This is a genomic window from Kitasatospora sp. NPDC038210 (assembly GCF_055600605.1).
Genome location: NZ_JBVJYK010000023.1, coordinates 1 through 56,685, shown reverse-complemented (window position 1 = coordinate 56,685; position 56,685 = coordinate 1). Strand labels below are relative to the sequence as shown.

Annotated in this window: 49 protein-coding genes (1 of these 49 only partly in view); 22 read left to right on the top strand and 27 right to left on the bottom strand. The window is 73.5% G+C overall.

Annotated elements, in window-relative coordinates; translation table 11 throughout:
• Positions 1 to 2,031, bottom strand: partial view of an AAA family ATPase gene (locus ACZ7KX_RS33470; RefSeq protein WP_470329761.1) — the 5' portion only. The gene continues 465 nt to the left of window position 1, outside the view; only the first 2,031 of its 2,496 coding nucleotides appear in the window; its start codon is at positions 2,029 to 2,031; its stop codon lies beyond the left edge, outside the window.
• Between the two features lie 239 nt (positions 2,032 to 2,270).
• Between ACZ7KX_RS33470 and ACZ7KX_RS33465 the strand changes: the two genes are divergently transcribed.
• The 7 genes from ACZ7KX_RS33465 to ACZ7KX_RS33435 all read left to right on the top strand — a co-directional run bounded on the left by ACZ7KX_RS33465 (position 2,271) and on the right by ACZ7KX_RS33435 (position 13,024).
• On the top strand, positions 2,271 to 4,547 hold the full coding sequence (locus ACZ7KX_RS33465) for a TOMM precursor leader peptide-binding protein (RefSeq protein WP_470329760.1): 2,277 nt from the start codon (positions 2,271 to 2,273) through the stop codon (positions 4,545 to 4,547).
• 20 nt (positions 4,548 to 4,567) lie between these two features.
• Complete coding sequence (locus ACZ7KX_RS33460) at positions 4,568 to 6,112, top strand: SagB family peptide dehydrogenase (RefSeq protein WP_470329759.1); 1,545 nt, start codon at positions 4,568 to 4,570, stop codon at positions 6,110 to 6,112.
• Positions 6,109 to 6,921, top strand: coding sequence for a biotin/lipoyl-containing protein (locus ACZ7KX_RS33455; protein WP_396553683.1), 813 nt, complete (start codon positions 6,109 to 6,111; stop codon positions 6,919 to 6,921). The genes ACZ7KX_RS33460 and ACZ7KX_RS33455 overlap by 4 nt, the downstream gene beginning before the upstream one ends.
• Before the next feature lie 11 nt (positions 6,922 to 6,932).
• A complete protein-coding gene (locus ACZ7KX_RS33450) occupies positions 6,933 to 9,215 on the top strand; it encodes an NHLP family bacteriocin export ABC transporter peptidase/permease/ATPase subunit (RefSeq protein ID WP_470329758.1) in 2,283 nt (760 codons plus the stop codon).
• Between the two features lie 73 nt (positions 9,216 to 9,288).
• Positions 9,289 to 12,255 carry an NHLP bacteriocin export ABC transporter permease/ATPase subunit gene (locus ACZ7KX_RS33445; RefSeq protein WP_470329757.1) on the top strand — a complete coding sequence of 989 codons (2,967 nt, stop codon included), beginning with the start codon at positions 9,289 to 9,291 and terminating at the stop codon, positions 12,253 to 12,255.
• Between the two features lie 59 nt (positions 12,256 to 12,314).
• Positions 12,315 to 12,665 carry a YciI family protein gene (locus ACZ7KX_RS33440; protein WP_470329756.1) on the top strand — a complete coding sequence of 117 codons (351 nt, stop codon included), beginning with the start codon at positions 12,315 to 12,317 and terminating at the stop codon, positions 12,663 to 12,665.
• Positions 12,666 to 12,670: 5 nt separating this feature from the next.
• The gene (locus ACZ7KX_RS33435; RefSeq protein ID WP_470329755.1) at positions 12,671 to 13,024 is read left to right on the top strand and encodes a YciI family protein; all 354 of its coding nucleotides are present in this window, start codon (positions 12,671 to 12,673) and stop codon (positions 13,022 to 13,024) included.
• Between the two features lie 42 nt (positions 13,025 to 13,066).
• On the opposite strand, the gene ACZ7KX_RS33430 is transcribed toward ACZ7KX_RS33435, so the two are convergent.
• Positions 13,067 to 13,267: a DUF397 domain-containing protein gene (locus tag ACZ7KX_RS33430; protein ID WP_470329754.1), complete on the bottom strand. Its 201-nt coding sequence runs from the start codon at positions 13,265 to 13,267 to the stop codon at positions 13,067 to 13,069.
• Positions 13,260 to 14,120, bottom strand: coding sequence for a helix-turn-helix domain-containing protein (locus tag ACZ7KX_RS33425; protein WP_470329753.1), 861 nt, complete (start codon positions 14,118 to 14,120; stop codon positions 13,260 to 13,262). Before ACZ7KX_RS33425 ends, ACZ7KX_RS33430 begins: the two co-directional genes overlap by 8 nt.
• Before the next feature lie 301 nt (positions 14,121 to 14,421).
• On the opposite strand from ACZ7KX_RS33425, the gene ACZ7KX_RS33420 reads away from it, so the two are divergent.
• Both ACZ7KX_RS33420 and ACZ7KX_RS33415 read left to right on the top strand, forming a co-directional pair.
• Positions 14,422 to 14,784 carry an ATP-binding protein gene (locus tag ACZ7KX_RS33420; protein ID WP_470329752.1) on the top strand — a complete coding sequence of 121 codons (363 nt, stop codon included), beginning with the start codon at positions 14,422 to 14,424 and terminating at the stop codon, positions 14,782 to 14,784.
• Complete coding sequence (locus ACZ7KX_RS33415) at positions 14,781 to 15,032, top strand: hypothetical protein (RefSeq protein ID WP_470329751.1); 252 nt, start codon at positions 14,781 to 14,783, stop codon at positions 15,030 to 15,032. The genes ACZ7KX_RS33420 and ACZ7KX_RS33415 overlap by 4 nt, the downstream gene beginning before the upstream one ends.
• Positions 15,033 to 15,152: 120 nt before the next feature.
• Here ACZ7KX_RS33415 and ACZ7KX_RS33410 read toward each other — a convergent pair whose 3' ends face one another.
• Both ACZ7KX_RS33410 and ACZ7KX_RS33405 read right to left on the bottom strand, forming a co-directional pair.
• The gene (locus ACZ7KX_RS33410; RefSeq protein WP_470329750.1) at positions 15,153 to 15,284 is read right to left on the bottom strand and encodes a hypothetical protein; all 132 of its coding nucleotides are present in this window, start codon (positions 15,282 to 15,284) and stop codon (positions 15,153 to 15,155) included.
• 163 nt (positions 15,285 to 15,447) lie between these two features.
• On the bottom strand, positions 15,448 to 15,915 hold the full coding sequence (locus ACZ7KX_RS33405) for a hypothetical protein (protein ID WP_470329749.1): 468 nt from the start codon (positions 15,913 to 15,915) through the stop codon (positions 15,448 to 15,450).
• A 158-nt stretch (positions 15,916 to 16,073) separates the two neighbouring features.
• On the opposite strand from ACZ7KX_RS33405, the gene ACZ7KX_RS33400 reads away from it, so the two are divergent.
• From ACZ7KX_RS33400 to ACZ7KX_RS33360, 9 genes are all read left to right on the top strand, one after another.
• Complete coding sequence (locus tag ACZ7KX_RS33400) at positions 16,074 to 16,262, top strand: hypothetical protein (protein ID WP_470329748.1); 189 nt, start codon at positions 16,074 to 16,076, stop codon at positions 16,260 to 16,262.
• A 49-nt stretch (positions 16,263 to 16,311) separates the two neighbouring features.
• The gene (locus ACZ7KX_RS33395; protein ID WP_470329747.1) at positions 16,312 to 16,479 is read left to right on the top strand and encodes a hypothetical protein; all 168 of its coding nucleotides are present in this window, start codon (positions 16,312 to 16,314) and stop codon (positions 16,477 to 16,479) included.
• A gap of 112 nt (positions 16,480 to 16,591) precedes the next feature.
• Entirely contained in the window at positions 16,592 to 17,437 is an 846-nt protein-coding gene (locus ACZ7KX_RS33390; RefSeq protein ID WP_470329746.1) for a protein kinase domain-containing protein, read from the top strand.
• Positions 17,434 to 17,892: a GNAT family N-acetyltransferase gene (locus ACZ7KX_RS33385; RefSeq protein WP_470329745.1), complete on the top strand. Its 459-nt coding sequence runs from the start codon at positions 17,434 to 17,436 to the stop codon at positions 17,890 to 17,892. Before ACZ7KX_RS33390 ends, ACZ7KX_RS33385 begins: the two co-directional genes overlap by 4 nt.
• A 583-nt stretch (positions 17,893 to 18,475) precedes the next feature.
• Entirely contained in the window at positions 18,476 to 18,766 is a 291-nt protein-coding gene (locus tag ACZ7KX_RS33380) for a hypothetical protein (RefSeq protein WP_470329744.1), read from the top strand.
• Positions 18,766 to 20,493 carry an alpha/beta hydrolase gene (locus ACZ7KX_RS33375; protein ID WP_470329743.1) on the top strand — a complete coding sequence of 576 codons (1,728 nt, stop codon included), beginning with the start codon at positions 18,766 to 18,768 and terminating at the stop codon, positions 20,491 to 20,493. The genes ACZ7KX_RS33380 and ACZ7KX_RS33375 overlap by 1 nt, the downstream gene beginning before the upstream one ends.
• The gene (locus tag ACZ7KX_RS33370; protein WP_470329742.1) at positions 20,490 to 21,116 is read left to right on the top strand and encodes a hypothetical protein; all 627 of its coding nucleotides are present in this window, start codon (positions 20,490 to 20,492) and stop codon (positions 21,114 to 21,116) included. The genes ACZ7KX_RS33375 and ACZ7KX_RS33370 overlap by 4 nt, the downstream gene beginning before the upstream one ends.
• Positions 21,117 to 21,213: 97 nt before the next feature.
• The gene (locus ACZ7KX_RS33365) at positions 21,214 to 21,693 is read left to right on the top strand and encodes a hypothetical protein (protein WP_470329741.1); all 480 of its coding nucleotides are present in this window, start codon (positions 21,214 to 21,216) and stop codon (positions 21,691 to 21,693) included.
• 472 nt (positions 21,694 to 22,165) lie between these two features.
• Positions 22,166 to 22,882 carry a G1 family glutamic endopeptidase gene (locus ACZ7KX_RS33360; protein ID WP_470329740.1) on the top strand — a complete coding sequence of 239 codons (717 nt, stop codon included), beginning with the start codon at positions 22,166 to 22,168 and terminating at the stop codon, positions 22,880 to 22,882.
• An 80-nt stretch (positions 22,883 to 22,962) separates the two neighbouring features.
• Here the strand turns inward: ACZ7KX_RS33360 and ACZ7KX_RS33355 are convergent, their stop codons facing one another.
• From ACZ7KX_RS33355 to ACZ7KX_RS33345, 3 genes are read right to left on the bottom strand one after another with little or no spacing between them, the layout of a single operon-like run.
• Positions 22,963 to 23,679: a hypothetical protein gene (locus tag ACZ7KX_RS33355; RefSeq protein WP_470329739.1), complete on the bottom strand. Its 717-nt coding sequence runs from the start codon at positions 23,677 to 23,679 to the stop codon at positions 22,963 to 22,965.
• Positions 23,676 to 24,227, bottom strand: a complete 552-nt coding sequence (locus ACZ7KX_RS33350; RefSeq protein WP_470329738.1) for a SigE family RNA polymerase sigma factor — start codon at positions 24,225 to 24,227, stop codon at positions 23,676 to 23,678. Before ACZ7KX_RS33350 ends, ACZ7KX_RS33355 begins: the two co-directional genes overlap by 4 nt.
• Positions 24,228 to 24,259: 32 nt before the next feature.
• Positions 24,260 to 24,931: a hypothetical protein gene (locus ACZ7KX_RS33345; protein WP_470329737.1), complete on the bottom strand. Its 672-nt coding sequence runs from the start codon at positions 24,929 to 24,931 to the stop codon at positions 24,260 to 24,262.
• A gap of 159 nt (positions 24,932 to 25,090) precedes the next feature.
• On the opposite strand from ACZ7KX_RS33345, the gene ACZ7KX_RS33340 reads away from it, so the two are divergent.
• Complete coding sequence (locus tag ACZ7KX_RS33340) at positions 25,091 to 25,897, top strand: alpha/beta fold hydrolase (RefSeq protein ID WP_470329736.1); 807 nt, start codon at positions 25,091 to 25,093, stop codon at positions 25,895 to 25,897.
• Between the two features lie 57 nt (positions 25,898 to 25,954).
• Here ACZ7KX_RS33340 and ACZ7KX_RS33335 read toward each other — a convergent pair whose 3' ends face one another.
• From ACZ7KX_RS33335 to ACZ7KX_RS33305, 7 genes are all read right to left on the bottom strand, one after another.
• Positions 25,955 to 26,734: an alpha/beta fold hydrolase gene (locus ACZ7KX_RS33335; protein ID WP_470329735.1), complete on the bottom strand. Its 780-nt coding sequence runs from the start codon at positions 26,732 to 26,734 to the stop codon at positions 25,955 to 25,957.
• Complete coding sequence (locus tag ACZ7KX_RS33330) at positions 26,727 to 27,668, bottom strand: Rieske 2Fe-2S domain-containing protein (protein ID WP_470329734.1); 942 nt, start codon at positions 27,666 to 27,668, stop codon at positions 26,727 to 26,729. Before ACZ7KX_RS33330 ends, ACZ7KX_RS33335 begins: the two co-directional genes overlap by 8 nt.
• Positions 27,669 to 27,679: 11 nt before the next feature.
• A complete protein-coding gene (locus tag ACZ7KX_RS33325; protein WP_470329733.1) occupies positions 27,680 to 28,903 on the bottom strand; it encodes a flavin monoamine oxidase family protein in 1,224 nt (407 codons plus the stop codon).
• The gene (locus ACZ7KX_RS33320; RefSeq protein WP_470329732.1) at positions 28,900 to 30,093 is read right to left on the bottom strand and encodes a cytochrome P450; all 1,194 of its coding nucleotides are present in this window, start codon (positions 30,091 to 30,093) and stop codon (positions 28,900 to 28,902) included. The genes ACZ7KX_RS33325 and ACZ7KX_RS33320 overlap by 4 nt, the downstream gene beginning before the upstream one ends.
• A gap of 19 nt (positions 30,094 to 30,112) precedes the next feature.
• Complete coding sequence (locus ACZ7KX_RS33315) at positions 30,113 to 30,991, bottom strand: ABC transporter permease (RefSeq protein ID WP_470329731.1); 879 nt, start codon at positions 30,989 to 30,991, stop codon at positions 30,113 to 30,115.
• Positions 30,988 to 31,983 carry an ABC transporter ATP-binding protein gene (locus ACZ7KX_RS33310; protein ID WP_396553663.1) on the bottom strand — a complete coding sequence of 332 codons (996 nt, stop codon included), beginning with the start codon at positions 31,981 to 31,983 and terminating at the stop codon, positions 30,988 to 30,990. The genes ACZ7KX_RS33315 and ACZ7KX_RS33310 overlap by 4 nt, the downstream gene beginning before the upstream one ends.
• Before the next feature lie 93 nt (positions 31,984 to 32,076).
• Entirely contained in the window at positions 32,077 to 32,445 is a 369-nt protein-coding gene (locus ACZ7KX_RS33305) for a hypothetical protein (RefSeq protein ID WP_350526397.1), read from the bottom strand.
• Positions 32,446 to 32,754: 309 nt separating this feature from the next.
• Here ACZ7KX_RS33305 and ACZ7KX_RS33300 point away from each other — a divergent pair, with 309 nt between their 5' ends.
• From ACZ7KX_RS33300 to ACZ7KX_RS33290, 3 genes are read left to right on the top strand one after another with little or no spacing between them, the layout of a single operon-like run.
• Positions 32,755 to 34,080 (top strand): cytochrome P450, encoded by a 1,326-nt coding sequence (locus ACZ7KX_RS33300; RefSeq protein WP_470329730.1) that lies wholly within the window; start codon positions 32,755 to 32,757, stop codon positions 34,078 to 34,080.
• Entirely contained in the window at positions 34,077 to 34,949 is an 873-nt protein-coding gene (locus ACZ7KX_RS33295; RefSeq protein WP_470329729.1) for a class I SAM-dependent methyltransferase, read from the top strand. Before ACZ7KX_RS33300 ends, ACZ7KX_RS33295 begins: the two co-directional genes overlap by 4 nt.
• A 35-nt stretch (positions 34,950 to 34,984) precedes the next feature.
• Positions 34,985 to 35,170, top strand: coding sequence for a hypothetical protein (locus ACZ7KX_RS33290; RefSeq protein ID WP_030245889.1), 186 nt, complete (start codon positions 34,985 to 34,987; stop codon positions 35,168 to 35,170).
• 91 nt (positions 35,171 to 35,261) lie between these two features.
• Here the strand turns inward: ACZ7KX_RS33290 and ACZ7KX_RS33285 are convergent, their stop codons facing one another.
• From ACZ7KX_RS33285 to ACZ7KX_RS33230, 12 genes are all read right to left on the bottom strand, one after another.
• Complete coding sequence (locus ACZ7KX_RS33285; RefSeq protein ID WP_470329728.1) at positions 35,262 to 37,268, bottom strand: carbamoyltransferase C-terminal domain-containing protein; 2,007 nt, start codon at positions 37,266 to 37,268, stop codon at positions 35,262 to 35,264.
• A 274-nt stretch (positions 37,269 to 37,542) separates the two neighbouring features.
• Positions 37,543 to 38,931 (bottom strand): alkaline phosphatase family protein, encoded by a 1,389-nt coding sequence (locus ACZ7KX_RS33280; protein WP_470329727.1) that lies wholly within the window; start codon positions 38,929 to 38,931, stop codon positions 37,543 to 37,545.
• Complete coding sequence (eboE, locus tag ACZ7KX_RS33275) at positions 38,928 to 40,148, bottom strand: metabolite traffic protein EboE (RefSeq protein ID WP_470329726.1); 1,221 nt, start codon at positions 40,146 to 40,148, stop codon at positions 38,928 to 38,930. The genes ACZ7KX_RS33280 and eboE overlap by 4 nt, the downstream gene beginning before the upstream one ends.
• A 3-nt stretch (positions 40,149 to 40,151) precedes the next feature.
• Entirely contained in the window at positions 40,152 to 41,027 is an 876-nt protein-coding gene (locus tag ACZ7KX_RS33270) for a TatD family hydrolase (protein ID WP_396552337.1), read from the bottom strand.
• Between the two features lie 37 nt (positions 41,028 to 41,064).
• Complete coding sequence (locus ACZ7KX_RS33265) at positions 41,065 to 41,769, bottom strand: EboA domain-containing protein (protein ID WP_470329725.1); 705 nt, start codon at positions 41,767 to 41,769, stop codon at positions 41,065 to 41,067.
• Positions 41,766 to 42,662 (bottom strand): sugar phosphate isomerase/epimerase family protein, encoded by an 897-nt coding sequence (locus ACZ7KX_RS33260; protein WP_470329724.1) that lies wholly within the window; start codon positions 42,660 to 42,662, stop codon positions 41,766 to 41,768. Before ACZ7KX_RS33260 ends, ACZ7KX_RS33265 begins: the two co-directional genes overlap by 4 nt.
• On the bottom strand, positions 42,659 to 43,570 hold the full coding sequence (locus tag ACZ7KX_RS33255; protein ID WP_470329723.1) for an SCO3242 family prenyltransferase: 912 nt from the start codon (positions 43,568 to 43,570) through the stop codon (positions 42,659 to 42,661). Before ACZ7KX_RS33255 ends, ACZ7KX_RS33260 begins: the two co-directional genes overlap by 4 nt.
• Complete coding sequence (locus ACZ7KX_RS33250) at positions 43,567 to 44,730, bottom strand: inositol-3-phosphate synthase (RefSeq protein WP_470329722.1); 1,164 nt, start codon at positions 44,728 to 44,730, stop codon at positions 43,567 to 43,569. Before ACZ7KX_RS33250 ends, ACZ7KX_RS33255 begins: the two co-directional genes overlap by 4 nt.
• Before the next feature lie 118 nt (positions 44,731 to 44,848).
• Positions 44,849 to 45,667: a hypothetical protein gene (locus ACZ7KX_RS33245; RefSeq protein ID WP_470329721.1), complete on the bottom strand. Its 819-nt coding sequence runs from the start codon at positions 45,665 to 45,667 to the stop codon at positions 44,849 to 44,851.
• Between the two features lie 183 nt (positions 45,668 to 45,850).
• On the bottom strand, positions 45,851 to 47,152 hold the full coding sequence (locus ACZ7KX_RS33240) for an MFS transporter (protein ID WP_470329720.1): 1,302 nt from the start codon (positions 47,150 to 47,152) through the stop codon (positions 45,851 to 45,853).
• Positions 47,149 to 48,117: an ornithine carbamoyltransferase gene (locus tag ACZ7KX_RS33235; protein ID WP_470329719.1), complete on the bottom strand. Its 969-nt coding sequence runs from the start codon at positions 48,115 to 48,117 to the stop codon at positions 47,149 to 47,151. Before ACZ7KX_RS33235 ends, ACZ7KX_RS33240 begins: the two co-directional genes overlap by 4 nt.
• Before the next feature lie 45 nt (positions 48,118 to 48,162).
• Complete coding sequence (locus ACZ7KX_RS33230; RefSeq protein ID WP_470329718.1) at positions 48,163 to 56,652, bottom strand: amino acid adenylation domain-containing protein; 8,490 nt, start codon at positions 56,650 to 56,652, stop codon at positions 48,163 to 48,165.
• Positions 56,653 to 56,685: the final 33 nt, after the last annotated feature.

Genomic DNA, 56,685 nt, shown 5'->3' with positions numbered 1-56,685 from the left:
CAGCAGCGGGTGGGCCTCGGCCGGGAGGTCGACCGCGGCAAGCTCCGCGCCGTCCACCGGCAGGCCCCGGCGCAGCCGGGTCCGGATCGCCATCGCCCGGGCGGCGCCCGCGAGTTCGTCCGCCCGGACCCGGCCGGCCAGCTCCGCGGCGTGTTCGGCGTCGGTCAGGGCGGCGTCCAGCCGGCCCTGGCGGTGGGCGATGTCGGAGCGGGCCAGCAGCGCGAGGGCCAGTTCGCCGCGGTGGTTCCAGCGCTGGGCGGAGCGGACGGCCCGGCCGGCCCAGGCGGCGGCCTCGTCCAGCCGGCCGGTCCAGGCGTAGGCCATCGCCGCGCCGAGCACCTCGACACCGGCCTCGGCGGGCGAGACCGCGCGCACGCTGCGGGCGGCCAGCCGGACCGCCGTACGGGGCAGGCCGCCGGCGGCGGCCAGTGCGGCCTGGGCGCCCAGCAGGGCGGGGGCGGACACCTCGGCGGGTTCGGCGCGCAGGGCGGCGACGGCCGGTCGCAGGGCGGTGCGCCGGCCGGTCAGCAGTGCCTGGGCGGCGAGCGGCAGCAGGAGGTCGGCGGGTGGTTCGGCGGTGGCGGCGAGGGCGTGGGCGGCCTCGGTGAAGGGGACGGCCGCGGCGCCGGAGGAGCTGAGCGCCAGCACCGGGCCGGTGAACGGCCGCAGCAGCCGGGCGCGTTCGAGCGGGTCGGCGACGTCGGCCAGGCCGGCGGCGCAGCGGGCGGCGGCGGCGACGTCCCGGTGGAGTTCGACGGCGCCGAGCTGCGCGGTGAGCGAGCGGACGGTGTCCGGGTCGGTGGTGTCGGCGAGCGCGCGCTGCAGGTAGCGGGCGGCGTCGTCCCAGTGGCCGTCGGCGGCGGCGTCCCGGGCGGCGGTCCGCAGCACCGGGAGGGCCCAGTCGAGGCCGGTGGTGCCGGAGGACATCAGGTGTTCGGCGGTGCGGCCGGCCGGGGCGCCGAGCCGGACCAGCAGGGCGGCGGCCCGCTCGTGCAGGGCGACCAGGACCCGCGGGTCGGTGCGGGCCAGCACGGCGGTGCGGACCAGCTCGTGCCGGAAGGTCTCCGGCGGGCCGGGCTCGATCAGGTCGGTGCGGCGCAGCGCCTCGCGGGCCTCGTCGGCGAGCAGGTCGCCCTGGCCGGCCAGCAGGGCGGCGGTGGCGAGGTCGGCGTCGGCGCCGAGGACGGCGAGGCCGGTGAGCAGGTCGGCGGCCCGGGGGTGGCTCTGGCGGAGCCAGCTGAGCGTGGTGTCGGCGAGGGTGCCGGCGCCGATCCGGCGGACGGTGTCGAGGTCGGGCGAGCCGGGCGAGACCCGGGCGGCGACCAGCCGGGCGGTCAGCTCCTCCAGCACCAACGGGTTGCCGCGGGAGAGGTTGTGGCAGACGGCGGCCAGTTCCGGGTCGACCGGGGCGTCGAACTCCTCGGCCACCCGCTCGGCGACGCAGCTGTCGCAGAGCGGGCCGGGGGTGACGGTACGGGCGTGGCCGAGTGCGCCGAGTTCGGCGGCCAGCGGGTCGGCGGCCTCGTCGGCGGTGGTGGCGAGCAGCGCGACCGGCAGGCCGTCGAGCCGGCGGGCGAGATAGGAGAACCACTGCCGGGACTCCTCGTCGGCCAGGTGGAGATCGTCCACGGCCATGACGACGGGGGTCCGGGAGGTCAGTGAACGAGCGGCGTGGAAAAGACTGTTGAGTACTCGTTCGCGTCCGTTCCCGGGGCTTTCCGAACCCTCCGGGAGCGCGGTGGCGAGGAATTCGCCGCCGGGGAATTCCACTCCTTGCGGCGCACTGTTTGACATGCGCATGAAGGGGTCGAAGAGCTGGCGCACCACCCCGTACGGAAAGTCCCGCTCGTTGTCGTGACACCGCGCCCGCAGCACCACCGCCTCACCCGGCATCCGGGCCAGCGCGGCGCGCAGCAGCGCACTCTTCCCGATCCCCCGCGGCCCTCTGACCAGCACCACCGCAGGCCGGCCCGCACCCGCCCCGGCCACCGCCCGGGCCAGCTCGGCCAACTCCTGTTCACGGTGCGGCAAAACTCCAGTCGGCAACGCAACCCCCCGTCGGCACCCTCACGCGACTCACCAGTATCGCCACCCCCACCCGGCTGTCAACGCGCGGGCCGAATACGTACGGCACTACGTACCGGCGCGCCGGAATACGCAATCGCCCGCGATGCGTAAGTCCGGCGCCCGGCCGAATATGCAGTATGTACAGCGGTTTTGACGACGTGTTCAATATCGGCAACGGACTTGTGAACACAGGGGGATGACTTATGGAGCGTCCGCGGCTCAAGGCCCATTTCCTCACCGAGACGGTGGGCGAAAAGGTCTTCCTGCTCGGAGAGGGGCAGGACTACCTCGTCCCGGGGGCCGCCGCGGTGCGCCTCCTGCCCTACCTGGACGGACGGCGCACCGTCGCCGAGATCCTCCAGGAACTGGGCGGCACGGTGCCCCTCGGCCAGGCGCTGACCGCGCTGCGCCGCTACGAGGCGGCCGGACACCTCGCCGAGGGCCGGCCCGACCTGCCGGACCACGTGCTCGCGTACTGGGACGCCCAGGGCGTCGACCCGGCCGTCGCGCTGGAGACCGCGCAGGCCACCGAACTGCTGGTGCTGGCCCTCGGCGCCGCCGAGGCCGCGCCCCTGGTGGACGCGCTGACCGCGACCGGGCTGCGGGCCCGCCCGGTGACCGAGGACGAGGCCGTCACCGGCGGCCCCGACACCATGGTCGTCGCGCTGACCGACGACTACCTGGACCCCGCCCTGGAGCGGCTGAACACCGCCCGCCTCGCCGACGGCCGCCCCTGGCTGCTCGCCAAGCCCACCGGCACCGCCCCGTGGCTCGGCCCGCTGCTGCGCCCCGGCGAGACCGGCTGCTGGACCTGCCTCGCGCAGCGGATCAGCGGCAACCGCCAGGTCGAGCGCTACCTGGCCGGCAAGCGCGGCGAGACCGTGCCGCTCCACCCGCTGCGCGCCGCGATCCCGGCCGGCCCGGCGATGGCCGCCCAGCTGCTGGCCGCCGAGACCGCCCGCACCCTGGCCGACGCCTGCTGCTCCGCGCTGGCCGGCACGATGGTCAGCCTCGACCTCAACACCCTGCAGACCACCGAGCACACGCTGGTCCGCCAGCCGCAGTGCCCGAGCTGCGGCGATCCGGCGCTGCTCACCGAGCGCAGCCCCAAGGTCGTCCTGCAGCCCAGCCCCGCCCGGCACACCACCGACGGCGGCTACCGCGTGCAGGCCCCGCAGTTCACCTACGACCGGCTGAAGCACCACATCAGCCCCCACCTGGGCGCGATCACCCGGCTCGGCGCGCACGAGGACACCGGCAACGGCATCACCTACAGCTTCACCGCCGGCCACAACTTCGCCATGGTCAACGACAACATGGACCTGCTGCGCCGCAACATGCGCGGCCAGAGCGGCGGCAAGGGCCGCTCCGAGATCCAGGCGAAGGTCAGCGCGATCTGCGAGGCCATCGAGCGCTACTCGGCGGTCTGGCGCGGCGAGGAGCCGGTGGTGCGCGCCGCCTACCGCGACCTCGACCCGGCCGTCGCCGTCCACATGGACGCCCTGCTGCAGTTCTCCGAGGCCCAGTTCGAGGGCCGCGCCGAGTGGAACGCCGACCCCAACCACCGGCTGCACCTGGTGCCCGACCCGTTCCCGACCGACGTCGAACTGGACTGGACGCGCGCCTGGTCGCTCACCCACGACACCGAGCGGCTCGTCCCCTCCGGCTACGCCTGGTACGGCCACCCCGACCTCCAGCAGCACTTCTACTGCGTCGGCGACTCCAACGGCTGCGCCAGCGGCAACACCCTGGAGGAGGCGATCCTCCAGGGCTTCTGCGAGGTCGTCGAGCGCGACGCCGTCGCCCTGTGGTGGTACAACCGGCTCGCCCAGCCCGAGTTCGACCTCGACTCGCTGAACGACCCGTACGTGGACACCATGCGCGCCTTCTACGCCTCGGTGGACCGCGAGCTGTGGGTCCTGGACATCACCTCCGACCTCGGCGTGCCGGTGTTCGCCGCCGTCTCCCGGCGCAAGCACGCGGTCGAGGACATCATGGTCGGCTTCGGCGCCCACCCGGACCCGCGGATCGCCGCGATCCGCGCGCTCACCGAGGTCAACCAGTTCCTCCCGTTCGTCGACCGCCGGGACGAGGAGGGCAACACCCTCTACCGCACCGACGACCTGGAGACCCTGGAGTGGTGCCGGACCGCGACCGTCGCGGGCGAGCCCTGGCTGCTGCCGGACCGCGAGCGCGCCGCCAGCACCCTCGCCGACTTCGCCCCGCTCGTCGGTGACGACCTCGCCGGGCACGTCCGGGACTGCGTCGAGCGCGCCGCCGGGGCCGGTGTCGAGGTGATCGTGCTCGACCAGAGCCGCCCCGACCTCGACCTCAGCGTGGTCAAGGTGATCGCCCCCGGCATGCGCCACTTCTGGCGCCGCCTCGCCCCCGGCCGGCTGTACGACGTCCCGGTGCGCCAGGGCCGGCTCGCCGCGCCGCACACCGAGGAGCAGCTCAACCCGAAGAACGTCTTCTTCTAGAACGGCCGGGTGCTGACACGATGACCACCGCTCTGACCACCGATGCGACCGCCGGTCCGACCGCCGGTCCCGACGGGATCCACCTGCCCGCGACCGCCCGTACGGTCCGCCGGCTGCGGCTGCGCCCCGACGGCGCGCTCGCGCCGCTCGGCCCGCGCGCCGTCCGGCTGACCGCGCCCGTCGGCGCGCTGAACCTGAACGACCTCGCCCCCGGCGCGCTGGACGCGGTGACCGCGCTGGCCGCCGGGGAGCAGACCGAGGAGGAACTGGCCGCCCTGGTCGCGGCCCGGGACGGCGACGCCGGGCTGCTGCGCTGGCAGCTGACCCGCCGCCGGCTCGGCACCGCCGGGCTGCTGGAGCACTCCGTCCACCTGGCGACCGGCGCCTCGGACGAACCGCTGGCCCGGCTGCGGCCGGTCGGCCGGGGCGCCGCCGAGCCGGGGCCGACACCGGACCCGACCGGGCAGGTGAAGCTGTCCCGCTTCGCCTCCGCCTCGGTCGAGGACGGCGCCCTGCTGGTCCGCGCCCCGGGCAGCCCGCTGGCCGTCCAGCTGACCGCCCGGGCCGCCGGACTGCTCGCCGCACTGGCGGGCTGGACCAGCCCCGCCGCCCTCGCCCAGCTGCCCGGCGGCCTGCCGCTGGACGCCGTCCGGCAGACCCTGCGGCTGTTCGCCGCGGCCGGCCTGCTGGCGTACGGCTCCCCCGGCGCCGAACCGGAGGCCGAGGAGCAGCGCTTCGCCCAGTGGCAGGCCGCCGACCTCGCCTTCCACTCCCGCACCCGCCGGCCCACCACCGTCGCCGGGTACGGCGGCACCTACCGGTTCGGCGACCGGTTCGCCCCCGAGCCCGCCTCGCCCGCGCCGTTCCCCGGCGAGAAGGTCGCCCTGGCCGTCCCCGACCTGGACGAACTCGCCCGCGCGGACCGGCCGTTCACCGAGGTGCTGGAGCAGCGCCGCTCGGTGCGCGACCACGACGAGCAGGCGCCGATCACCCTGGAGCAGCTCGGCGAACTGCTCTACCGCAGTGCCCGCCGGCGCCAGACCTTCACCGGCGGCGACGGCCAGGAACTGGCCGACCGGCCGTACCCGAGCGGCGGCGCGGTGCACGAGCTGGAGGTGTACCCGCTGGTCACCTCCTGCGCCGGCCTCAAGCCCGGCCTGTGGCACTACGCGACCGACCGGCACGAGCTGGAACTGGTCAGCGAGCCCAACGCGGCGACCGCCCAACTGGTCGCCGGCGCCCGCGAGTCGAGCCTGATGAAGGCCGACCCGCAGGTGGTGCTGCTGGTCACCGCGCGCTTCGGCCGGGTGATGTGGAAGTACGAGACGGTCGCCTACCCGCTGATCCTCAAGCACGTCGGCGCGCTCTACCAGACCCTCTACCTGGTCGGCACCGCGATGGACCTCGCGGTCTGCGGCCTCGGCGGCGGCGACGCCGCCGACTTCGCCGCGGCCAGCGGCATCGACTACTTCACCGAGGGCACCGTCGGTGAGCTCGTGATCGGCAGTCGGCCCCCGACGCTGCGCCAGGACGTCGGCGTCCCACGGAGAGAAGCCAGACGATGAAGTTCCGTTTCAAGGCGCTGCAGCGGATGCGCGAGCCGGACGAGCTGGACTCGCCCACCCTGCTCGCCGCACCGCGCGGCTGGATCGCCCTGTTCGTCGTGATGATCACCATGGCCGCGGCGCTGCTGTGGACCTTCGCCGGGAACATCCCGATCACCGTCGACGCCCCCGGCCTGCTGACCCGCCCGCACGGCACCGCGATGATCCAGAGCCCGTTCGGCGGGATGGTCCGCACCGTCCTGGCCAAGCCCTCCGACCAGGTCAGGCAGGGCCAGTCGGTGGCCCGGGTCGAGGACGCCGAGGGCCACAGCCGGGAGATCACCAGCCCGTTCGGCGGGCGGGTGGTCGGTCTGTCGGTCACCGACGGGCAGGTCGTCGCGCCCGGCTCCCCGGTGGTCTCGGTCGAACGCGTCGAGGACCCGCAGGAGGGCGTGGTCGCGATGGTCTTCGTACCCTCGACCCACACCATCGGGCTGGAGCCCGGCGACCAGGTGGACCTCAACGTCTCGACCACCCCGGCCGGCGCCTTCGGCCTGCTGCGCGGCACCGTCAGCTCGGTCAGCCCGTACGCGCTCACCAAGGAGGCGGTCTCCGGCCTGGTCGGCGGGGACCTCGCCGCCCAGCGCTACCTGGGCAAGGACGCGCCCCGCCTGGTGGTGGTCGAGCTGACGCCCGACCCGGACACCCCGAGCGGCTACTCCTGGACCTCGCAGAGCGGCCCGCCGAACCCGCTGGGCACCCAGGTCGCCGTCACCGCCACGATCAACGTGGGCAAGCAGACCCCGTTCAACCTGATCCTCGGCCGCTGAGGGGGGCTCCGATGACAACCACGATCCCGGAGACCACCCGGAGCACCGCTCCTTCGAAGGAGCCCGGGGACAGGAGGAGCAAGCGCCGCCGCGGCCGCCCCACCCGGGCGGCCGCGCCGCGGCGCTGGCGGCACGCCGTCCCGACCGTCCTGCAGATGGAGTCGGTGGAGTGCGGCGCCGCCAGCCTCGCCATGATCCTCGCCCACCACGGCCGCTGGGTGCCGCTGGAGGACCTGCGCGGCGTCTGCGGCGTCTCCCGCGACGGCGCCCGCGCCTCCACCCTGCTCAACGCGGCCCGCGCGTACGGGCTCAAGGCCCGCGGCTACCAGACCGAGGCCGAGAAGCTCCGCGACCTCGACGGCCCGGTGATCATCTTCTGGGCGTTCCAGCACTTCATGGTGGTCGAGGGCGTCCGCACCCGGTACGGGCGCACCGTCGTCGCGGTCAACGACCCCGCCAGCGGCCCCCGGCTGATGGAGTGGGACGAGTTCGACTCCGGCTTCACCGGCATCGTGCTCTCCTTCGAGAAGGGCCCCGACTTCGAACCCGGCGGCGACAAGGGCGGCATCACCCGCGCCCTGCTGGAACGCCGGCTGCCCACCGGGCGCGCCATGCCGCTGGTGCTGCTCGCCAGCCTGCTGCTGGTGCTGCCCGGCATCGCGATCCCCGCGTACACCCGGGTGTTCATCGACCGGGTCCTGGCCGGCAGCGGGAGCGGCTACCTCCTCCCGCTGCTGGCCGCCATGACCGCCACCGCCGTCGTCGTCTTCGTGCTGACCTCCGTCCAACGGCACTACCTGCTGCGGATCGAGATCCGGATGGGGCTGGTCAGCTCCGCCCGCTTCTTCCGGCACCTGCTGCGACTGCCGGTCGACTTCTTCCTGCAGCGCCGCCCCGCCGAGGTCGCCAAACGCGTCTCCGGCAACGACGTCGTCGCCGAGATCCTCTCCCGCGACCTCGCGCTGACCGTCATCAACCTCGGCCTGGTGCTGTTCTACGCGGCCATCCTGATCCGCTACGACGTCCTGCTCGGCGTCGTCGGCCTCGGCATGGCCCTGCTCAACATCGTCGTGCTGCAGGCCGTCGCCCGCTCCCGCACCGACGCCGTCGCCGCCCTGCGCACCGACCGCGGCAACCTGACCGCGACCACCTTCACCACCCTCTCGCTGATCGAGACGGTCAAGGCCACCGGCGCCGAGCCGGACGCCTTCAGCCGCTGGGCCGGCTTCCTCGCCAAGGTCGTCACCGCCAAGCAGAAGCTGGGCATCCCCAGCGCCGTGCTCACCGTCGTGCCGCCGATGCTGGCCGCGCTCAACAGCGGGCTGATCCTGCTGGTCGGCGGGCAGCGGGTGGTCGACGGCGCGATGAGCGTCGGCATCCTGGTCTCCTTCCAGACCCTGCTCGCCGCGCTCAGCCGCCCGGTCACCCAGCTCACCAACCTGGGCGGCCGGCTGCAGGACGTCACCGCCGACATCAAGCGGCTGTACGACGTCGAGCGCTACCCGGTGGCGGCGGCTTTCGCCAAGCCGGAGCCGCAGGCCGGCCCCAAGCTGGACGGCAACCTGGAGTTCGAGAACGTCCGCTTCGGGTACAGCCCGCTCTCCGACCCGATCATCAAGGACCTCAGCCTGACCGTCGTCCCCGGCCGCCGGATCGCCGTGGTCGGCGGCTCCGGCAGCGGCAAGTCCACCCTCGGGCGGCTGCTGACCGGCCTCTACACCCCGTGGTCGGGCCGGATCCTGCTCGACGGGCGGCCGCGCGAGGAGCTGTCCCGCACCGTCCTGGCCTCCTCGCTGGCCTACGTCGACCAGGACATCTCGCTGTTCGAGGGCACCGTCCGGGACAACCTCACGCTGTGGAACGACGACGTCCCCGACGAGGCCGTCACCGCCGCACTGCACGACGCCGCGGTCTTCGACACCGTGATGACCAGGCCCGGCGGCATCCACAGCCCGGTCCTGGAGGGCGGCCGCAACTTCAGCGGCGGCCAGCGCCAACGACTGGAACTGGCCCGCGCGCTGGCCACCGAACCCACCCTGCTGGTCCTGGACGAGGCCACCAGCGCGCTCGACCCGGAGACCGAGCGGGTGATCATGGACAACCTGCGCCGCCGCGGCTGCGCCTGCCTGATCATCGCGCACCGGCTCTCCACCGTCCGCGACGCCGACGAGATCATCGTGCTCAACCAGGGCGAGATCGTCGAACGGGGCACCCACGACGAGCTGTTGGCGCTGGGCGGGCACTACACCGCGCTCATCGAGTCCGCGCGCCGCGAGGAGGAGGACGAGCTGTGAGCGAGCGAAGCAAGCGAACCATCAGAAGGTGCGACTTCGCGTCAACGGCTGCCGAGCGTAGCGAGGTGGACGCATGACGGTCGCTGTGGAAGTCTTCTCGCCGTTCTTCACCGAGGCCGCCGAACCGGTCGAACCGCTCGCCGACCGCTACCTCGTCCTGGACGACCCCGGGCGGATGCTGCTGGTCCGCTCGGGCGCCGTCGACCTGTTCGCCGTGAGCCTCGAATCCGGTGCTCCGCAGGGCCGTTGGCACTTCCTGTGCCGGATGGAGGCGGGCACCCTGGTGCCCGGCGCGGCCGCCGGAGCGCGGCGCGGCATCGTCGCCCGCCCGGTGCTCGGCGCCGAGGTCTCCTACCTCGCCACCTCCTGGGTCGAGGGCCTCTCCGCCCGCGGCCGGGACTGCGGCACCGCGGCCGGAGCCGCCGTCCGGGCCCTGCCCGAGGGCGAACAGCAGCAGGCCGCCGACCAGTTCCTGGCCGGGCTCGCCCGCGGCCTCACCGCCCTGGCCGGCGCGCTGCGCGACACCCTTCCGCCGCGCGAGTTCACCCCGCTCGACCCCGCCGGGCCCACCGCCCTCAAGCGCGGCCAGGCCCTGCGCTCGGTCGACGGCCTGCAGTGGGTGCGGGTCGAGGAGGGCACCGTCGAGGCGCCCGGCGGCGCGGCCGGCGAACTCGCCGGGGGCACCGAGCTCTGCCTGACCGAGAAGGACTGGCTGGTCGCCACCGGCCCGGCCACCGTCCGGGCCCGCTCCCCGCGCGAACTCCTCGACGAGGGCGGGCTCTGGGAACGCCTCACCGCGCACTGCGGCCGGCTGCTGGACGCCGTCGACCGCCGGATCGAGACCCGCCGCGACGCCGAGACCGAACTGATCACCGCTCGCCGCGAACGCGACGCCGGCACCCTCGCCGACTCCGCGCGCGGCTTCGAGACCGTCCTGCGCGACACCTCCTCCCGGCTGCGCATCGGCGACGCCACCGGCGACGAGCCCACCCTGGCCGCCGCCCGGCTGGTCGCCGCGCACGAGGGCTACACCGTCACCGCCCCGGTCACCGGCAACGGCCACGACCGCCGGCTGGACCGGCTGCAGGCCATCGCGCTCGCCTCCGGCGTGCGCACCCGCTCCGTCCGGCTCGACGGCCGGTGGTGGCGCCACGACCTCGGCGCGATGATCGGCTACCGCAAGGCCGGCGCCCCGGTCGCGCTACTGCCGCTCGGCGACGGCTCCGGCGGCGGCTACGTCCTCGCCGAGGGCGGCAAGGTCACCCCGCTGACCCCGAAGCTCGCCGCCGAACTGCAGAACAAGGCCACCGTGCTGTACCGACCGCTGCCGGCGACCGTCCGGACCGTCGGCGGGCTGCTCAGGTTCGGCCTGCGCAACAACCGGCGCGACCTGTGGATGTTCACCGGCATGGCCGCCCTGGTCGCGCTGATCGGCCTGCTCGTCCCGATCATGACCGGCGAGGTGCTCGGCACCTTCGTCGCGCACGCCCAGCGCAACCTGATCACCGAGGGCGCGCTGGTGGTGATCGGCTCCGCGATGGCGGTGGCCGCGCTGTCCATCGTGCAGAACATCGCCGTGCTGCGGATCGAGAGCCGCTCCACCGCCGCCATGCAGGTCGGCGTCTGGACCAGGCTGCTGTCGCTGCCCGCGCCGTTCTTCGCCAACTACTCCACCGGCGAACTCGGCACCACCGTGCTCGGCGTCAGCGCCGCCCAGGAGACCCTCTCCGGGATGATGACCACGGCAACCCTCGGGCTGCTCACCGGGCTCGCCAACCTGGTACTGGTCTTCTTCTACGACCTGCGGCTGGCCGCCCTGGCCACCGTCCTCGTCCTGATCGGCGGCGGGTTCGCGCTCGTCGCCGGCCGGCTGGAGGTCCGCTGGCAGCGCCGGCTGTACGCGCACGAGCAGACCATGTCCGCCCGGGTCTTCCAACTGCTCACCGCCGTGCCCAAGTTGCGCGTCACCGCGGCCGAGGACCGGGTGTTCGGGGTGTGGGCCGCCGAGTTCGGCAAGGGGCGCGGCCTCGCCGCCTCCTCCCGCCGGGTGCAGAACGCCGTCACCACCTTCAACGCGGGCTTCCCGCTGGTCTGTTCGGTCATCGTCTTCGGCGTGATCGCCGGCCCGCTGGACGGCAGCGTGCCGATCCCGGTCTTCCTCGCCTTCTTCACCGCCTTCAACCTGCTGATCGCCTCCAGCCTGCAGTTCACCTCCGCCGCGGTCACCGCGATGGGCGTGGTGCCGATGCTGGAGCGACTGCGGCCGATCCTGGAGGAGAAGCCCGAGGTCGACGACACCAAGGCCGACCCGGGCGACCTCTCCGGGCGGCTCGGCCTCAGCCACGTCACCTTCCGCTACGGCCAGGACGGCCCGCCCGCCCTCCAGGACGTCACGCTGACCATCGAACCCGGCGAGTTCGTCGCCGTCGTCGGCCCGTCCGGCAGCGGCAAGTCCACCGTGCTGCGACTGCTGCTCGGCTTCGAACGGCCGGAGGCCGGCACCGTTCTCTACGACGGCCAGGACCTCGGCGAGCTGGAGGTCTCGGCGGTCCGACGGCAGTGCGGGGTCGTGCTGCAGCACGGCGCCCTGCTGGCCGGCGACATCAAGGCCAACATCGTCGGCTCCACCAACCACACCCTGGACGACGCCTGGGCAGCCGCCGAGATGGCCGGCATCGACAAGGACATCGCGGCACTTCCGATGGGCATGAACACCGTGCTCTCGGAAGGCACCAGCACCCTCAGCGGCGGCCAGCGGCAACGGCTGATGATCGCCCGCGCGCTGGTCTCCCGGCCCCGCATCGTCTTCTTCGACGAGGCCACGAGCGCACTCGACAACCCGACCCAGCGGCTGGTCACCGAATCCACTCGGCGGCTCAACGCCACACGGGTGGTGATCGCCCACCGGCTGTCGACGGTCGCCGAGGCCGACCGGATCGTCGTCATGGACCAGGGCCGGGTGGTCCAGCAGGGCCGGTACGAGGAACTGCTGGCCGACCGGGACGGACTGTTCGCCCGGCTCGCCAGCCGGCAGATGTAGGTCGCTTCGTTCGCCGTTCGCCGTTCGCCGTTCGCTGTTCGCTGTTCCGGGGAGGGGACATGGAGTACGCACTGCTGGTCTTCGGCCAGGAGACGGACTGGGACCGGATGACGCCCGACGAGCGCGAGGCGCGGTTCACCGCCAACCGCGCCTTCGGGCGGGAGGTGGCCGAGGCCGGCGTGCGGATCGTCTACGGCGCGCGGCTGGCCCGGCCGGCCGCCGCCGAGGGCGAGGCCCGGGCCGGGGAGGGAGTGCTGGAGGTGGGAGGCCTCTGGGTGATCGACGTGCCCTCCGAACAGGAGGCGCTCGGCTGGGCGGCGAAACTGCCGGTCAGCGGATCGGGCCGGGTGGAGGTCCGTCGCTGCGACGGGCCTCCGCGGACCAACCGGCCGGTGGGAACGGAGAACTGAGGATCATGGAATACACCCTGCTCATTCACGGCGACGAGCGGGTCTGGAACGGACTGAGCGAGGCGGAGGAGGCGGCGCTCGACGCCGCCCACGCGAGATTCGGCCGGGAGCTCGCCGAGGCCGGGGTCGGCGTGCGGTACGGGGGTGGGCTGCACCGCAGCTGCAGCGCCCGGCTGGTGGTGCCAGGGGGCGGCGCCGGGGCGCCGGTGTCGGACGGACCGTACCGGGAGGGGCACGAGCACCTGGGCGGGCTGTGGGTGATCGATGTCGCCGACGAGGCGGAGGCCGTCTCCTGGGCCCGCCGGCTGCCCGCGGCTCCGGGCGACCTCGTCGAGGTCCGCCCGGTCCGGGTGACCTGAGCGCTTCGCCCCGTCGAGCACCGGCTCGACGGGGCGAAGTGCTCAGGCGTCGGCGATGAAGTGGTCGAACTCGCCGGCCTTCGCGCCCTGGAGGAACGCGGCGAACTTGGCGGGCGAAGTGCGGACGACGACGTCACCGTCGTCGGACTCGCGGAGCTCGATCAGCCCATCGGAAGTCCGCACCTCTACACATGCGTTGCTTGAGCCGGAGTAGCTGGACTTCTGCCATTCGGGACTACTCATGACCGCCCTCTATCTCCTTCTTGATCGATCGGATGAAGTCTCGCGAGTCATCTTCGGAGAGGGCTACGGATGCCATCCGATCGAGGATCTCGCGATAACTTGCCAGGTCAGATGGCGCATCGAAGAGTGGACAACCGAAGCTGATGTCAATCTGCACGGTGTCCAGCTCGGGCACCGGGCCAGCGATATAGACGAAGTTCTCGCTGGGGCCGGGCAGCGATTCGATCTTAAACGGCACGACTCGGACTGAGATGCCGGGGCTCTCGGAATGGTCGATGAGGGCACCAAGTTGCTCGGCGAGCGCCGCCGACCCGCTGAACTGCATGCGGAGCGCGGCTTCGTGGATGAACGCCGTGTAAGGCGTGGCGCCGTCCCGAACGACCTGCTGCCTCCGCAGGCGGAAGCCCAAGCGGAGATCGACATCGGCCTGTGGCAGTGGCGGGATGGCGCGCGCGAACACCGAAGCGGCGTAGGCCGGAGTCTGAAGCAACCCCGGCAGGAAGGTGATCGAGTAGGTGGAGATGCGCCGGGCATGGGCTTCGATCGCCGCCACATCGAGCAGGTCGGTGTTCAGGTTCGGGCTGTAGTCCTCCCACCAGCCACTCTCTCGCTCCCGGGTCATGTCAGCGAGCGCATCGATCAGCGGCTTGTTGCCGCACCCGCAGGCCGCCGCGATCTCACGCAGACGCGCCTCGGCCACAGCCGACTTCCCGTTCTCCATCTGACTCACCAGGGCAGCAGTCACCCCGAGCAGACGGGCGAGGTGGCTGCCGCCGAAGCCTGCTTGCTCTCTCATCCTCCGCAGTTCGGCCCCGAGGCGTCGCTGACGAAGAGTGGGGATTCGAAGGGCCATGGCGTCCTCTCTGCCGGTACAGAGGCCAGTGTGCCGCGCCGGGCGCCGGCGGATCCATCCGGGCTCGGCGGCGCGCATCCCTCGCTCGGAGGAATCCTCTCGCGTTCGAATTTAATTTAAGAGTCGATGCGCTATCGTCATTCTCAGCTCGATCCGACGGATCGTCAGTAATGCCTGCATCCCGGGCAGCAGGCGCCTGCTGCCCCGGCACCGAAGAGCAACCAGGCCTACTCCGGCCTGGCCTGGCTCACGGCGACGCCCGTCGTCTCCTCTCCCACACCACAGCCTCACGGAGGTTCCCGTGTGCACCCGTAACACCCCCTCGCTCACGCTCAGTCGGCAGGCCCTGCGGGACGTCCTGACCCGCAACGGCTGGCACCCCGAGACCATCTTCAACGCCGAACTCGCCCTGATGGAGCTCCTCGTGAACGCCTGGCGCCACGGCGACACCACGGCGCCCGTCGTCTGGTTCTCCCTCCTCGGCCAGACCCTCCGCGTCACCGTCTCCGACGAGTCCGACGCCGTCCCCCAGCAGCGGACCTCGGCCGACTTCGCCGAGACCGGCCGCGGCCTCCAGCTGGTGGAGGGCCTCACCCACCGCTGGGGCGTCGACCCCCGGAAGCGCGGCAAGAGCGTCTGGTACGAGCTGGACTCCGTCGCGTGACCCGCGAACCGGTCGCCCCGGACGACCCGCGGATGCGCGACTACAGCGGGCCGCAGATCACGGCCCTTCTCGGCGAACTGCACAGGCGCGGAATGCCGTACGGACTCCTCTGGGGCTCCGCCTCGCCCGGCGGGTCCACCCTCGACGGTCGCGTCCTCGTCGACTTCGGCAACGCCCCGGTCAGTACGATGCTCAACCTCCTCCACCTCCTCCGCGACCTGGACCGCAACAAGGCCTGGACCCCGTAGAACAACCAGCACTGACCCACGCGGAGGCCCTCGCCCGCTCAAGGCGAGCGCCTCGCCGTGCACGCGCCTCGGATCAGGCGCGCCGCCATCAGCGGAGCGACGATGTCGGGTCCACGGGCCTCAGGGGCGCGCTGCCGCAACTGCATCGGTGTACAGCTCGGTTGTCAGATCGTCGTCGCCGATCCCGAGGTCAGCCAGGGTGGCTCTGACGACGGCCAGCGCCTGCGCGAGGTCATCCTGTGCGGCGGCCACGGTCTCGACCTCGATGAATGTGGCGGCATCCAGCTCGGGACGCGGACGAGGCTGGCGAGGAGCCGCCGCCCGCCGCGCTCGAACTCATGGTTGCGGTCGCGCTTCTCGAACTGGATGCACGGGATGAAACCGAGGCATGTTGAGCGAGTAGAGCCGTCGACCCCTATGAGACGCCCGTGCGTGCGGCAAGCTCCCGCACGCCGGCCACCGTAACCGGCGCGTACAACAGGTCCGCCGTGAGCGCCCGCAGAGCCGGGCGACGCACCTCCTCCGGGGCGACCTGCTCGGTGAACCGGAGCGACGCGAACGTCTTGCGGTGATCGCCAAGGTGGTGCCACATGCGCGCGCAGTCCGTGCCGTACCGGGCTTGGCGCTCGGCGGTCGGCAGCTGCCCCGGCACGATCCGCACCGCGTACGTCACGCCCTCATCGGGTGTGCCCAGCGCGGTGTGCACGCCGATCCGATACAGGTCGACCTGCATGCCGGTGGCGTCGACCGTGAACAGCGGGGTGTTCGGCCGAGGCCTGGCCCGGGCGCTGGTCACGCGGTCGACCGCGTCAGCCGCGCCCGCCATGAGGTCGAGGGCGTCACCTCGACGCTGCCCGCACGCAGCCGTGTAGGCAGCCGTCATCAGAAGAGTCGCCGCCACGGCACAGGACACCTCGCTTCGATCCTGCGAGAGCGAGCCGGCGGTGCGACGCAGGAGATCGACGGCGGCCGCCGGGCGGCCGGAGCGCCGCATCGTGATCGCCGGCGCATCTCTGCCACTTCACCCAGAGGGGAGACGCTATGAGCACCATCCTGCTCGACAAGCCCGTCACCGGGACTGGACCCGCCATCAGCCCGACGCCCAGTACGCTGCTGAAGCGAGCCGATGAGCCGAGCGGCCGCACCTGCCCGGTCTGCGGATCGGGCGCCACCTACCAGACCATGGACGGCCGATGGGGCTGCACCGCGTGCGGCTCCACCTGGGCCTGACCCCGGGGAGGACACGATGGCGGACTGCAGGCAGTGCTCCGCTCGTGCGGTGATCGAGGATCTCGACGTGCAGCCGCCACAGCCCTGGTGCCTCACTTGCGCGACCGCTCTGGTGCGAGCGGGCGATCCGGTGATCAACTACCGCTCGCTCCACGGCGAGAGCGAGTACGAGCACATCCTCGCCGGCGGCAGCACCCAGGTACTGCCCTTCGGCTGACAGCGCACCGAAGCGGCTTGCTGCCTGCCACGCAGGGAGCAAGCCGCTCTCGGACTGATCTGCGGGTCGTCGTCTCCGAGCACATCCCGTGCGAGTGGAAGGCAGTAAGAGAATGGGCGAGTTCACTCCCGCGGCCGACGAAGCGCTGAAGGCCGCGCGGTCCATGTGTGGGCCGCTGGAGCTGGCGGAGATCAGCAACCGGCGAGGCTCCGCAGTCTGGAAGGCCACCGGGCCGCAAGGCGTCGTGAGCATCAAGCTCGGCACCGGTGCTGCCGCCGAGGTCACCGCGCGCGAAGCCTCGGTCCTGGATCAACTCCCCGGCTACACCGTGACCGCCGGCCGCTTCGACAACGGCGTCTGGTACGTCACCCCGTGGTTGGCCGGACCGTCCACCTGGGAGCTATTCCGCCCGGTACGCAAGGGCGACGGCGGGCGGGATGACGCCCTTGCCGCGGGGGTGGAGCTGTGCCGCGCCGTCGCCGGCCTCCACGCAGAGGGGTGGGTGCACGGCGACCTCCAGCCCCAGCACGGTGTCCACGGCCAGGACGGGACCGTGCGCCTCCTCGACTTCGCCTGGTCCCGGCGGCTCGACAGCACCCCGTGGACCGCATTCGACGGCACGATGATCCACCTCACCGCCCCGGAGCTGGCTGCCGCCGTCATCACCGGCCCCCAGCCCGTCGACACGACACAGACGGCCGACGTCCATGCCCTCGCCGGCACCCTGTGGACCTGTGTCACGGGCACGTGGCCGCTGGACTACGAGGCCGCGGGACTCCGGCGGGGCACGCCGATCGAGGACATGCGCAAGGCCATCGCCACGAGGGCCGTCCCGCTCGCCACCTCGACGCCCTGGCCCACGCTCCAGACCCGACTGCGGGACGTCATGCTGGCCGGGCCCGACGACCGGCCGAGCGCCGTCGAACTGGCCGACCTCGTACGAGCGGTGGATGCGTGATCCGGCTACGCGGCCTGACCCCGGACGACGCCGCAGCCCTCCAGAGCATCTACAGCCCGGAATCGACGAGGTTCCTCGGACGCGGGCCGATGAACGCCGCGGAAGCCCGTAGCGCCGCTCACGACGATGCGGCCTCCGCCGCTCGATCCCCGCGCATGGTCTACACCCTGGGCCTCGATGTCGACGGCGACCTACTCGGGATCGCCAAGCTCCACCTCGACCGCTCGTTCGCGTCGGCCGGCTACATCCTGCGTCCGGACGCCTGGGGGAAGGGGCTCGCCACCGAAGCGGTACGCGGGCTCGTCGCCCTGGGCCTCGGCCGTCTCGGGGTGTCCGTGATCCGCGCCAAACACCACCCGCAGAACCCGGCTTCCGGCCGCGTCCTCCTCAAGGCGGGATTCGAACCGACCGGTGAGCACGCCGGATTCACCACCTATGCCATCCGGCTGCCCTGAGCACATCCTGACCGTGGCAGCACCGAGGCACTGCCCTTCGACTGAGACGGCACACCAAGACGGCCCGCTCCCCGCGCGCAGGGAGCGGGCCGTTCGCATGCCGGTTGCGGTAGGACGGGGGACGGGGGCGGGGCCCGCCGCATGCCGTCGGCGCCGGGAGACCTGCGCCGGCGCGTAGGGCCCGTCGAATGTGGAGGCGTGGGAAGTCGGATCGGCCGACTTCCCACGCCTCTTGCCATGACGGACTTCACGGCGCGTCGGAGAGGTCGAGTTCGGCCCAAACGGTCTCGGAGTCGGGGTGGCCGGGGGCTGGTGCCCCAACGGTGACCGGCAGGTGCGCCCCAGGCACCCACACGGAGCGAAACGAGTCTGCTACGTTCACTGTGCGCGAAGAAGTGGTCACACGTGCGATTCATGCGCACACGGCCACTCACGGCTGGCAAGCAGGCGCGACGCAGGTCACTGGTTGGGGGGACGAACATCCATGAACGCGTACGCAGGCTCGGACGGGACAGGCGGGGCCTACGCCGTCCCGGCGGCCACGCCGCCGCTCGGACAGACGTTCGGGGTCAATCCTGCGGATTTGGACCTCGCAGCCAAGGCCGCCAAGGAGAGCGGTGAGGCGATGCCCGGCGAGCTCAAGGCGATCCACCAACCCTCCGACACGGTGGTCTCCGCGCTGTCGGGCTGGCAGGTCGGCGCCGCCCTTCACAACTGCACCGCGGCGTGGGAGGAACTACTGAACAAGCTCGCCTCCGAGGTCGACGGGGTCTCTCTGAAGCTGAGCCAGACCGCCACCGACTACCGCAACGCGGACAAGAACGGCGCCACCAGTCTGAAGCCTTCCGGGCTGTCCCCGCAGGGGGCGCCCTGATGGTCACCCTCGCCCAACTGCGAGACACCGACCTGTCCGGCTTGATCCCGGCGGCAACCGCCTACGACACCCTCTCCAGCAACTTCAGCAAGCACGTGCAGATCATGCAGCAGGAGGTCCTCAAGCACGTCTACAACGCGAACTGGGTCGGCAACGCCGCCGGTGCCGCCAACGCCTCGCTGCAGCGCACCAGCAACCGTCTGGACGCTGCCCACACCGAGATGTCGGCGGTCTCCGGGCTGCTGCGCGAGGCCTCCGAGAGCTTCCTGCTCGCCCAGTCCAAGCTGAAGGTGGCGCTGCAGGAGGCCCAGCACCTGGAACTGACCGTCACCGATGACGGGACGGTGTCCTGGCCTGCTCCGTCCAAGGCGGAACAGAACGACCCTGGGTACAACATCCCCGAGCAGGCGAAGGCACTGGCGAACCGAATATCCGAGGCCGTCACCGAGGCCGGCAACGCCGACCAGAAGATCGCGGGTCTTCTGAACGCCCTGACCGAACGCGCCCGCAACGGCACCGGGTTGGAGGCCGACAAGGCCGCCGCCGACCTGAAGGCCGTCACCCAGCAAGGTGTCGACCTGATGGCCGCCGGCTTCCCGCCCGCCGGTGCCTCGCCCGCCGACGTCAACGGATGGTGGAAGGGCCTGACGCCCGAAGAGCAGCAGCAGCTCATCAAAGCCCATCCTGACCTGCTGGGCATGCGCGACGGCATCCCGGCCGTGGCTCGGAACCAGGCCAACCAGCTGAATCTCGCCAATCTCATCACCAAGTACCAGCAGAAGCCCGACCTGACGGACGACGAGAGGCAGAAGCTGGCCGGCTTCCTCGCGATCGACACGAAGCTGAAGGAACGCAAGGACCAACCTCCGCCGGTATTCCTGCTCGGCGTCAGTGAGGAGGGCCAGGGTCGCGGCATCCTCTCCTACGGGAACCCGGACACAGCGAAGAACGTCAGTGCCTACGTACCCGGGATGGCCACCAAGCTCTCGGATGTCGCCGGCAAGGACGGCGACCGCGCCCTGAATGTGTGGCGGGCAACACAGAGTGCCGACCCCAGCTCCTCGGTCGCCTCGATGGTCTGGCTCGGCTACGATCCCCCGCCCGACGCAATGAAGCTACTCGAAGGCGACACGCGTCCGGCAGAAGTGACTGAGACAGACCGCGCCGAGAAGGGCGGCGCCGCCTACGACAAGTTCCTGGCGGGCCTGCGTGCCACCCACGATGGGCCGCGTGCACACCTTGTCGCCCTGGCCCACAGCTATGGCACCACTACCGTAGGCATGGGCGCGCAACTGTCGGGCGGTACCGGCGCCGACGACATCATCCTCGTAGGCTCCCCCGGCGTCGGCGCGAGCAAGGCCTCGCAACTGAACATCGATCCGAGCCACGTGTGGGTCGGCGACGCGGATAACGACCCCGTGACCCACGCGCCGGCCTTGGACCGAGTCGCCATGGCGGGAACCGGACCAGTCGCCCCGCTCGTAGACGACTATTGGAAGGAACACACCCCTCCCAATCGGCTGTGGCACGGCCAAGACCCGGCCAGCAAAGAGTTCGGCGCCAACCGCTTCGCCGTCCCGGACGGAGACATACTCTCCGCCCACTCCCTCTACATGGTGCCGCCGAACAAGGATGCCCACGCGGACGACCCCGCAATTTCAACCAACAACATCGGCCAGATCGTGGCGGGCAACTACAACAACGTCATCAAACAGGAGCAGCGATGACCGCACCCTTGAGCAAGCCGCTGTCACGACGTCTGGCCAGGGCCGCCGTACCGGCCGCGCTCGCAGTTGCTTTGACGTCCTGTAGCACGGTCAAGGCCAACGTCGACTCCTACCGCCCCTTGCCGTCCGCCTCCCTGGTACCGCCCGAGCGGGCCCTGCACACCCTCGACGCCCTCCTCGACGAATCCCTCAGCCAGGTCCAGCCCCATCTGCAGTACTGGGACGCCTGGCCAACCTCCACCGAACAGACCGCAGGGATCGACGACCACTCCCTCGGCTACGCCACGGCCTCCCGCGACCGCTACATCATGACCAAGATCGACTCGGGCAAATACACCACCCTGCTCGACATGGTCGGGCAGGGCTGGAAGGCCAAGGGTTACGAGGTCGCCACCCCTACAGGAGCCGTCCTGCCCTCACTGGCTGCCCGCACACCCGATGGAAACAGCATCACCATCACCATTTATACGCACGGCAATATCAGCATCAGCGCGTACGTCTTCCGCATCCCCGTCATCCGCGACCACGACCCCTTCGGCACCCCCACACCCGACCCGGTCATGCCCAACGGCAACCTCGACATCATCCCCAAGTACGACGACCCATTCTGGTCGCGCCGATAACTCCGAACTGTCCGGACTGCGCCGGTCAACCCAACCGCTGGCGTCCTCCAGGCCCAACGGCCCACAGCGCTGGTCCCCCATCCTCCGAAGGCTCCGCATGACCCCCGAACAGGCCGTCCAGGAACTCGACGCACTCCTCGACGAGGCGATGTCCGCCATTCGGCCGCCGCTGCGCTACTGGGACGGCTGGCCGCGCTCAACCGAGCAGACCGCGGGCCCGGACAACCACTCCCTGGGCCACGCGGTCGCCACCCGCGACCGGTACATCATGACCGTGGTCGCCCCCGCCAAGTACGGCCCGCTGCTGGGCGTCACCGAACGCGGCTGGCAGACCTGCGGGTACCGAATCACCGCCGTCAACCCGAATCAGCCTGCCATGTTCGCCACTACGCCCACTGGGCACAGCGTGTGCATGCTGGTCGGAGCCGCGGGCAACATCACCTTCCAGGCCACCGTCGGCCCCATCCCCGTCATCCGCGACCGCGACCCCTTCGGCACCTACGTCCCCGAGCCGACCCTACCCAACGGCAACCTCGACATCATCCCCCGGTACGAGGACCCGTTCTGGTCGCACTGAACGGTCGCTTCCCGCAATGGCAGCAACGGTTCGTGACACCTGCAACCAGCCTGCCCAGCCGACCGCATGAGTTGCCGACACGCGTGGCGAACCCGCGTCCGGCCACGGTGGCCGACCCTCACAGCAGATCCGCCATGAGCACCCGCAGCACCGGCCTACACACCTTCTCAGGTCGACCTGTTCGGGGAACCGCATCGATGCGATCGGACTGAGACAGCACACCGAGACGGCCCGCTCCCTGCATGCAGGGAGCGGGCCGTTCACATGCCGGTTGCGGCAGGGCACGACGGGGGCGGGGCATCAAACGTCAAGTCCTGCTCCCTACAGGGCAATTACTTCCTCAACCTTCGTGCCGTCCCCCTTGCCCGGCTCATGACAGGTCGGCAACCCTGAACTGCCGCCCTCCCCCGGCCGCCCCCACGGCCGGGTCCGGCGTGAGAGTCGCCTGCCCGTCCCCCACGAAGGAGCAAGCATGCGCAACTTCCGGATACGCCTCGCCGCCGTCGCGGCCGCAGCCGCCCTCGCCGCGCCCGCGGCGCCGGCCACCGCCACGGCCGCACAGGCGCTGTCGTTCCGGCCGCTGAGCTACAACACCAACGGCTACAACTGGGGCGGTTACGCCGCCCAGGGCAGCGGCTTCACCTCCGTGTCGGCGAGCTGGACCGAGCCGCGCGTGACCTGCAACTCGACCAACGACCTCTACGCCCCGTGGGTCGGCATCGACGGGTACGGCTCCTCCACCGTGGAGCAGACCGGGGTGGCGACGGACTGCTCCTCCGGCAGCCCGGTGAACCAGGCCTGGTACGAGATGTACCCGGCGAACCCGGTCTACCTCAGCACCGGCTCGTACCCGGTGTCGGCCGGCGACTCCATCAGCGCCTCGGTGACGTACGCCGGCAGCAACAAGTACACCCTCAAGCTGACCGACTCCACGCGGGGCTGGACCTACACCACCAGCAAGACCCTCTCCGCGCAGCGGACCAGCGCCGAGGTGATCATCGAGTCGCCGACCGGCTCGTACCCCAAGTTCGGAACCCTGAGCTTCACGTCGGCCACCGTCAACGGCAAGCCCCTCGGCTCCTACGGCCCGGTCGCGCTCGACCCCAGCGCCAACGGCACCTACGAGGCCCGCACCAGCGCGCTGAGCTCCGGCGGCACCAGCTTCACCGACACCTACCTGCACCAGTAGTCGCACCGATGCCGACGCGGCCCGCCCCTCCGAGGAGGGAGCGGGCCGCACTCGTGTTCCGTCCGGTACCGAACACCACCTCACAGGTTCTGGTGGCCGACGGCCTTGTGCTGGGCGTCGTACTCGTCGAGGGCGCTCATGTGGGACGCGGCGGGGACGGGGACGGCGTAGGCGGTGAAGTCGGTGCCGGGGACGGTGGCGACGGTGACCGTGGTGGGGGCGGCGTTGCCGAAGGTCATCGCGGCGGTGACGACCGCCGCGGCGGGCTGGGCGAGGAAGAGACGCGCGCCGTTGGGGAGGGTCCGCTCACCGTACATGCCGCGGGGGCTCTGGTCGGTGGGGCCCTTGACGCCCGCGCAGGCCCCGTAGGGGCTGTCGGCCCGGCCGTCGAAGAGGGTCCGCAGGCAGACCAGGCCGGCGGCCGTCTTCTCTCCGGGCGCGTAGTCGGAGGGAGTGGTCGGGTAGTAGGTCAACGTCACCGACCAGGTGGCACCGTCCACCACGCCACTGCCGACGGTCTGCGACAGCTCGCCCGCGACCGGCGGCGGCGGTGCGGCGGCGAACTGGACCCGCGGGGGCCCCGCCGGGTTCGGCACGTCCGGGAGGAGCGCGAGGAGCCCGGCCCTGGCGCCGACCACGACACCGGCCACGACGGCGGCGGCCGCAACACCGGTCAGCACACGGCGGCGGCGGGTGCGCCGGGCCCGGCCCGACCGCAGGATCTCGGCGACCGGCGCGGGCGACGGGGTGACCCGCCCGGCCGAACGGGCCAGGGCCTCGTGGAGTCGATCGGTCATGGGGTCGCTCCCAGGAGGTCGGCGGCGTGGTCGAGCAGGGTGGGGTCGGAGCGCAGCCTGGCCAGCGCACGGGACGCCTGGCTCTTCACCGTGCCGACGCTGCACCCGAGTTCGTCGGCTACCTGCTCCAGGCTCAGGTCCTCCCAGTAGCGCAGTACCACCACGGCCCGCTGGCGTTCGGGCAGCCCGGCGAGGGCCGCGACCAGCAGGTCGCGGTCCTCGCCGGCGTGGGTGGCAGCGGGCGCCGGGGTGTCCGGCAGGAAGGGCGTCAGCAGCTGGCTGACCCTCCGCCGTCGGTGCCGGCTGCGGTTGTTGTTCACCAGTGCGCGTCGCAGATAGCTCGCGGCGGTGTCCGGGTCGATCCGCAGCCAGTGCGGATACGCCTTCGCGAGGGTGGTCTGCACCAGGTCCTCGGCCTCGTGGAAGTCACCGGTGAGCAGGTAGGCGGTCTGCACCAGTGCCCCCCAACGGGCCACCACGAACGCGCTGAAGCCGGCGTCCTCGCCTGCTCGCTCGTCCTTGCCTGCTCGCTCTTGGCCGCTGCGCACGGAAATGGGCGTCCTTCGGGTCGGTGAGGGGGTCAGAAGTCCTGGTGGCCGACGATCTCGTGCTGGGCGTCGTACTCGTCGAGGGCGCTCATGTGGGACGCGGCGGGGACGGGGACGGCGTAGGCGGTGAAGTCGGTGCCGGGGACGGTGACGGTGGTGACCGTGGTGGGGGCGGCGTTGCCGAAGGTCATCGTGGCGCCGACGACCGCCGCGGCGGGCTGGGCGAGGAACAGGTGCGCGCCGTTGGGGAGGGTCCGCTCGCCGTACATGCCGCGGGGGCTCTGGTCGGTGGGGCCCTTGACGCCCGCGCAGTCGCCGTAGCGGCTGTTCGCCCGACCGTCGAGGACGGTCCGCAGGCACACCAGGCCGGCGCGGGTCTTCACGCCGGGTGCGTAGTCGGCGGGGGTGGTCGGGTAGTAGGTCAGCGTCACCGACCAGGCGGTGCCGTCCACCACACCGCTGCCCACGGTCGCCGCCCGCGGCTCGGCGGCCGCCGCCGAGGGGACGGGCGCGGCGGTGCGGTCGGTGGTCGTGACGGGTGCGGCGCCGGCCGAGGCCTTCGCGGTGGCGATCGCCGGGGCGGGCGGCTCGGCGGCCGAGGAGGCGGCGCCGGCGGGCGTGCTCAGGGCGAGGCCCGCCAGCGCCACGGCGGCCGCAGCGGCAGCAGCGGCAGCAGCGAGCTTCTTGGTCCGTGTCTGGGTCATGGTTTTCTCCTGGATGCGCAAGGGATGTACGGCCGGAGCGGCGCCTCTCCACCCATGAGTACTCCCGCGTCGGCGAACGGGTTGCACGCGTCGGCCGACGGCTGCCACGCCTTCCTTGTCCCCGGCAGGCGGGAGAACGCGCTCTGCGAGGATGGCCGCATGCCTGAATTCACCTCGTACGACGGGACGGTGCTGTCCTACTCGGTCACCGGCAGGGGCCCCGTGCTGGTCTGTCTGGCCGGCGGGCCCGGGGCGGACGTGCGTGACCTCGGCAGTCTCGGCGGGCTTGACGGCACTCGCACGCTGGTCATGCTGGACGCCCGTGCGGCCGGACGGTCGGAGGTGCCGGCGGACCGTGCCGGTTGCGCCTTCACCGCGCAGGCCCGCGACCTGGAGGAACTGCGGCGGCGACTGCGGGTCGAACGCCTGGATGTGCTGGCCCACTCCGCGGGCACCCTGACCGCCCAGGCGTTCGCGGCCGACCACCCGGAGCGGCTGGGCAGGCTCGTCCTGATCACCCCGGTCGGCCTGGTCTTCCGGGAGGTGGACGAGGACGAGGTGGCGGCGATCCGGGCGCGGCGGGCCGGTGAGCCGGGCAGCGCCGAGGCGGCGGCGGCCGGGGCGCAGCCCTGGACCTACGGCCGGTGGTCGGACGCGACTCGCAGGCACTTCGAGGCCGATGCCGCCTACCCACGGCCGCCGTCCTGGCTGCGTGAGTCCTTCTACGTGCGCCCGACGTCCGACGCGGCCACGGCGGCCGAGGTCGCCCGTCGGGCTGCTGTGCGCAGCCCGGTGCTGGTGGTCGCCGGTTCGGAGGACGGGGTGGCGGGCGTCGGGGCGGCCCGGCGTGCCGCGTCCGGTTACCCGGCCGGCCGGCTGGAGGTGCTCGCCGGATGCGGGCACTGGCCGTGGGTCGACGAGCCGACGGCGTTCCGTGCCCTGGTCGCCGGTTTCCTGGACGACTGAGGCAGGACTGGGGCAGGGCTGAGGCGGGGCCGGAGCCGCAGGCGGTCCCCGCCGTCCTCAGGCGAGGTGGGCGGCGAGCAGCGGGGCGCACTCCTCCGGGCGTTCGAGGAGGGGAAGGTGGCCGGTCTCGGTCAGCGTCTCCAGCCGGCAGTGCGGGACGGTGTCGCGCAGCAGCTCGGCGTTGCGGGTGAAGGCGGGCATGTCCTCGTCGCCGAGCACGACCAGGGTGCGGGCGGTGATGCGGCGCAGGTCGTCCGCGGTGTGCCGGTGGGCGGTGAGGGCGTCCATGGCGCGGTTGCCGAGTTCGGCCCAGCTGTGACGCACGACCACCGAGCGGAGTGCGGCACGGAGCTCGGGGTGCCGCTCGGTGCCGGTGAAGATGTCCGGCGGGGACTGCATCCAGAGGTCGGCCAGCTGTTCGCCGGGCCCGGCGAAGCGGTGGAGCATCGTCAGCTGCCGGTAGCGGACCCTCGCGGAGTCCTCGTTGGGGGTGCCGGCCAGGGTGGGTGCGGCGAGGACCAGGCGGTCCAGCAACGACGTTTCCTGGAGGGCCAGTTGGACGGCCGACAGGGAGCCGAAGGAGAGCCCGACGAGCCGCCGGGCGCCGGTCTCCTTCGCGACCTCGGCCAGCTGCGCGGCCAGGGCCGGGAGCGTCAGGCCCGGGGTGAGCGGGGCGGAGCGGCCGTGGCCGGGGAGGTCGACGCCGATGTGGGTCCAGCCGGGGAGGCGGTCCCACAGGGGCTGCCAGGTGGTGGAGTCCATGGTGTAGCCGTGGAGCCACAGCACGGCCGGGCCGTCACCGTGGCGGTGCAGGTGCAGGTTCGGGCCCTCAGGCATCGCGGCCTCCGGAGAAGTCTGCGCAGAACCGTCGGAAGGCGAGCACCGGCTCGTCGCGGGCGTCGTAGCGCGGCGTCATCGCGTGGTCCAGGTGTTCCCAGACCACCTTGTCCTCGGCGAGCGCCTTCTCGCTTCCGCCGAGCAGGGCCGGCAGCGCGGCCCGCTGGTTCTCGCGCACGCCGATGGCGACCCTGGCGACGCAGCCGCCGTCCTCGGTGGGCACCGAGCCGGTGACGATCACCTGTCGTTCCGCCTCGGGGCCGAACTCGGTGACCACCACGTTGGGGCTGAACGCCTGGGCGTGGAAGCGCGGTTTGAAGTCCCACCGCACCCGGCCGGTGCGGACGGCCTCCCAGCGGATCTCCTCCAGCGTGCGGGCGTCCTGCCAGGGCGAGGTCTGCATCAGGAACTCGCCCTCGATGACCAGTTCGCCGCTCCCGCCGTCGCGCGCGGTCATCCCGCGGGTGCCGGGGACGCCGTGCACGGCCTTGAAGTGGTCGGGGTCGAAGGCGTTCTCGACCACGTACTCGGACGGCACCGCGACCGGCAGGCTGACGGCGGCGACCAGCGGGTAGTCGTCCTCCCAGTCCTTCACCGCCCGCTCGAAGCCGCGGTCGCCGTCCGGGTCGTCGGAGAGCCGGACGAACAGCGCGTCACCCCAGGCCAGCACCCGGTGTTCGGCGACCGACCAGTGCTTGGACGGGTCGCCGAGGGCGATCCGCTTGCCGTGGAACGGGCAGACCAGGCAGTCGCCCTCGCGCCGCCCACCGTGGCCCAGGTGGGCGCCGCGGTGCGGGCAGGAGGCGTCCAGGACGCGCACCCGCTCCCCCTCGCGGACGGCGATCAGGCGGTGCGGGCCGACGGCCAACGGGGTGATCTCGTCGGTCAGTTCGGTGAGGAAGGCCAGCAGGTACCAGCCGTGGTGCACAGTCATCGGACTCACGTTCATCGGGTTGCCAGTGCCTTGAGGACCTGTTCGGCGGCCCGTTCCCCGCTCGCCAGGGCGCCCTGCACCCAGGGCAGCCGCTCGCCGGAGACGGTCGCCTCGCCGGCGAAGAAGAGCGTGCCGTCCACCGGCGCCGCCCACTCCCGGGCGGCGTCCTCCAGCCCGGCCCGGGGCGCGGTGAACGCCCCGGCGGCGTACGGGTCCCGGCCCCAGTCGGCGACGGCGACATCCGTGACGGCGGCGCCGGAGGTCCAGGGCAGGGCGGTGGCCAGCAGGGCGGCCAGGGCCGCGGGGTCGGCGACGGCCGCGCGCAGCTCGGCGGCGGCCGCCGCCTTGGCGACGACCAGGGCCTCGGGGCGGCCGGCGGTGCAGCGGACGAAGCCGGTACGGCCGTCCACGTCGAAGACGATCACCGTGTCGGGCGCGGGCCGGTCGAGCGTGGCCACGACGCAGCAGCCGTCCCCGGCGGGGAGTCGGTCGGCGGCCGCGCGCTTGTCGGCGGGCAGCCCGGCGATCCCGCCCAGCGCCGCCGGCGGGACGGTGAGCACGAGAGCGCGGGCGGCGGCCGTCCCGGCGTCGGTCCGTACGGTGACCCGCCCGGGTCGGTGCGCCAGCTCCCGGACGGGCTCGCCGAGCCGCACCGCCAGACCCTCGGCCAGCCGCTCCGGCAGCCGGGCGAAGCCGCCGTCGACGGCGAACTCGCCCTCGCCGACGTCGTCCCGGCGGTGTGCCTCGGCGACGGCGGCGGCGCTCAGCCCGTCCGGGTCGGCCGCCCAGTTCTGCCGGAACCACTCGGTGGCGGCCGCGGCCTCCGGGCCGGTGCTGCCCTGGGCGCGCAGCCAGGTGCCGACGGACAGGCCGGTGATGCCGGGCGCGCGCTGCAGCATGGCCTCCAGCTGCCAGGGCGCGCGGCGCCCCCGGCTGAGCGCGCCCATCTCGCGGTTGGCGCCGTCCTCGACGATCCGGGCGCTGACCCGGCGCGGTACGGCGGTGGTGCGGCCGGGCCCGACCAGCTCGTGCACCGGGTTGCGGTCCCCGTGCACCACCTGGGCCCCGAGCTCCAGCGGCGGGCCGCCGTCGACGGGGTGGAAGGTGTGGATCCGGCCGCCGACGCGCTCCCTGGCCTCGTACACCACGACGCGCTGCCCGGCCCGGTGCAGCAGCCGGGCGCAGTTCAGGCCGGACGGGCCGGCGCCCACCACGATGACGTCGTACGCGCTCACCGCTCACCCCCGAGGTCGACCGGGAACGCCCGCAGGCGGCGCGGCACCAGGCAGAGGTCCCAGTCCGGGGGGCCGGCCGGGCCGCGCAGGGCGGGGAAGCGGCGGAGCAGCCGGGGCAGCAGCAGGGCCGCGGTCTGCCGGACCAGCGGGGCGGCGAGGCAGAAGTGCGGGCCGCCGCCGAAGCCGAGGTGCGGGTTGGGGCTGCGGTCCAGGCGGAGTCCGTCCGGGTCGGCGAAGACGTCCGGGTCGCGGTTGGCGGCGGTGAGCACGGCGAGGACCCGGGCGCCGGGCGGCAGGACGCCGCCGTTCAGCTCGACCCGGTCGGTGGTGACCCGGGCGGTGAACGGGATCGGTGCCTCCAGCCGGAGCAGTTCGTCCACCGCGAGGCGGGCGAGGTCCTCGTCGGCCCCGGCGAGCCGGGCGACCGCCGCGCGGTCGGGCAGCAGCAGGTGCAGGGCGTTGCCGATGGACTCGGCGAGGGGCTGCCAGCCGCCGATGACGGCCAGGCTGAGGATGCCCAGCATCTCGGCGCGGCTCAGCCGGTCGTCGGTGGCCAGGGCGGTCAGCGGCAGCTCGGTCCCCTCGCGGACGACCCGGGCGGTGTGCTTGTCGAGGTAGTGGGTGAGTGCGCCGGCGGCGCTGCGGCCGAGGGCGGCGCGGGCGGGCGGCACCATCGGGTCGAGGTTGACGGAGGCGGCCCGGGCGAGTGCCTCGAAGCGGGTGGACTCCGCGGCGGGGAGCCCGAAGAGGCGGGCGTAGACGGCGGTGGCGAGCCGCCGGCCGATGTCGGCGACGGCGTCCACCGGCCGGTCGAGGGGAAGGGCGTCGAGCAGTGCGTCCACGTCGGCGGCGAGGCCCGCGCCGAGCGGGCGGACGGCGGCCGGCCCCAGGAGCAGCGCCCCCGGCGCCCGGAGCCGGTGGTGGTCGGGCGGGTCGGTGGTGAGCATGGACGGCGGCAGGGCGTCGTCGCGGGCGCGTTCGCGCTGGCCCTGCGCGGCCGAGAAGCGCGGGTCGCGCAGGACGGTCGCGCAGTCGGCGTGCGCGGTGACCAGCCAGAGCCGGGACGCGGCGTCGTAGTGCACCGGGTCGTTGGCCCTCAGCCACCGGTACGCCGGGTGCGGGTTCGCGCGCCCGGCCGGGGCGAACGGGTGGATCAGGTGCTCGGGCAGTCGCACCGTCGCCGTCGTCATGGGTCCAGCCCCCAAAGTCTCAGCGGACCCGGGGTCCGCGCCAGCGGAAGGAGAAGGCGGTCAGCAGCAGGCCGGCCAGCGACCAGGCGGTGAGGACCATCGCGATGTGCCCCAGCTCCCAGTTCCCGGCCGGTTCGACGACGGTGAAGGAGTCCGGCAGGAACACCGACCGGAAGCCCTGGGCCATCCACTTGACCGGGAAGAACGCGGCCACCGTCTGCATCCAGGCGGGCAGTTGGCCGAACGGGAAGAACACGCCGGAGATGAACTGCAGCACCATGAAGACCGGGGTGACGATCGCCGCGGCGGACCGGCTGTTGGGGATCAGCGCCGAGTAGGCGGCGCCGGCCATCGCGCAGGCGACGGTGCCGAGGGCGAGGTCCCAGCCGAGGGTGAACCAGCGCTCCGGGGTGCTGGGCAGCGGCAGGCCGAACAGGGCCAGCGCGATGCCGATCAGCAGCACGGTCTCCAGCGCGGTGGTGACGATGACCCGTACCAGCTTGCCGACGAAGTAGGCGGACTTGGGCATCGGAGTCATGGCGAGCCGCCGGACGGTGCCGGTGTCCCGCTCGATCGCGATGTTGATCGCCAGGCCGGAGAAGGCGGTGCTCATCACGCCGGCGGCGATGATGCCGGCCATGAACACCAGCTTGACGTCCGTGTCGGTGCCGGCCACCTTGCCCGAGAAGATCGAGCCGAAGACGACCAGCAGGATCACCGGGAACATCAGGGTGAAGACCAGCGACTGCTTGTTCCGGAAGAACGCCCGCAGCTCGACCTTGGAGCGGGCCGCACCGGCCCGCAGGATGCCGGGCATCCGGCCGGCCCGCCGGGGCGTCGTGGTGCTGCCGGCGGTCCCGGTGGCCGGGGCGGTCGCGGTGGGTTGGGTGAGGGTCATCGCTTGCCCGCCTCGTGGGTGATGCTCTGGCTGGTGTCGGCGCCGCGGTCGGTACCGTCGGCGTGCTCCCGGATGAGGTCCAGGTAGACGTCCTCCAGGGTCGGCCGGTGCACCCGCAGCTCGGGCAGCTCGCCGACCCCTGCCAGGTGCGCCCACGGGACCAGTGCCGCGAGCAGCGCGGTCGGGGCGTGCGTGGCGATCCGGAGCACGCCGTCCACCCCCACCGGGGCCGGTTCGGCCCCGGGTGGCAGCGGCGGCAGCGTGCGGCCGGCCAGCTCCGGCGGAATCCGGAAGGAGACCGTGGTCGGAGTCTGCGAACGGCCGCCGAACTCGGCCAGCGGTCCGCACTGGACCACCCGGCCGGCGACGATCACCGCGGCGCGCTCGCACAGCGCCTCGGCCTCGTCCAGGTAGTGCGTGGTGAGCACGGTGGTGCGACCGCGCTCGGAGAAGTAGCGGACCAGCTCCCAGGCCTCCCGGCGAGCCACCGGGTCCAACCCGGTGGTGGGTTCGTCGAGGAAGATCAGGTCCGGGTCGCCGACGATGCCCACCGCGACGTCGAGCCGACGGGCCTGGCCTCCGGAGAGGTCCGCGCTCTGCTTCTTCTCGTGCTTGCCCAGTCCGACCATGTCGATGACCTGGCCGACCGGGAGCGGGTTCGGGTAGAACGCCGCGAAGTGCTCGACGACCTCGCGGACCGTCAGGTCCGAGTAGGCGCCGGTGGTCTGCGGGACGACCCCGATCCTGGCGCGCCACTCGCGCCGGTCCTCGGCTGGGTCACAGCCGAGGACCCGCACGTCACCGCCGGTTCGCTGGCGGACGCCCTCCAGGATTTCGACGGTCGTCGTCTTGCCCGCGCCGTTCGGCCCGAGCAGGGCGAAGACCTCTCCCTGGTGGATGTCCAGATCCAGACCCTGGACCGCGTGCCAGTCGCCGTAACTCTTGCGCAGGCCGCGGACTGAGACGGGGTGTTCCCCGACGGCAGTCGCCACTGTGGATCGCTCCTCTGTGGGGTGTTCAGGCCGACCTGGTGCTCAGGTCGACCGGCCGGGCGCTCTGCCCGGCGGGCGGGTTTCCCGGCTGGATCAGGTGCAGCAGCAGCACGGGCAGCAGCAGGAGTTGCCGCCGGCCGCGATGTCCGACAGGTCGCCCTCGCTCAGCTCGGCGGTGTCGATCTGCGGGGTCTCCGGGATGTGGAACTCGTAGCGACCGGTCGCCAGACCGATCTCGAAGAGCTCGACCTGCACCTCCAGGTTGCCCTCCTGCTCGCCCTCGGCGGCAGTCGAGACGATGACGATCTCGGCGTCGGCCGGGAGCTCCAGGCCGGCCTCGGCGAGGGCGGCGCGGGCGTCGGTACGCAGGCGGGCCGCGTACTCCTCGCTCGACCAGGCGCTGATCAGGGCGCGGGTGTAGCCGTTGACGAACTCGGCCCGCTTCCTCTGGTCCAAAGCCATGTGACTTTTCCTTTTCTCGGTATCCGGTGTTTGCCGGCGACCCTTCCCGGCGCCGCCCGCAAATGAAGAATGACACGGCCGCAATCGGCCGCCAAGACCTCATTTCCGGTGCCGGGACTAAGTATTGAGCACATGCGGCAGGTGCGGTAGATTTCAGCCGTCACACGCCCATGAATACGTATCAGAATACGCATCGGAATACGTATCCGAATACGTACCCGGAATCGCCGCGTACGTATTCCGGGGCCGAGTACGCATTTCCGGAGTCCCGGGTAAGCATCGAGAGGAATCACGGGGGTGGTCCGCACCGTGCCTACGCACACCGTCCCGCCAGGCCCTGCCGACGACGTCGACATGGCGCTGATGAGGGAGTCGCCGCTCGACTTCATCACCGACCTGGCCCGCCGCTACGGCGACATCACCCGCCACCGTGCGGACGGAGACACCGTCTACCTGCTCAACCGTCCCGAGTACGCCAAGCACGTGCTCAAGGACAACGGCGCCAACTACACCAAGGAGGGCACCCCGGACGACGCCATGCTGCGTCCGCTGCTCGGCAACGGGCTGCTGACCAGCAACGGCGCCGACTGGGCCCGCCAACGGCACCTGACCGCACCGGCGTTCCGCCCGAGCGCGGTGCGCAGCTTCGACACCATCGTCACCGACGCCACCGCCGGCATGCTGGAACGCTGGCGCCCGTCCGTCGAGTCCGGCGCCCCGCTGGAGGTGGACCAGCACTTCACCGCGCTCACCCTCGGCATCCTGACCCACGCCATCCTCGGCGCCGACATCGACGGCATCGGCGAGGGCTTCGGCCGCGCGGTGGACGCCGTCAACCGCTGCATCGGCCACTACGTACCGAACCCCGACCCCGACCCGGCCGACACCGCCCGCCGGTTCGCCGACTTCGGCCGGGCCCGGGTGTTCCTCAACACCGTCACCCGCACGCTGATCGCCTCCCGCCGCGCGGGCGGCAGCAGCACCGCCGCCGGCGACCTGCTGGACACCATGATGTCCGGCGACCACCTGGTCTCCGACGAGGACCTGCGCGACCAGGTGCTGACCATCGTGATGGCCGGCCACGAGACCACCGCCAAGTCCCTGACCTGGACGCTCTACCTGCTCGACCGCCACCCCGAGGAGCTGGCCAAGGTCCGCGAGGAGGTCGACCGGGTCCTCGGCGGCCGCCCGCCGACCGCGGCCGACCTCCAGGACCTGCCGGCCTGCCGCCGGGCCATCCAGGAGGCGATGCGGCTCTACCCGCCGGTCTGGCTGATCTCCCGCCGGGCCGTCGGGCACGACGTCATCGGCGGGTACGACGTCGAGCCCGGCACCCTGGTGTGCGTCAGCCAGTGGGTGCTGCACCGCCACCCCGACCACTGGGACGCCCCGGACGCGTACCGCCCGGACCGCTTCGACGGCGCCACCCTCCCCAGCCACCTCTACCTGCCGTTCGGCGGCGGCGACCGGATCTGCGTCGGACAGCACTTCGCAATGCTGGAGGCCGTCCTGGTGCTCGCCACGCTGCTGCAGTCGGTCCGGCTGGAACTGGTCGAGGGCTTCCCCGTGGAGCCCGAGGCCCTGGTCACCCTCCGCCCGAAGCACGGCATGACGATGATCGCGAGGCCCCGATGAGCACAGCCGTACGCCCCGTCGGCGGGTCCTACGACCCGGCCCGCACCACCGGCGGCGGCCTCGCCGCCGAACTCGACCGGCTGGAGGCGCAGGCCGCGCTCTCCTTCCCCGAGGAGCTGCGCATCCTGCGCGAGCTCGGGATGGGGGACGGCGCCACCGAGCCCGGGACCGGCGTCGGCGCCACCGTGCTCGAACTCGGCGCCGGGCCGGGCGCGGTGACCCGGCGGTTGCGCGCCGCCCTGCCCGCCGGGACCGCCCTGATCGCCGCCGACATCGACGGCGAGCTGCTCGCCCACGCGGCCGGCCCCGGCGTCATCCTGCTGGTCGCCGACGGCGCCGACCTGCCGCTGCCGGACGCGAGCGTGGACTTCGTCCTGCTCCGCTACGTCCTGCAGCACGTCCCCGACCCGGCCGCCGTCCTGGCCGAGGCCCGCCGGGTGCTGAAGCCCGGCGGGCGGGTCGCCTGCACCGAGGTCGACTCCGCGCTGTGGGGCGCGGCCGAGCCCTCGTACCCCGAACTCGCGGGCGTGCACGCCAAGATGGCGGCCGCCCAGCGCGCCGACGGCGGCGACCGGTCGATCGGCCGGCGGCTGCCCCGGCTGCTGCGCGCGGCCGGCTTCGACGAGGTCGTGCTGCGCCCCTTCGCCACCACCAACGACGACCACCCCACCGACGCCTTCGCCCCCCAGCTCGGGCCGCAGCGCCTGGAGCCGCTGGTGGCCCGGGGCGTCCTCTCCCTGGCCGAACTCGCCCTCGCCGCGGACCGCTGGAACCGCTTCCGGTCGGACCCCGACGCCTGGGTGATGCTGCTCGGCCTCACCGCCGCCGCGACCGCACCCGCGGGCCGCGGACCGCAGGAAACCGCCTGACCGCACCGAGAACCGCAGCACCGGAAGGAATCGCCATGCACCCCAAGGTCAAGATCTTCATCACCATCTTCTGCTACATCAGCGCCGTCGCCGGCCTGATCACCGCCGTGATGGACGCCAGCCACAAGCCCGCCCAGACCACCGACGCGGTCGTCGCCGGCGTGCTCGGCGTCGCCTTCCTGCTGGGCGGTCTGGCGCTGACCCGGAAGCCGCGCTACTGACGGTGGTGTCGACGCCGGGTCGCTTAGCAGCACAACGGGTCGGGGGGTAGGGCTTTCGAAGCCCTACCCCCCGACCCGTTCCCGCTACCGGCTAGCGCGACCGGCGCAGCGGGTTGATCACCCCGAACGCCCCGGTCAGCGTGGACGGGTCGACGAAGGAGCCGCCCGGCCCGTGCGTCCGGCGGAAGTTGTCCACCAGCCCGCGGAACGACGGGTCCACCGTCACCCGGTACGCGGCCAGCAGGTTGACCCGCTCCGGCGTGGACAGCTCCTGCTCGGCGCGCAGCTGGTGGCTGCGGGACAGGTGGTACATGCCCTCGACGGTGTACCCGGCGTCCAGCCAGCCCTGCCACAGCCCGTCGCGGTCCGCCTCCTGCCCGGCGAAGTACGCCAGGGCGCGCGGCCGCGGCTCGGCCGGCGCGGCCGTGGCCGGCACCGGCTCGGCGCGCAGCTCGACCCGCCGCCCGCACAGGTACAGCACCGCGACGCCCTTGCGCACACAGAAGTTGAGCGCCTCCGCGGCCTGGTCGACGACCGCCTCGGCCTTGTCGTTGAGCGAGGTGTTGCACAGGATCGGCACCCCGGTCGCCGCCCGGAACGCGTCCAGCGCCCGGTGCAGCCGCGGGTTGGACTCGGCGGTGACGGTCTGGTGCCGGGCCGAGCCGTCCAGGTGGACGATCGCGGGCACCAGCTCCCGCACCTCGGGGCGGACCTGGACCGCCTCCAGCATGTACGGCGACTCGCGGTCCGAGGCGAACCACTCGCCGGTGTGCTCGGCCATCACCATCGGCGCGACCGGGCGCCACCACTGGCGCCGCTTGTACGCGTTCAGCAGGTCCTTGACCTTCTGCGAGCGCGGGTCGCCGATCAGGCTGCGGTGGCCCAGCGCACGCGGCCCGAGCTCCGCCCGGCCGTCCACCCAGGCGATCACGCCGTCCGAGACGTCGGCGACGAACCGCTCCGCCTCGAAGTCCGTCACCGAGGCGATCCACGGCGCGAACTCGGCCAGCGCCTCCTCGACGTCCGTGACGTCCCGGCCGTAGTACGGCGAGACGATCCGCAGCCCGGAGTCCGCCAGCGCGCCGGCCCCGTACAGGCCGAGCAGGCCGAGGCCGATGCCCTGGCCGGAGTCGTTGGCGCACGGCGGGGTGACCAGGCCCTTGAACCCGAACCGGTCCATCAGCAGCGTGTTGGTGGGGCAGTTGAGCGCGTAGCCGCCGCTGGTGGACAGGTGGGTGTCCTCGGCGCGGATGCCGCCGACCTCCAGCAGCCGCTCCACGTTGCGGATCGCGACGCCCTCGCAGCAGCGCTGGACGACCTTCATCACCGCGCTGCGCAGGTGGTCCTCGCGGCTGAGCGAGTCGTCCAGCTCGACGCCGGCCAGCTGCTCCTCGGCGGCGGCCACCACCGCGCGGACCAGGTCGTGCGCGGCCTTCCACGGCTGGGTGGCGGAGCCGCCGAAGAAGGTGACGTCCGCGATCGCGGCCTCGGCGTCGAACTCGATCGCCGCGGTCGAGGCCGTGGCCAGCGCCATCAGCGAGCCGGGCTCCAGGCCGAACACCGTCTCGGCGGCGGTGTACAGCGGGCCGGGGGACTCCACCGGCTCGAAGGTGATCCGCCCCTGCTTCACCACGCAGCCGGCGTACCAGTAGGCGTTCGGACGGCTCTCCTGCGCGTAGTCGGGCAGCGCGTCGATCGCCATGCCGACGATCTGCCCGGCACGGAACAGCGGGAGGTCCCGCAGCACCCCGCTGAACAGGTGCGCCAGGCTGTGCAGCGGGAAATCCTCCGCCCCGGCGGGCTTCGGCACCGGCTGCGCCTTCGGCAGCCCCGGCGTGCCCCAGGTCGCCGTCACGTCGTCGAGGGTGAGCCCCTCCTCGGCCAGCAGTGCCGACAGGAACGCCTCGGCCCGGCCCTCGGTGTACAGCGGCCAGAAGTGGTGCTTCTGCCCGCTGACCCGCTCCAGTTCCCACACCCGCACCAGTTCGACGTCCGCGTCGTCCCGGCGCCACAGCGCGACGTTCTGGTCGTGCCGGACCGAGAAGACCGCACCCGGCCCCGGCGGCGTGAGATAGGCGGAAAGGAAATGCTCGGCCACGGTTACCTCTTCTTCCTCGGTCTGCCCAGGAGGAGGTAATTCCGGCCCCTTCGCGAGGGGATTCCCGCACCCCGCCCAGGGCCGGCCGCCTGCCCCCGGCACCAGCGACTACGCGGCCATTCGACCACGCCCGCCGAGACCCGGTACATACTGAAATCCCCCTTTACGCACGCCGCGTACGCATGCGCAGCGCCCCGTCGGCGGCGCTCGCCGACGGGGCGGGGAAGGACGTGAAGGGGGACGGGCGGGAAGGGAGCGGAGAGCGGACGGGCGGCTACCGGGCCCGCGGTTCCGGGCCCAGGCCCGCGAGTTCCAGCAGGAACGCCTTGACCTCGGTGGCCTCCAGGGCGTCCCGGGCCGCCGTGGGATCACTGCAGAGCAGCACCGGCCCCTCGTCCGGGTGGGCGGGCAGCCGCCCGTGGCTGCCGCGGACCGGGGACGGGTCCAGCGGCACGACGTCCATCCGGTAGCGCAGGCCGAGCTTCTTGCGCAGCAGGGCGCCGCCCGCCCGCAGCCGGGCAGTGCGGTCGGCCGGGTCGAAGAAGAGCTCGGCCGGGTCGTAGCCGGGCTTGCGGTGGATCTCGACGGTGGGCGCGAAGTCCGGGGCGAGGGCGTCGTCGAGCCAGTAGTAGTAGGTGAACCAGGACCGGGGAGCGGCGACGGCGACGAGGTCGCCGGAGCGTTCGTGGTCGAGACCGTGCTCCTTCTTGGCCGCCTCGTCCAGCACGGTGTCGATGCCGTCCACGCCTTCGAGCAGCTCCTGCACGCGGTCCCGGTCGGTCCGGTCGCGGACGTAGACGTGTGCGAGCTGGTGGTCGGCGACGGCGAACGCCCTGGAGGTCCACGGGTCCAGGTACTCCATGCCGTCCTGGGTGTGGACGTCCAGCAGGCCCGCCCGGCGCAGCACCCGGTTGATGTCCACCGGCTGGTCGACGGCGGTGATGCCGTACTCGCTGAGGACGACGACCGTGACGTCCTGCGCGACCGCGTCGGCCAGCAGCGGGCGCAGCGCCCAGTCGATCTCGGCGGCCGCGTCGGCGGCCTGGGGGGAGTCCGGGCCGAAGCGCTGCAGGTCGTAGTCCAGGTGCGGTACGTAGACCAGGGTGAGGTCGGGGCGGTGGTCCCGGAGGATCTGCCGGGAGGCGCCGACGATCCACTGCGAGGAGGGCAGTCCGGCCGTCGGCCCCCAGTAGGTGAAGAGCGGGAACTCGCCGAGCCTGGCCGTGAGTTCGTCGTGCAGGCCGGGCGGCCTGGTGTAGCAGTCGGGCTCCTTGCGGCCGTCCGCGTAGTAGATCGGGCGGGGGGTGACCGTCCAGTCCACGTCGGCGCCCATCGCGTACCACCAGCAGACGTTGGCGACGGTGTACCCGGGTTTGCGCCGGCGGGCGGCGTCCCAGAGCTTGTCGCCGCCGACCAGGGCGTTGTGCTGGCGCCACAGCAGCACCTCGCCGAGGTCGCGGAAGTACCAGCCGTTGCCCACGACGCCGTGGCCGGCGGGGAGTTCACCGGTGAGGAAGGTGGACTGGACGGAGCAGGTGACGGCGGGCAGGACGGTGCCGAGCGGGGCGCTGAAGCCGCGGTCGGCGAGGCCGGCGAGGGTGGGCATGTGGCGGAGCAGGGCCGGGGTGAGCCCGACCACGTCCACCACCAGCAGCCGTTTCATGAGTCCGTCTCCTTGAGTCCCAGGCGCTGCAGTTCGACGCGCGTCCAGTCGAGTTCCTCGGCGATTCCGCCGACCGGGTCGGGTTCCCCGGCGGTTGCGTCGACCGTGCGGGCTGCGGCGGACGCGTCGGGCGCCCGCCGTTCCGGGCCGGGCGGCAGCACCGGCCAGGTGTAGGTCTCGACCTCGATGTGGTCGACCGCCGCCCGGGGGCCGCCCAGCAGCAGGCCGAGCGTCTCCCGGAGCACCGGGCCGGTGCTCGCCAGCGGCGCGGCCGGTTCGGCACCCAGCGGGACGTGGAAGTGGACCCGCCAGGGGTGCTCCCCCGGCAGCGGATCCGGCCCGGCCAGGGCCTGGTCCAGGTCGTCCCGTCGCAGCAGGCCGTCCGCGCCGGGCTCCCGGGTCTGGTGCAGGAACCGCGGCTCCGCGTACGGCTCCAGGGCGGTGCGCCCGGCGGCGCTGCGCGGGCGGTCCGCGACGAGGGCGGCGGACGCCTGCAGCTTGACCACTTCCAGGCCGGCCGCGGCGAGCCGGTCGAGCGCGGCGGCCGGCTCCTCGTGCTCGACCGCGAGGTGGCAGGCGTCCAGGCAGACGCCCAGGTGCGGGCCGGCCGAGTCGGCGAGCTCGCGGACGGCGTCGGCCGTCGACTCGACGACGCAGCCGGGTTCGGGCTCGAACCCGACCCGCAGGAGGCGCCCGGTGCTGCCGGAGATCCGGGCGAGCTCCCGGGCGAGCCGGTCGAGCTGCCGGCGGGCCGCGTCGGCGTGCCGCGGCGTCCAGTCGGCGCGCCAGCCGAGCGGGAGGGTGGAGATGCTGCCGCGCCGGGCGTCGTCCGGGAGGAGTTCGGTGAGCACCCGGGCCAGGTCCAGGGTGTAGCGCAGGCGTTCCGGGTCGGCCCAGTCCGGCCGGTACACCCGGTGCTTGACGACGGCCCCGCCGAAGCCGCGGTAGGGGAAGCCGTTGAGGGTCACCACCTCCAGGCCGCGGGCGTCGAGGTCGGCGCGCAGGCGGCGCAGCGCAGCGCCGTCGGCGAGGAGTTCGTCCAGGACCGGGCGGGCCAGCCAGAGGCCGAGGCCGAGCCGGTCGACGCCGAGGCGTTCGCGGACCGGCTCGCCGTACCGGCCGAGCTGGTCCCGGACCCCGGCCAGGTCCTCCGCCGGGTGGACGTTGGTGCAGTAGGCGAGGTGGACGGTGGTGCCGTCCGGGTGCCGGAAGCGCACGGGCTACCGCACCGCCCCGGGCGCGGGTGCGCCGCCGCGCAGGACGGAGTTGCCCTCGTGCAGCCCGGTGGCGTCGACGGCCGGCTCGCTGAGGTCGAGGCGGCCGCTCTGCCCGTAGAAGGCCACCGGGTTCTCCCAGAGCACCTGCTCGACGTCGGCCTCGGTGAACCCGGCGAGCAGCATGGTGTCGCCGACCTTCCGGGTCTTCAGCGGGTCGCTGTTGCCCCAGTCCGCCGCGGAGTTGACCAGCATCCCGGTGAGGCCGTACTCGGCGAGGATCGCGGCCATCCGGGGCTCGTCCATCTTGGTGTCCGGGTAGACGGAGAAGCCGGCCCAGCAGCCGGAGTCCCGCACCATGGCGACGGTGACCTCGTTGAGGTGGTCCAGGACGACCAGCGCGGGGTCGATGCCGGACTCGCGCACCACGTCCAGGGTGCGGCGGGTGCCGGCCGCCTTGTCGCGGTGCGGGGTGTGCACCAGCACCGGCAGGTGGTGTTCCACCGCGAGGGCGAGCTGGGCGGCGAGCGCCTCGTCCTCCTCGGCGGTCATCGAGTCGTAGCCGATCTCGCCGATCGCCACGACCTGGTCCTTCTCCAGGTAGCGCGGGAGCAGGTCCAGGACCTCGCGCAGCCGCGGGTCGTTGGCCTCCTTGGGGTTGAGGGCGAGGGCGCAGTGGTGCCGGATGCCGAACTGGGCGGCCCGGAAGGGCTCCCAGCCGATCAGGGCGTCGAAGTAGTCGACGAAGCTGCCGACGCTGGTCCGCGGCTGGCCGAGCCAGAACGACGGCTCCACCAGGGCCCGTACGCCCGCGGCGCTCATCGCCGCGTAGTCGTCGGTGGTCCGGGAGGTCATGTGGATGTGCGGGTCGAAGATGCGCATGGCGGTGGGTTCCTTCGGTGCGGGGAGGCCGGGCGGGTCAGGACACTCGGTGGGCGTGCAGGACGGACTCGATGTCGGCCGGCACGGCCCGGCCCGCGGCGCGCCGCTCGGTGCCGAAGTCGTCCAGCATCCGCAGGAGTTCGGTGTCCGCACGGTCGGCCAGGCCGGCCACCAGGGCCAGCGGGATGCCGGTGAAGACGCACTTGAGCACGGCCTGCCGCCAGGCGGCCTGGTCCAGCCGGCGGGCGGCGTAGTCGCCCAGCGCGGCGGCGATCAGGCGCAGGTCGTTGGTGCGCAGGGCGTCCCGGACCAGGGGCAGCGCGCCGTCGCCGAGGCCGTACGGGCCCGCCCCGGGCAGCTGCTCGTCCGTGGTGCGGTGGTCGAGCACGCTCAACGCGCGCAGCACGGCCCGGCGTTCGGCGGTGTCGCCGCCCCGGTACAGCGCGGTCAGTTCGGCCACCAGCGCCTCGCCGCGCAGCGGCAGGGCCGCGAGCAGCAGGGTGCGGACGGCGTCCTCGACCTGCCAGCGGGCCAGTGGGTGGTCGGCTCCGCCGCCGCGGCCGGCCGGCTGCAGGTCGCCCCGGCCGCCGTGCCGGGCTGCGCCCGGGAAGGCCGTGCGGACCGCTTCCGGTCCGGCGGCCGCCGCGGCCAGCCGCCCCCGCAGCCAGTCGTCGGCCTGCGGCGTCAGCCGGTCGGCCAGCGCCTCGCGCAGCCGGGTCGTGCTCCATTCGGGTTCCGTCATCGCGCCGTCTCCATCGTCATCGCGGGCCGGGCGGCGGCCGCGCGCAGGAATTCCAGTGAGCGCCGGGCCACGCCGGGGCCGTCGTGGCTGTGCCGCGGCAGTTCGACGCTGATCAGCCCGCGGTAGCCGGCCGCGCCGAGTGCGGCCAGCACCGGCGGGAAGTCGATCTCGCCGTGGCCGAACTCCAGGTGCTCGTGCCGGCCGCGTCGCATGTCCTCGATCTGGACGTTGACCAGCCGGTCGGCGACCAGGTCGACGCACTCCGGGATGCTCCGCGGCTCCAGGCAGCGGCAGTGGCCGATGTCCAGGGTGATCCCGAGCCGGCCCGGCGCACCGGCCCCGTCCAGCCGGGCCAGCAGCCGCCGGGCGGAGTCGAGGGTGTCGACGAACATGCCGGGTTCGGGTTCGATGCCGACCACGACCCGCTGCTGCTCGGCGGCCCGCAGCACCGGCTCGCAGCCGCGCAGCAGCCGCTCCCACAGCAGCCCTTCGGGGACGCCGGCGGGGGCGGTGCCGCTCCAGAACGAGACCGCCTCGGCGCCCAGTTCGGCGCCGATCCGCACCGCGGTGGTCAGCAGCCGCACCCGGCGTTCGGCGCCCTGGTCGCTGAGCATGGTCGGCTGGTGCTTGCGGCGGGGGTCGAGCAGGTAGCGGGCGCCGGTCTCGACGACCACGGCCAGTCCGAGCCGTTGGAGCAGCGCCGCCGTCCGCTCCACCTCGTGGACGAGGCCGGGGGCGAGCGGGTCGAGGTGGGCGTGGTCCAGGGTCAGCGCGACCCCGTCGTAGCCGAGGTCGGCGAGCAGGCGCAGCGCGTCCGGGAGCCGGTTGTCGGTGAGGCCGTTGGTGCCGAAGCCGAAGCGCGGGGGCGGCGGTCCGGGGTGCCGGTGCGTCATGTCGGGGACACCTTCCGGGCGAGGCGGCGGGCCAGCGACACGGCGAGGACGGGCGCCAGGGCGACGCCGCGGGCGCCGGCGGCGGCGGACAGCGCGGCCTGCAGCGGCGCCATCGCGTGGATGCCGGCCCCGACGGCCCGGCGGACCCGCACCGGGGAGGGCGCCCGGACGGCGGCGAGCTGGGCCGGGGCGGCGGTGGCGAGGTAGCCGGCGGTGAGCAGGCCGGTCAGCGCCCGCCCGGCGGCTCCCCGGCGGCGGCCCAGGGCGAGGACCGTGCCAGCGACGAGGCCGCCGGCCGCCAGGGTGGCCCTTGGCAGGGCGGGGGTGGCGCCGTGGACCTCGCGCCGGCTGAGCACGGTCAGCGCCGCGGTGTGCCCGGCCAGCACCAGCGCGGACGGCAGGGCCGCGCGGACCCGGCCGCTGCCGGCGGCGCCGGAGAGCACGTCCAGGCCGCGGGCGGCCGCCATCGCGGCCGGTCCGGCCGGGGTGTCCTTGAGCACCAGGTCGTAGAGCCAGACGGTGCCGGCCAGCGGGACGGCCACCCGCAGCGCGGCGGCGCCGCCCGCGGCCGCGGCCAGGGCGAGCCCGGCGGCGGTGAGGCCGGTGGCGACGGCCAGCGCCGTCCCCGGGGTGACCCGCCCGGACGGGATCGGCCGCTCGGGCCGCTCGACGGCGTCCAGCTCGCGGTCGGCGTAGTCGTTGAGGGCCATCCCGCCCCAGTAGAGGCAGACCGAGGAGGCGGCCCGCAGGGCGGTGCGCGGCCCGGTGGGCAGGCCGGCCGCGGCGGCGCCGAGCAGGACGTCGCCGGGCACGGAGAGCGCGGCGGGCGCGCGGACCAGCTCCAGCAGGTCGCCCACCCCGGCCGGTGCGGCGCCGACCGCCCCGGGCCCGGCCAGGAGGAGGCTCACCGCACCGCCTCCGGTCCGAGCGCCCAGTCGCGCAGCCGCTCGTACTGCGCGGCGAGTTCGTGGGTGGTGCCCGCGACCGGGTCCTTGAAGAAGAACCCCAGCTCGGCGACCGGCCCCGCCACGCCGCGGCGGTGGGCGAGCGCCGCGAACCGGGCCAGGTCGAGGACCAGCGGCGCGGCCAGCGTCGAGTCGCAGCCCTCCCAGGTGAACTGGAGCGTCATCCGCACCCCGAGGAAGCCGTCGAAGCCGATGTGGTCCCAGGCCGTCTTCCACTCGCCGAGCGCCGGCACGTTGTGGATGTGCACGCCGCCCTCGACGGGGTGGCCGAGCGTCTCCTCCAGGACGCGCCGCTTGGAGCCGACCTTGCTGCGGGCCCGGTCCGGCTCGGCGAGGGCCGCGCCGTCGCCGCCGCCCAGCAGGTTGGTGCCGGACCAACTGCGCACCCGCAGCGCCCGTTTGGCGAACATCGGGGCGAGCACCGACTTGACCAGGGTCTCCCCGGTCTTGCCGTCGCTGCCCGCGTACGGCAGGCCGTTCTCCCGGGCGATCGCGTCCAGGGCGGGGATCCGGGCCCCGGTGGACGGGGTGAAGTCCACGTAGGCGCAGTCCGCCAGCAGGGCCGCGTACGCGTAGACCGCGCTGTAGGGCAGCGGGGCGCGGCCCGCGGCGAGGGCCGCGCGCAGGGCGCCGGGCGTGGCCCAGGCGGGGTCGGGGTCGGTGCTCGGCTCGGTGGTGGCGACGTTGACCACGACGACCCGGTCGAGGCGGTGGCGGTTCCGGAAGTCCCGGAGGTCCGCGGCGAGCCGGTCGACCAGTTCGGCCTGCGGGAGGTCGTCCCCGGTGGGGACGGTCCGGATCTCGTCCTCGGCGGCGGCCAGTTCGGCCGCCAGCGGCGGCAGCAGGACGCCCGGCAGCACGCCGGCGCCGACGAGCCGTTCGGCGCGTTTGGCCAGCGGTTCGGTGGCGGTGTCGTGCCCGCCGAAGACCAGCCCGTCGAAGCCGGGCAGGTCCAGTTCCGCGAAGTCCGGCAGGCTGCTGACGCAGCCGGTCGGTTCGGCGAGCCCTGCCGCGATCGCCGCCGCGCCGACCACCGCGGTGGTCGCCACCGATCCGCGGGCCCCGACCAGCCAGACGCCGGTCCTGTGCTGTTCCGTGTTCATCCTGGTCCTTCCGCTGCTGGGACCGCCGCCGGAGCGGCCGGGAGACGAAGGCCTGCTCCCCGGGGGTGCGCCCCCGGGGAGCAGGCCCCGTTCCCTGCCCGACGGCTGCGACTGCCGGTCAGATGCCGGGCGGGTAGGGGAAGCTGTCGTAGGCCGCGTCGATCTCCTCCGGCGACTTGTGCAGCCAGGTGCGGCGCAGCGAGCGCAGCACCTCCGGCGCGAGGGGCTCGGCCACGGTGTCCGTCTTGGGCTTGGCGGTGGACTGCACGGCCCAGGAGAGCGCGATCAGCGGGTCGACCTCGGCCCAGCGGTCGGCGTCGATGTCCAGGAACTGCATGGCGCGGACGAAGCCGTGCCAGGCGTGGAAGCCGACCGGCGGGTTGCCGTTCATGATGTGGGTCCGGCCGCCGGGGTTGCGGCGCGGGTCGTACAGCACGCCCTGGCCGAAGTCGACGAAGGCGCTGATCATCCGGTGCCGGTCGTGCGGGAAGAAGGTGTCGATGACGCCGAGCTGGGCCGTGGAGATCACGGTCAGCGCGTCCTTGAGCGGGCGGACCATGGCGATGAAGCTGCCCGGGTAGGTGCCGGCCGTGCGCTGGTCCTGGTAGGCCTTGACGATGGCCACCTCGAAGTCCTTGCCGAGCGCCGCCGCCAGCTGCCCGTAGGCGGCCTTGATCTCGGGGGTGGCCTTGAACCACAGCACCTCGTCGTACTGGTACCAGAACTCGTTGGCGTACGGGTCGCCGAGCATTCCGGGGACGTCGGGGAGGACGACGCCGTCCCGGCGGCGGGCCGGGGCGGCGGTGCCGGACGCCGCGGTCGCGGAGGCCGGGGCCGCGGACGCCGGGACGGCGGCGACGGCCAGGCCCGCACCGGCCAGGGTGACCGCGCCGGCGGAGAGTTTGAGCATGCGCCGACGGTCGATGGGCTGGGACACGGAGGTCTCCTCGTGTGGGACGTGCGGGCCGGGCGCCCGGGGCGCTCCGGTCCTGCTGTGGTCCGTGGACTTTCGACTGCGCTGCGAGTCCCTGGCCGCCGGCACGGGCCTGCCGCCCGGCAGCGGGGACGGGCCGGGGATCCCGGCCTGCGCTGATGGTGCTTCGGAGCCTAGGAACGCCGGCTATACGGCGTCCATATAGCCGGCAGCGGCGGGTTCCCCCACCGGGAGGTCCGCCTCCGGCGCCCGGTCGGGGTGCCGCAGCGCCGGGCTGACCACCGCGAACAGCGCGAGCACGGCCATCGCGGCGGCGATCGCGCCGAGCGTGCGGGTGACGCCCAGGCCGTCCAGCAGGTAGCCGCCGGCCAGCGCGCCGAAGGAGCCCGTCCCGAAGGCGAGCAGCTGGATCAGGCTGCTGACCCGGCCCTGCATCCGTTCCGGGGTGATCGTGACCTGGTAGACGCCGCCGGCCACGTTGGTCAGCCCGCCGACGTAGGCCATCGCGGCCATCACGGCGCCCAGCAGCACCGGGGAGCCGGTGAGGGCGAGGACCGGGACGAGGACGGCCCACAGCGCGGTGCCGCCGGCCACCACGGCGCGCAGCGGCACCCGCCGGGCCACCCGCACGCCGGTGAGCGCGCCGACGGTGCCGCCGATGCCGCCCGCGGCGGTGACCAGCCCCAGGGTGGTGGCCGAGCCGCCGTTCTCCCGGACGATCAGGACGAGGGCGAGGCTGATCACCTGGAACAGCAGGTTGGTCCCGGCGATCAGGCTGACCAGGACGCGCAGGAAGCGGCGCCGCCACGTCCAGACCAGCCCTTCGCGCAGTTCCGCGACGAGCGGGGCCCGCGGGCCGTCCGGTTCGCTCTGCAGCCTGGTCCTGATCGGCAGCAGGGCGAGCAGCGACAGCACGTGGGTGACGGCCGAGAACAGGAAGGGCGCCCACCGGGCCGCGGTGTAGAGCAGGCCGCCGAGCGGCTGGCCGAGCAGCCCGGCGGCGCGCCACCTGGCCTCGTTCTGGCCGAGCGCGGCCGAGAGCTGCTCGGCGGGCACCACGTGCCGCACGGCCGCGCGTTCGGCGAGCTGGTAGAAGACCGCGAGGGTCGACTCCACGAAGGCCGCGGCCACCAGGTGGGCCAGGCCGATCCGGTCGGCGAGCACCGCCGCGGCGACGCTCCCCGCGACCAGCACCGCACCGATGTCGCACACGATCATCAGTCGGCGCCGGTCCCAGCGGTCCACCAGCGCTCCGGCGGGCAGCTGCACCAGGAGGTTGGGCAGCAGGCCCGCGAAGCCGACCAGGCCGGCGTCGCGGGCCTCGCCCGTCTTCCACAGCACCAGGAAGGGGTACGCCACGACGCAGGCCCGCGCGCCGAGCAGGGTGAGACCGACGCCTCCCCACAGCAGCAGGAAGTCGCGGTTGCGGCGCAGCGGTGCGGGCGCCGCGTGCCCGGCCCCGGCGGAGGGGTCCGCCGGGTCGCTCATCCGCGGGGCTCGATGTCCCGGGCGGCGCAGCTCCACTCCAGTACGGCCATGGCGCTGTGCATCTTGTTCTCGGCCTGCCGGAACGCCAGGCTCGCCGGGCCGTCGAGCACCTCCGCGGTGACCTCCTCGCCGCGGTGGGCGGGCAGGTCGTGCAGGAGGACGGCGTCCGGGCTGTGCTTCCACAGGTCGGCGGTGACCCGGAACGGCTCGAACAGGGTGCGCCAGTCGGGGTCGGGCTTGCTGGTGCCGGTGGTCTGCCAGCGCGTCGTGTAGACGGCGTCGAAGGGCTCGCCGAGGTCGTCGAGGTCGTGGCGTTCGGTCACCTCCGCGCCGCAGCGGGCGGCGTGGGCGCCGGCCCGGGCCAGTACGTCGGCGGCCAGGCCGTAGCCGGGCGGGGTGCGCAGCTCCAGCCGGGCGCCCGGGAAGCGGGCGAGGGCCAGGGCCAGGGCGGCGGCCGAGTTGTTGCCCTCGCCGAGGTAGAGCACCCGCAGGCCGTCGATCCGCCCGAAGTGGCCGAGCAGGGTGGCCAGGTCGGTCAGCGCCTGGGTGGGGTGCTCGTCGGCGGTCATCGCGTTGACGACGGCCAGCCGGCCGTCCTCGGCCCAGCCGCGCAGTTCGGCCGGGTCGCCGGTGGTGCGGGCGACCAGGACGTCGAGCATCCCGGCGAACACCCGGCCGGTGTCCTGCACCGTCTCGCCGGTGTTGGTCTGCAGGTCGCCCGGCCCGTAGGCGATGACCTGGGCGCCGAGGCGCAGGGCCCCGGCGGAGAAGGCGGTGCGGGTGCGGGTGGAGGTCTTGGCGAAGTACGTGCCGGCGATCAGGCCGCTCAGCGGCCGCCCGGCGCCGGCCCGGCCGGCCGCGAACTCCGCGCCGCGGCGGGCGAGGTGGCGGAGTTCGGCGTCGGTGAGGTCGTCGAGGGACACCAGGCTGCGCCTGGACTGCGTCCCGGGTGTCACGGGTGTCACGGTGTCTCCTTGCGGTCGGTGGGGGTGGGCCGCAGCGCCGGGGCGTCACCAGCGCGAGCCGAAGTGGGCGTCGTCGCCCTCGCCCGCCTCGATGACGGCCCGGGCGAGCTCCTTGCCGTTGTCTCCGTTGGTCAGCACCACGAAGCCGTTGCCGCCGTGCACCTGGGTCATGGTCATCGCGAAGTAGCCCTCGAACTCGCCGAAGACGCCGAAGTCGAGGTCACCGGCGGTGGCGTCGATGACGGTGGACATGCCGTACATGGAGCCGGGGCTCGGCGTGAGCAGGTCCCGGGCGAGCGACGGGGTGAGCAGGACCGGTTCGTCGTCGAGGTACGCGCGGCGGATCTCGGCGGCGGCCCGGGCGAGGTCGGTCGCGGTGGTCCACAGGCCGCCGCCGGCCACCGACGGGTGGATCGGCAGCCCGACCGGGACGGGCCGGCCCGCGTTGTCGTGGCCCTGGGCGACCGGCCGCCGGGAGCGCAGTCCGAAGCCCCAGTCGTAGCGGCTGCCGGTCATCCCGAGCGGCAGGAACACCCGGCTGCGCATCAGCTCGGGGAACGCCAGGCCGGTGAGGTCGGTCAGGACCTGCTCCAGCAGCAGGTAGTTGAGCTTGTTCTTGCGGAACAGCTCGCCGGGGCGGTGCTCGAAGGCGGGCTCCGGGGTCCGGGAGGGGTGCTCGCCGCGCAGCGCCTGCAGGACGGTGGGCACCTCGTCGCCGGGCCGGTACGGCTCGTGCGCCGGTTCGAGCGCCAGGCCGGAGGTGTTGAGCAGCAGCCGGCGCACGGTGACCGGGCCGACGGCGGCGGGCACCCGCCAGTCGCGCAGGTACGCGTTGACGTCGGCGTCGAGGTCCAGCAGCCCTTCGGCGGCGAGGGCGAGCGTGCCGAGCGCGGTGATGTGCTTGCTGACCGAGGCGACCTTGAACGGGGTGTCCGCGGTGACCCGGTCGGTGCTGCCGGCGGCGACCACGCCGTGCGTCTCCAGCCCGGCGAGTTCGCCGTCGCGCAGCAGGGCCACGCTCATCCCGGGGACGCCGTGGCGTTCCATCAGCCCGGCGTACGGGGAGGCGGCGGGCGCCCGGCGGGGCCGGTGCCCGGCGGACTGCCCGGCGGGCCCCTCCGGGACGGGCTCCGCGGCGGACCCGGAGGCGGGCTCGGGGGCGGGCTCGGGGGCGGGCTCGGGGGCGGTGAGGGTCACGGCGAGCTCCTCGATCGAGGCGGTCTGGTAGAGCATCCGCAGGGTCAGCGGCAGGCCCGCGGCGCGCGCCTGCTCCATGACGCGCAGCACGGTCATCGAGTCCCCGCCGAGCTCGAAGAAGCTGTCCCGCGCACCGACCCGCTCCAGTCCCAGGACGTCCCGCCAGATCTCCGCCAGCTGCCGCTCGACCGGCGTGCGCGGTGCCACGAACCCCTCGCCGGCCCACGAGTCCTCGCGGTCGGGCGCGGGCAGCGCGGCGTGGTCGAGCTTGCCGTTGACGCTGAGCGGGATCCGCTCCAGCGGGACGAAGGCGGCGGGGACCATGTACGCGGGCAGCCGCTCGGCGCAGTGCGCCGCGAGTTCGGTCCCGGTCGCGGCGGCCCCGGTCTCGGGCACGTAGTAGGCGACCAGCCGGCGCGGTCCGTTGCCCGGGGCGGTGGCGGTGACCACGGCCTCGCGGGCGGCCGGGTGCTCGGTGAGCACGGCCTGGACCTCGCCGGGTTCGATCCGGTAGCCGCGGATCTTCAGCTGCTCGTCGACCCGGCCGAGGAACTCCAGCTCGCCGTCGGGCAGCAGCCGGGCCTGGTCACCGGTGGCGTACATCCGGCTGCCGGGCGCGCCGTACGGGTCCGGCAGGAACCGCTCGGCGGTCAGCGCCGGCCGGCCGAGGTAGCCGCGGGCCAGGCCGGGGCCGGCCAGGTGCAGCTCTCCGGGCACGCCCACCGGCACGATCCGGCCCTCCGGGTCGAGGACGTACACCCGGGTGTCGTCGATCGGCCGGCCGAGCGGGATGCCGCCGGCCAGGTCGAGGTCGGCGGCCCCGATCGGGCGGTAGGTGGCGTGCACGGTGGCCTCGGTCGGCCCGTACGCCTGGGCGAGCGCGGTGGCCTCCGGGGAGCGGACCGCCGTCCACTCGGCGAGGTCGGAGGCCGCGAGCCGGTCCCCGCCGAAGACCACGGTGCGCAGCGCGAGCGCGTCGAGCACCGCCCGGTCGCCGTCGGCCGCCGCGACCAGCGCGCGGAACGCCACGGGCGAGATCGACACGTGGGTGGTCCGGCTCTCCGTCAGCAGCGCGAGCAGTGCGCGGGGCTCGCGCGCCGTCGCGGACGGCACGACGACGATCCGCCCGCCGTGCAGCAGCGCGCCCCACATCTCCCAGACCGAGACGTCGAAGGCCGCGGAGTGCAGCAGGGCCCACGTCTGGTCGGCGTCGAACGGGCAGCGCCCGGCCGTCGCCCGGTACAGGCGCAGCAGGTTGGCGTTGGTGAGGCCGACGCCCTTGGGCTTCCCGGTGCTGCCGGAGGTGTAGATGACGTACATCAGGTTGTCCGGCCCGGCGACGGGCGCCGGGTCGGTGGCCGGCCGGGCGGCGATCTGCCCGGCGTCCCCGTCGAGCAGCACCCGGGCGGCGGCGGACGGGACCCGGTCGGCGTGCTCGGCGCGGGTCACCACCAGCGGGCTCCCGGCGTCCTGCGCCATGTGCGCCAGCCGGGCCGGCGGCTGGTCCGGGTCGAGCGGCAGGTAGGCCCCGCCGGCCTTCAGGACGGCGAGCAGGACGGTGACCAGCTCGGTGCCCGGCGGCAGCAGCACGCCGACCACCGACTCGGGCCCGACGCCGAGCGACCGCAGGTGGTGCGCCAGGCGGTTGGCCCGCGCGTTCAGTTCGCCGTAGCCCAGCCGGTCCGGGCCGTGCTCGACCGCGACGGCCTCCGGGGTGCGGGCGGCCTGCGCCTCGAAGGCGGCGGCCGCGGTGCCCCGGACGGGCTCGGTGACGAGCGGGCCGTTCCAGGGGCCGAGCACCGACTCCCGTTCCCCGGCGGGCAGGTAGGTGGCGAGCGCGTCGCCGTCGGTGTCCCCGACCATCGCCTCCAGCACCGACCGGTACATCGCGGCCAGCCGCTCGGCGTGCGCGCGGCTCAGCGCGTGGGTGTGGGTGCGCAGGGTGTAGTAGCCGGGCGTGGTCGGCACGCCGAGGGCGAAGTCGGTGCTGTCGTCGCCCTCGCCGGCGTCGAGGTCGACCAGGTCGGCGTCCATCTGCTCGAAGTCCTGGAAGGTGAAGAGGACGTCGACCAGTCGCTCCCCGCCGCCGAACTCCCGCTGGATCACCGGCATCGGGTACCGCCGGTGCGGCCACTGCTCCAGCTCCCGGGCGAACACCCGGCGGACCAGCTCGCGCCACGTCCGCGCGCCCCGGTCGTAGCCGAACGGCAGGCTGTTCAGCTGCATGCCGTGGACGCGTTCGGCACCCCGCACCTCCGGCCGGGCGCTGTACACCAGGCCGGTGGAGAACGCCGGGGCATCGGTGAGCTGGCTCATCACCTTCAGGTGCGCCGCGTGCAGCACGCTCTTCAGGGACACCCCGGCCTCGCTGGCCAGCGCCCGGAGCCCGGCTTCGAGGTCCCGGTGCATCACGTACAGGTGGTAGTCCTCGCGCGGCCGGGTGAGGTCGGCCCAGTCCTGGGGGAAGCCGAAGCGCGGGTAGCGGGCGGCGTGGTCGCGCCAGTACTCGCGGTCCTCGGCGGAGTCCAGGGCGCGCCGTTCGGCGGCGATGAAGTCGGCGTACCGGACGGGGGGCGGGGTGTCCGCCGCGACCGGCCGGCCGTCGCGCAGCCGCCGGTAGTCCTCCAGCAGCTCCATCACCAGGTTGTGGAAGGTCCAGCCCTCGGTGATGCCGTGGAACTGGGTGAAGGCCAGCCGCCAGTCGTGCTCGCCCTCCAGCAGGGCGGCGACCCGCACCAGCGGCGCCCGGGTCAGGTCGAACAGCTCGGCCCGCTCGCGGGCCGTGTGGCCGTCCAGTGCGCTGCGCCGGGCCCGGTCGTCGAGCTCCCGGTGGTCCAGCACCGCCACCGGGACCGGCGCCTCCGCGTGCACCAGCTGCAGCGGCAGCGAGTACCCGGAGACGTGCAGCGAGGTGCGCAGGATCTCGTGCCGCGCGGTGGCCGCCCGGACGGCGCCGCGCAGCGCCTCGGCGTCGAACGGCGCGTCGTCGCGGATCTTGAGCACCGTGACGTTGTGGTAGCTGTTCCGCTCGTCGTCGGCGAGCATCTCGACCAGCATGCCGACCTGGACCTGCGACATCGGGTAGGCGTCGGTGACGCCCGCCGGCAGCAGCTCGCGGTCGGCCGGGCCGATCAGCTCGAAGGGCTCGACCGGCCGTTCGGCGGCGACGTGGGAGCGGCCCGCCAGCGAGGCGGCCAGCGCGGCCACCGTGCGGTGCTCGAAGACGTCGCGCACCGACACGTCCAGCCCCACCGCCCGCAGCGAGCCGACCAGCACGACCGCGCGGATGGAGTGGCCGCCGAGGTCGAAGAAGCTGTCCTCGACCCCGACCCGGTCCGTCTCCAGCACCTGGGCCCAGGCCGTGGCGAGCTGCTCCTCCAGCGGGTTGCGCGGCGAGACGTACGCCCGGCCGCCCGCGGCGCCGCCCTCGTCCGGGGCGGGCAGCGCGCGGCGGTCGACCTTGCCGTTGCGGTTGAGCGGGATCCGCTCCAGGGAGGTGAACGAGGCCGGGACCATGTGCTCCGGGAGCAGGCCGGCGCAGTGCGCCCGCAGCGCCTCGGCGCCGGACCGGCCGCCGTCCCCGGCCGGGACCCAGTAGGCCGCCAGCCGGAGGTCCCCGTTGGCCGCGCGGTGGGCGACGACGGTCGCGTCCGCCACCCCGGGGTGGGCCAGCAGCACGCTGCGGATCTCGCCGGGCTCGATCCGGTGGCCGCGGATCTTCACCTGGTCGTCGGCCCGGCCGACGAAGTCCACCACGCCGTCGGCCGTCAGCCGGGCGAGGTCCCCGGTGCGGTACAGCCGCGCGCCGGGCGGGCCGTACGGGTCGGGCAGGAAGCGCTCGGCGGTGAGGTCCGGCCGGCCGGCGTAGCCGCGGGCCACGCCCTCGCCGCCGACGTACAGCTGGCCGACCACGCCGACCGGCACCGGCTCCAGCGCGTCGTCCAGGACGTACATCCGCAGGCCCGGCAGCGGGCGGCCGATCGGCACCACGTCGACCGGCTGCGGGCGGTCCACCGGCAGGATGCTGGTGCCGACCGACGCCTCCGTCGGGCCGTACTCGTTGATCAGCCGGCCGGTGCCCAGCAGCCCCAGCCAGTGGTCGGCCGACCGGCCGGGGAAGGCCTCGCCGGCCACCACGACCACCGCGGCCAGCGCCTCGGCCTGCCGCTCGTCCAGCTGCCGGGAGAGGATCTCCAGGTGGCCCGGGGTGAGCTTGAGGAAGCTGAACGGGCCTGCGGCGACGAGCAGTTCGCCCAGCCGGTCGAGCGGGAGGTCCTGCGGGAGCAGATGTACCCGCTGCCCGGTGACCAGCGGCGCCCAGAGGTTGGGCACCACCAGGTCGAAGGCGACCGAGGAGAACAGCGCCCCGCCGCCGCTGCCCTGCCCGGCCAGGTCGGCGGCCGCCCAGCGGACGTGGTTGGCCAGGCCGTGGTGGTGCACCTGGACGCCCTTGGGGGTGCCGGTCGAGCCGGAGGTGAAGATGACGTACGCCAGCCCGGCCGGGTCGGCGCCCTGCCCGGTCCGCCCGGCGGGCAGGGCGGCCAGCGCCGCGCGCTCCGGCTCGGCGTCCAGCACGACCACCGGCCGCTCGGCCGCACCTGACACCGCGTCCCGGTACGCCTCCTGGGTCAGCACGGCGCGGACCCCGGCCGTGGCCAGCATGGCGCCGATCCGCTCGCCCGGGTGGCCCGGGTCCAGCGGGAGGTAGGCGCCGCCGGCCTTCCAGACCGCCAGCAGGGCCGTCAGCAGGTCCGGGCCGCGGTCCAGCAGCACGCCGACCACGGACTCCGGGCCGACGCCCAGGCCCCGCAGCCGGTGGGCCAGCCGGTTGGCGGCGGCCTCCAGTGCGGCGTACGTGGTGGCGCCCTCGGCGGCCTCGCCGAAGGTCAGCGCCACCGCGTCCGGGGTCCGGTCGGCCTGCGCCTCGAAGAGGTCCAGCACGCTTCCCGGGGTGCCCCCGGCGGGGGCGGAGGTGTTGAACCCCCGCAGGACCGTCTCCCGCTCGCCGGCCGGGAGGCGGGCGGCGAGCGCGTCGCCGTCGAAGTCGGCGGCCATCGCCTCCAGCACCGACCGGTACATCCCGGCCAGCCGCTCGGCGTGCGCCCGGGTCATCGCGTGGGTGTGCGACATCAGGACCAGGTTGCCGCCCAGCACGAGGGTGGCGAGCGCGAACTCGGTCAGGCTGTCGTCGACGCTGGCGCCGGCGTCGACGAGATCGGTGTCGACCTGGTGGAAGTCCAGGTAGCTGAAGCGGATGTCCAGCAGCCGCGGCCCCTCGCCGAACTCCCGCTGGATCACCGGCATCGGGAACCGCCGGTGCGGCCACAGCTCCACCTCGCGGGCGAACACCCGGCCGACCAGCTCGCGCCAGGTCCGCGCGCCCCGCTCGTAGCCGAACGGCAGGCTGTTCAGGTACATCCCGTACACCCGCTCGGCGCCCTCCGCCTCCGGCCGGCCGTTGCAGACCAGGCCGGTGAAGAACGCCGGGGCGTCGGTCAGCTGGCTCATCACCTTGAGGTGCGCGGCGTGCAGCACGCTCTTCAGCGAGACGCCCTCCTCGGCGGCCAGCGCGCGCAGCCTGGCGTCCAGGTCCAGGTAGGGCACCTTGACGCGGTAGCTCTCCCGCGGCTCGTCCGCGCCGCCCGCCCAGGTGGCCGGCAGGCCGACCGGCTGGTGGTCGCGGACGGTCTCCTGCCAGTAGGCGCGGTCCTCGGCGGACTCCAGCGCCTGCAGCTCGGCGGCGATGAAGTCGGCGTAGCGGACGGCGGGCGGGTCGAACGGCACCGACTCCGAGCCGTCGCGCACCTGCCGGTAGACCGCCAGGAACTCCATCAGGAGGGTGTGGAAGCTCCAGCCCTCCAGGATCGAGTGGCACTCGGTGAGCCCGAACCACCACGTCCGCTCGTCCACCGGGTGCGCGGAGACCCGCAGCAGCGGCGGGCTGGTGAGGTCGAACAGGGCGGCGCGCTCCCGCGCGGTGTGCGCCGCGAGTTCGCGCTGCTGCTCCTGCGCGTCCAGCCCGGACAGGTCGTGGATCAGCACCGGCATCCCGGCCTCGGCGTGCACCAGCTGCATCGGCACCGAGTAGCCGGAGACGGCGAACGCGGTCCGCAGCATCTCGTGCCGCGCGGTCACCACCCGGACGGCCTCGCGCAGCGCCTCGCCGTCGAACGGGCCGTCGTCGCGGATCTTGAACAGGGTGATGTTGTGGTACTTGTTCAGCTCGTCGTCGGCGAGCATCTCGACCAGCATGCCGAGCTGCACCTGCGACATCGGGTAGGCGTCGGTGACGCCGGCCGGCACCCGCTCCCGGTCCGCCGCCGACAGCAGCTCGAACGGCCGGACGTAGGTCTGCTCGACGGCCGCGGCCCGGCCCGCGGCGGACCGCGCCAGCGCGGCCACCGTACGGTGCTCGAAGACGTCGCGCACCGACACGTCCAGCCCGGCCGCCCGCAGCGCACCGACCAGCACCACACCGCGGATGGAGTCGCCGCCGAGGTCGAAGAAGTTGTCGTGGGCGCCGACCCGCTCGGTGCCCAGGACGTCCGCCCACACCGCCGCGACGAGCTCCTCCACCGGACCGTCGGGGGCCACGAACTCCCCGCCCAGGGTGAGGGAGTGGCCCTCGGGGGCGGGCAGCGCGCGCTTGTCGAGCTTGCCGTTGGCGGTCAGCGGGAAGGCGTCGAGTTCCACGAAGGCCGCCGGCACCATGTACGGGGGCAGCTGCTCCGCCACCCGGGCCCGCAGTGCGGCGGCGTCCGGCTCGGCGTCGGCGGGCACCAGGTAGGCGACCAGCCGGCGGTCGCCGGGGACGTCCTCGCGGGCGAGGACGACGGCGTCCCGGACGGCCGGGTCGGCGGTCAGGACTGCGGCGATCTCGCCGAGTTCGATGCGGTAACCACGGATCTTCACCTGGTCGTCGATCCGGCCGACGAACTCCAGCGAACCGTCCGCCATCCGGCGTGCCAGGTCACCACTGCGGTACAGACGCCCGCCCGCCGGACCGAACGGATCCGGCACGAAACGCTCCGCCGTCAGCGCCGGACGCCCCAGATAACCACGCGCCACACCCGGACCACCCACATACATCTCACCCACCACACCGGGCGGGGCGATCTCACCGAACCGGTCCAGCACGTAGATCCTCAGATCACCCAGCGGCACACCCACCGGATTGCCGGTGCCGGACAGGTCGCTCTCGGTGACGCGGTAGTACGTGGAGTGGACGGTCGTCTCCGTGATCCCGTACATGTTCACCAGCGCCGGGCACTCCAGCCCCAACCGCTCGGCCCACGGCCGCAGCTCACCGAACTCCAGCCGCTCACCCGCGAACACCACCACCCGCACCGCGAGCCGCCCGACCCGCTCGTC

Bases quoted from the DNA above. Each gene is read 5' to 3' on its own strand.
- ACZ7KX_RS33400 (WP_470329748.1), top strand. From the start codon at position 16,074: ATGAGCACCATCCTGCTCGACAAGCCCGTCACCGGGACTGGACCCGCC.
- ACZ7KX_RS33440 (WP_470329756.1), top strand. From the start codon at position 12,315: ATGGAGTACGCACTGCTGGTCTTCGGCCAGGAGACGGACTGGGACCGG.
- ACZ7KX_RS33305 (WP_350526397.1), bottom strand. From the start codon at position 32,445: ATGGCTTTGGACCAGAGGAAGCGGGCCGAGTTCGTCAACGGCTACACC.
- ACZ7KX_RS33430 (WP_470329754.1), bottom strand. From the start codon at position 13,267: ATGAGTAGTCCCGAATGGCAGAAGTCCAGCTACTCCGGCTCAAGCAAC.
- ACZ7KX_RS33260 (WP_470329724.1), bottom strand. From the start codon at position 42,662: ATGACGCACCGGCACCCCGGACCGCCGCCCCCGCGCTTCGGCTTCGGC.
- ACZ7KX_RS33335 (WP_470329735.1), bottom strand. From the start codon at position 26,734: ATGCCTGAGGGCCCGAACCTGCACCTGCACCGCCACGGTGACGGCCCG.
- ACZ7KX_RS33345 (WP_470329737.1), bottom strand. From the start codon at position 24,931: ATGACCCAGACACGGACCAAGAAGCTCGCTGCTGCCGCTGCTGCCGCT.
- ACZ7KX_RS33340 (WP_470329736.1), top strand. From the start codon at position 25,091: ATGCCTGAATTCACCTCGTACGACGGGACGGTGCTGTCCTACTCGGTC.
- ACZ7KX_RS33435 (WP_470329755.1), top strand. From the start codon at position 12,671: ATGGAATACACCCTGCTCATTCACGGCGACGAGCGGGTCTGGAACGGA.
- ACZ7KX_RS33425 (WP_470329753.1), bottom strand. From the start codon at position 14,120: ATGGCCCTTCGAATCCCCACTCTTCGTCAGCGACGCCTCGGGGCCGAA.
- ACZ7KX_RS33465 (WP_470329760.1), top strand. From the start codon at position 2,271: ATGGAGCGTCCGCGGCTCAAGGCCCATTTCCTCACCGAGACGGTGGGC.
- ACZ7KX_RS33375 (WP_470329743.1), top strand. From the start codon at position 18,766: ATGGTCACCCTCGCCCAACTGCGAGACACCGACCTGTCCGGCTTGATC.
- ACZ7KX_RS33450 (WP_470329758.1), top strand. From the start codon at position 6,933: ATGACAACCACGATCCCGGAGACCACCCGGAGCACCGCTCCTTCGAAG.
- ACZ7KX_RS33460 (WP_470329759.1), top strand. From the start codon at position 4,568: ATGACCACCGCTCTGACCACCGATGCGACCGCCGGTCCGACCGCCGGT.
- ACZ7KX_RS33405 (WP_470329749.1), bottom strand. From the start codon at position 15,915: ATGACGGCTGCCTACACGGCTGCGTGCGGGCAGCGTCGAGGTGACGCC.
- ACZ7KX_RS33290 (WP_030245889.1), top strand. From the start codon at position 34,985: ATGCACCCCAAGGTCAAGATCTTCATCACCATCTTCTGCTACATCAGC.
- ACZ7KX_RS33265 (WP_470329725.1), bottom strand. From the start codon at position 41,769: ATGACGGAACCCGAATGGAGCACGACCCGGCTGCGCGAGGCGCTGGCC.
- ACZ7KX_RS33320 (WP_470329732.1), bottom strand. From the start codon at position 30,093: ATGACGACGGCGACGGTGCGACTGCCCGAGCACCTGATCCACCCGTTC.
- ACZ7KX_RS33330 (WP_470329734.1), bottom strand. From the start codon at position 27,668: ATGACTGTGCACCACGGCTGGTACCTGCTGGCCTTCCTCACCGAACTG.
- ACZ7KX_RS33295 (WP_470329729.1), top strand. From the start codon at position 34,077: ATGAGCACAGCCGTACGCCCCGTCGGCGGGTCCTACGACCCGGCCCGC.
- ACZ7KX_RS33270 (WP_396552337.1), bottom strand. From the start codon at position 41,027: ATGCGCATCTTCGACCCGCACATCCACATGACCTCCCGGACCACCGAC.
- ACZ7KX_RS33250 (WP_470329722.1), bottom strand. From the start codon at position 44,730: ATGAACACGGAACAGCACAGGACCGGCGTCTGGCTGGTCGGGGCCCGC.
- ACZ7KX_RS33360 (WP_470329740.1), top strand. From the start codon at position 22,166: ATGCGCAACTTCCGGATACGCCTCGCCGCCGTCGCGGCCGCAGCCGCC.
- ACZ7KX_RS33240 (WP_470329720.1), bottom strand. From the start codon at position 47,152: ATGAGCGACCCGGCGGACCCCTCCGCCGGGGCCGGGCACGCGGCGCCC.
- ACZ7KX_RS33315 (WP_470329731.1), bottom strand. From the start codon at position 30,991: ATGACCCTCACCCAACCCACCGCGACCGCCCCGGCCACCGGGACCGCC.
- ACZ7KX_RS33280 (WP_470329727.1), bottom strand. From the start codon at position 38,931: ATGAAACGGCTGCTGGTGGTGGACGTGGTCGGGCTCACCCCGGCCCTG.
- ACZ7KX_RS33355 (WP_470329739.1), bottom strand. From the start codon at position 23,679: ATGACCGATCGACTCCACGAGGCCCTGGCCCGTTCGGCCGGGCGGGTC.
- ACZ7KX_RS33455 (WP_396553683.1), top strand. From the start codon at position 6,109: ATGAAGTTCCGTTTCAAGGCGCTGCAGCGGATGCGCGAGCCGGACGAG.
- ACZ7KX_RS33365 (WP_470329741.1), top strand. From the start codon at position 21,214: ATGACCCCCGAACAGGCCGTCCAGGAACTCGACGCACTCCTCGACGAG.
- ACZ7KX_RS33390 (WP_470329746.1), top strand. From the start codon at position 16,592: ATGGGCGAGTTCACTCCCGCGGCCGACGAAGCGCTGAAGGCCGCGCGG.
- ACZ7KX_RS33370 (WP_470329742.1), top strand. From the start codon at position 20,490: ATGACCGCACCCTTGAGCAAGCCGCTGTCACGACGTCTGGCCAGGGCC.
- ACZ7KX_RS33445 (WP_470329757.1), top strand. From the start codon at position 9,289: ATGACGGTCGCTGTGGAAGTCTTCTCGCCGTTCTTCACCGAGGCCGCC.